The organism is Paenibacillus sp. ALE2 (assembly GCF_054113385.1).
The window spans coordinates 346028-403698 of record NZ_CM134213.1 but is presented as its reverse complement, the minus strand read 5'-3'; the positions used below and the strand labels follow the sequence as shown (position 1 = coordinate 403698).

Here is a 57671-nt window from a genome sequence, read left to right as displayed (position 1 = left end):
CCGAACAGTAGTCATTTGCTGGAGAAGGAACTGCTCATGATTACAGAAATTCGTGCTGGCAATGATGCTGCCGTACATGCGATTTTGCAGGAATGGTCTGGACAATTAGCGGGCTTGCCTGTCAATCAGGTGAAAATGATCGTCACTCAGCTTGTTCTGTTCGTTATGCGTATTGTTCAGAGCGATGCATCCGAAGGACACACCTCCATACAGCAGCAGGACCCATTATTGGAACTGTCCCGATTGCGGCACGGACCTGAGATGATTGATTATGTATCACGCTATTTTGTCCGGGTGGGTCGCCAAGTGCGGGAATCGCGTGAAAAGGGGATTCCGCGCAAATTCCAACGGGCCAAGGAATGGATTCGTGAGCACCTTCAGGAGGATGGCGGATTGAACCGTCTTGCAGCGTACATGAATATGAGTCCCAAGTATTTGAGTGCCCGTTTTAAGCAGGTTACAGGTGAAAGCTTCGCTGAGTACCAGACGCGTGTGCGCTTCGAGCGAGCCCGGGAATTGCTGTTAGACCCGAATCGCAAGGTAGCAGAGGTGGCGGAGGCTGTGGGCTTCGCAGATACGAACTATTTTAGTATTGCCTTTAAAAAGCATACCGGATTAACGCCAACGGAATTCCGCAAAACATTTTTGTAAACGCGCTGTTAAAAAAATCATACCAAAACAAAGAGAGTCTGGAGTCGTTAGGTGGTCGGCTTCGGGCTCTCAGCGCATAATAGGCTTGTAAGGAGAAACCAGTTCAGGAAGGGGCCGGTTGATTTGCGAAAACGAAGGTTACGGACATGGATGGCTCTGGTGATGACGGCGATGCTGACAGGGCTGACGGCGTGCAGTGGTAGCGCTGGCGAACCGGCTAATCCCAATGCGGTCGAACTCAAGTTTATGTACTGGGGGAGCAATGACGAAAAGCAGGCGATGGAAAAGATGATTCAAAGCTTTAATGCATCCCATCCGAACATTCGGGTGAAGGGCGAGCATGTTCCTGGTGACTACACCACGAAAATTAACACTTTAATGGCTGCCAATCAGCTTCCTGATATCGCCTACCTGGGTGATTCGCTCACGATGAAATGGGCAAGTGAAGGTAGACTCCTAGATTTATCCTCCTATTATGACGAATATCCCGAATTAAAAAACAAACTCAAATCCTCCTATCTTTACAGCGAACCCGGCAAGTCTATCGGTAATTACACTGCTTTGGAAGTGATGCAGCTATTTTATAACAAGGAGTTGTTTACAGAAGCAGGGGTACCCGTTCCTCCGGCTGATCCTGAAAAAGCGTGGACATGGGATGAATTTCTGGAGATTGCCAAAAAGCTGACCAAGGATCAGAATGGCAAGCATCCGGGAGACAGCGGATTTGATCCGAAAAATATTGTGCAATACGGCTTTGCCTTTGGCAACGACCGCAGCTCCTGGGGGCCGCTCTTAGCAAGCAATGGCGGAGGTTTAACCGACGAAACAGGCAAGAAGTATACTCTGAACCGCCCTGAGTCGGTAGAGGTGTTTCAGAAGCTGCAAGATCTGGTTTTCAAGGAGCATGTTTCTCCTGATTTGATCCAACAGCAGGACATGCCGTCCAATACGATTCGGCTCCAGACTAAAAAGGTGGCTATGGTGGTAGACGGAACATGGTCCCTGCTCGATTTTTCAAACAACAAGCAGCTGCAATGGAGTATCGGTGTTTTACCGAAGCTTAAAGAGCCCAAAACGATGATCGTTGCGGGGGCCACAGTTATTTTCCAGAGCACCAAGCACCCGAAAGAAGCGCTCGAATTTTATTTGTACCATAACAATCCTGAAAAGGTGGATCTGTTCAAGTCCGGTCTGTGGATGCCTATCGAAGAAAAATATTATACCGACGAGCAGGCCATCCAGTCGTGGACGAATAATGCAGCACATCCACCGGAATTTCAGCAGGCTGGCATTGAGTATGCCAGAGATTATGCGATCAAGCCGTCAACTTCGACTCTTCGCAACTGGCCTGATATTGGTTCCAAGCTGACCCCAGGGCTGGATCTAATCTGGACGAACAAGAAGACGCCGCAGCAGGCGCTGGATGAACTGGAACCCATTATTCAGCCATTGCTTCAAGGAGTGTATCCGGATGAATAATGCGGCAGGACAGCTGCGAAAGGAGAACGGCCCATGAAGCGACCGAAATCAGGAATGATGCGCATGGAGCGAAACTGGGGTCTGCTATTCGCGCTGCCTGCCATCCTGGGATTAATGATATTTACGATTGGACCGATTGTGGCATCGTTCGTATTCAGCTTGACCGATTGGACGATTGGTGGACAGATGACCTTTATTGGATTGGATAATTACCGAACCATTTTGACCGAGGATACTACCTTTTCCCAATCCATGTTCGTGACCACGTATTATGCACTGGGCAGCGTACCTCTAGGCTTGGCGGCAGCTTTTATCATTGCACTTCTATTAAATCAAAAGGTAAAAGGTTTGTCGGTGTTCCGCACGATTTACTATTTACCTACCATTGTGCCGAGTATTGCCAACACGATGCTGTGGCTGTGGATGTTCAATCCTGATTTTGGTCTGTTGAATTCACTGCTGGAGAGTGTTGGCCTGCCGGGGAGCAAATGGATTTATGACGAGAATACTGCAATACCCTCGCTGATCATGATGAGCACCTGGGGGATCGGGAATACGGTCATTATCTTTTTGGCGGGACTTCAGTCGGTTCCCACCCATCTGTATGAAGCAGCTGAGGTAGACGGCGGCAATAGGTTTCACAAATTTTTTCATATTACGATTCCCTCGATGACACCAACCATCTTCTTCAATCTGGTTATGTCTTTAATCAGCACCTTTCAGGCATTCAATCAGGCGTATGTCATGACGAACGGGGGACCTAACAATTCAACCTTGTTCTATGTGTTCTACCTATGGCGCACAGCCTTTACGGAGACCAAAATCGGCTACGCCTCAGCGCTGGCCTGGATCTTATTTTTCGTCATTATGGTCCTAACTGTTCTGATTTTCTCCACGTCCAAAAAGTGGGTTCACTATGAAGGGGGGGAACGTTCATGAATCAGGTTACTTCTTCTGTCAAACCTTCAGACACACCGCAACATCCACTTCCACAGCCTGAACGCTCTCGAAGTCCTGCTACCGCCGCCCGTTCCAAACCATTCCAAATCAGCCGCATCGTACTGTATATCGTTTTAATGATAGGCAGTGTTTTAATGCTGTTGCCATTTGTATGGCTCATTCGTAGCTCTCTGATGGGAACATCGCAAATTTTCGTATTCCCGCCAGAGTGGATACCCTCTCCTTTTCAATGGAGCAATTACCCAGAAGCGCTGACTTCGGTACCGTTCGGCAGGTATTTTCTGAATACGTTCATCATTGAGGTGTGTGTGCTGGCAGGAGTAATGATGACCTCGATTGTGTCGGCGTTTACCTTTGCCCGCCTGCGCTGGCCTGGACGTAATCTGATTTTTTCTCTGCTGATCGGATCGATGATGCTGCCTTATGCGGTGACACTCATACCTACTTTCGTCATGTGGCGTGAACTGGGCGGGCTGAATACATTTCTGCCGCTGATTGTTCCTGCATGGTTTGGTGGAGGGGCGTTCAACATCTTTCTGATGCGACAATTTATGCTGACGATTCCGCGCGATCTGGACGAAGCCGCTTATATGGATGGAGGTACACCGCTAACTGTATTATGGCGCGTCATTATTCCTTTATCTTCGCCTGCATTGATCGTGATCGGGATATTTACCTTTATTGATGTGTGGAACGACTTTTTGGGCCCGATTATTTATTTGAGTGACGAAAAGCATTTTACACTGGCGCTGGGGCTGGCGACTTTTCGGGGATTGAACAATACCAATTGGCCTTACCTGATGGCGGCATCCAGCACGATTTTGGCTCCGATCGTCCTGATATTTTTTATCGGACAACGCTATTTTATTGAAGGCATCACACTGACAGGGATTAAAGGCTAAAAAGGAGGCTGATGTAGCTTTGGATAAACCCAACGGTTCAGCAAAACGGTTACAGGGTGTTCCAGGCAGACTGGCTCGGTTACGCTCGGAATTCCCGGCTCTAGGGATAGATGCACTACTTATTACACATGGACCCAATCGACGATATATGACCGGATTTACAGGCTCCGCCGGAATTGCGCTCGTTACGCAGGAAGAGGCTTTGTTGGTGACGGATTTCCGCTATATGTTGCAGGCAACAGATCAGGCAGCAGAATATTCAGTTATTCGGCATGAGGCACAAATCTTCCAGACCATCGCTGACCTCACAAGTAAATTGGGTGTTCGTAGACTGGGTCTAGAGAGTCGGCATGTCTCACTTCAACAGTCGGGACAGCTTCAAGCCGCACTGGGCTCGTTGGAGTACGTGCACACGGAAGATGTAATTGAACGGCTGCGTGATGTGAAGGACGAAGAAGAGATTCACACCATCCGTGAAGCTGCGCGCATTACCGATGCCGCCTTTACGGAAGTGCTGAATTATATTCAGCCTGGAGTTACAGAGCGGCGGATTGCGGCGGAACTGGAATATCAGCTCCGGCTCGCAGGCGCGGAATCAGGCGGTTTTGCGTTCATTGTTGCTTCAGGTGAACGCTCGGCACTGCCCCACGGACTGGCCAGTGACAAGGAAATTGGTCAGAACGAGTTTGTCACGATGGATTTTGGCGCAAATGTGCGTGGTTATCTGTCTGATATTACGCGTACCGTATTCGTCGGCAATCCATCAGAACGGCACGAGGAACTGTATGCTATTGTGCTGGAAGCGAATATGACGACGATTGCAGGACTTCGCCCTGGCATGAGCGGTCGGGAGGGAGACAGTCTGGGGCGGAATGTGATTGCCTCCTATGGCTATGGAGAACAGTTTGGTCACGGATTGGGCCACGGCTTTGGCTTGGAGATTCATGAGCAGGTGCGACTGTCCCGTGAGAGCCAATCTGTGCTTGTACCAGGACATGTCATTACCGTGGAACCGGGCATTTATATTCCAAGCTTCGGCGGAGTTCGGATTGAGGACGATGTACTGATCACAGATGACGGTGCCCAGGTGCTGACTGCCTCGCCCAAGGAGCTGCTTTTGTTATAAAACACAGTGGCGTTATAGATAACTATCCATGAATTGAAAAAAAATCCAATAAACGAGATGGAGGGATCAAATGAACACGCGTAAAAGGAAAACCAAAGTATGGCTGACCACACTGGCAACTTCTCTCATTGTGGCTTTGACACCAGTTCTTCCGGCTCAACAGGCTTATGCCGAGGCAGAATCGGATGTAAAAGTCATCGACATCTTTAGCCGGACGGTGAACGACTATGGTATAGATCTGGTCGATTGGCAAGGGTATCTGGCGAACCCATATGTGAAGCTAAAAGTGAAGCCGCCTGCCAATGCCGCTTTTCCGTTAACCGTTACGTTAAAAGCGCAAGGCACATCCCGACTGATGATGGATTTGCCAAGTACGCTGTCGGCGCAAGGAGCAAGCAAAACGCTGACTTTTGCCAATGCACAGGAGGAAAAGGATTTCCGGCTGGCTATTCATCCTGACCGGATTGGAGGAAACGGTGAAATAGAGAACTATACATTGTCTATGTCCGTTGCCGAAAATAACGGTCACACAACCACTCAGTCTATTCCGATTCGTGTGCTGGATCAGGACGATAATGAAGAACCCACAATCCCCCTCCATTTTGACTACAGATTCGATACGATCAAGCCTTATTTCAATGACGCGGCTACCAAAAAAGCCGCAGAGCTGGCAGTGAAGGACTGGTTCTATTTCTTTGATCTGAAGCCATTTGATGAGGTTCCTGCCAATGCGGAAGTAAACCATCTGCCAGGAGATGATTGGCAAAATGAAATACAGGTGACGAATGACAAACCCTACAAAGGCATGTGGGTATTTATGAGAGGGCTAAACGGGCCGTATTCTACGGGCTTTCCGGCAGCCAACGGTAATTACCATACACGTAACGGTGTGACCTTTCCGGGGAACTTAAACCGTTCCTATAGTCTGATCCTGGATTTCTATGATGATGCCATTCCATTCACATCGGTGGACGATGAAGAATGGTATCAATCCGATCTGTCCAAGGTGACGGATGTGCATGGGCTGATCATGCACGAATTCGGTCATGCAATTGTATTCAGCGACACGTTCCCAGGCGTCAAGGCGCTGAAGGAAGCGGCTGGCAATGACCCGGATATTATGGCCTATCAGCACAGACCGGCTGCATTGGACGACAGCTATCATCTCTCTGGAGAGCTTGCAGAGGTCGATAGATTGAGCGGACAAAATGGAGGCTGGCGCCATCTATTCCCAACCCGGCGCTGGATGAACACGAAGCTTTCGCTGATTGTAGCAGAAAAGGCAGGCTGGCCGCTGCGCAAGGACCTGACTCCTTTCCTCGCGCCAGAAATCATAACAAAGCAACTGCCAGCACCCGTCAAAGGAAAGACATACACGGCCAAGCTGGAAGCCAAGGGAGGCGTACCATTTTACGATTGGACGGTGACCGGCGGTCAACTGCCCACAGGCTTTACACTGGACCGCTTTACAGGAACGATTAGCGGAAATGCAGACAGCGGAGCAGCCAACAAGACGTATACGTTCACCATACAGCTGCGGGATTATGACGAGCTGAGCAAGCCTGTCACACAAACCTTTACGCTCAAGCTGTAATGAATGCCCCCAAGAGGTGGCTGTCCCGAATGTCTTGACTGAACTTGGATGGGGCTGAATGACTATAAAGCAACTTGCCAAAATAGAGCTTTGGGGCAAGCCGCCGGATTGTTTTCCATTCATATGGAAACGGTTGAAGGGAGGGAAAACGAATGAAACACGATGCGGGGGATCTGGTCATTGTAGGCGGTGGAATCATCGGTACAGCTATCGCTTATTATGCAGCTAAATCTGGTATGAAGGTCGTGCTGGCTGAACGAGGGGAAATTGCTGGAGGTACTTCTTCCCGATGTGATGGAAATATATTGGCAATCGACAAAGAGCCCGGATTTGACAGTCGGATGTCACTGTTATCACAGAAGCTGGTGGCAGAGATGGCTAAGGAACTGGAAGATGAATTTGAGTATCGTGCGCCTGGAAGTATTCTGGTCTGTGAAAATGACCAGGAGATGCAGGCCGCAGAGCTATGGGTTACCCGCCAGCAGCAGGAAGGGCTTCCGTTTCGCATGCTGGATCAGCAGGATTTACGAGAGGAATGGCCGTATCTAGCCAAAGATTTGCCGGGCGGACTGGAGTGTAAGACAGATTCTACTGTAAATCCGGTGCAGATGACGTATGCACTGGCCAGGGCCGCGCGTCGGATGGGAGCCAGATTATTACCGCGCATGCCGATACAGTCGATTCTCAAGGACGAAAGGGGAAACGCCTGCGGAGTGGAGACGCCAAACGGTGTGATCCATGCTGATGCAGTAGTGTTGGCCGCAGGTGTATGGACACGCAGCATCGGTCATTCGCTAGGTTTGGACCTTCCGATTATACCGCGCAAAGGACATATACTGGTGTCTGCCCGAATGCCTTCGATCGGAAACCGCAAGGTGATGGAGTTCGGTTATCTGATGAGCAAGTTCGGAGGTCAGCGGAGTGTAGATGAGGTTTATGAAAAATACGGTGTAGCGCTGGTATTTGAGCCCACCGCATCCCAGAACATTTTGATTGGCAGCAGCCGTCAGTTTGTCGGTATGGATACAGGTGTCGATCAGCAGGTGATTCGCTTAATCGCCCGCAGAGCCATTCGCTTCTTTCCTGCCTTAGCCAATGTGCCGCTGATGAGAGCGTATACGGGTTTGCGTCCATGGACCCCTGATCATTTGCCCATCATATCCGCAGTGGATGAAGTACCGGGGCTATTTATCGCTTCAGGCCATGAAGGAGATGGTATTAGCCTGGCGGCGGTTACGGGTAAGCTGGTGACCGAAATGGTACGCGGCGAACCCACTTGTATTCCGGTAGAGCCGCTGCGTTATGACCGATTCGGAGAGGCTTTTACCAGCCACGATATTCACGGGGAGGTAACTGGATGAGTGCAGCGGGCAGAATTACTACGATTGATACTCATACGGGAGGCAATCCGACGCGGACAGTCATCCACGGCGCGCCTAAGCTGGTAGGGCATACCATGCTGGAAAAGATGACTTATATGGCAGCGCACCATGATGATTTTCGCCGTCTGCTAATGTTTGAGCCGCGTGGTCATGAGGTGATGTCAGGCTGCATTTTAACAGAGCCTTGTCATCCAACTGCAGATATGGGTGTGGTCTTTATAGAAACAGGCGGCTATTTGCCGATGTGTGGTCACGATACGATTGGCGTCTGCACGGCACTGGTGGAAGGTGGCCTGATTGCTGCGGATAAAAAATCTATATTGCTGGACACTCCGGCAGGCCCGGTTCAAGTACGGCTGGATATAGATGAGGGCAAGGTGAAACAAGTAACGTTCACCAATATTCCTTCCTTTGTGTACCGCCGTGAGGTGGAGGTTCAGGTAGAGGACATCGGTCGAGTTACTCTTGATATTGCCTATGGAGGCAACTTTTACGGCATTATAGAGGCGGCCTCCATCGGTCTTGTCCTGGATCAGAGCAATGGAGCAAAAATTGTACGAACAGCTGTACAGATTCGGGAGGCAGTGAATGCTGCTGTTGAGGTAGTACATCCTGAAAATCCGGTTATTCAAGGATTGACGCATATTGAATTTTACGGAGAACCCGTGGCTTCACAGGCCGATTGTCGCAATGTTGTCGTCATTCCGCCAGGCGGTATCGATCGCTCCCCTTGTGGCACAGGAACCTCGGCCAAGGTAGCGGTGCTGCACGCCAAGGGAAAGCTGGGCTTGCACGAGCCGTTTGTGCATGAAAGCATCACAGGCTCCATGTTTCGGGCTGAAATTGTGGGCGAGACGCAGGTAGGTCCTTATCCGGCCGTGATTCCGCAAATTACAGGCTCGGCTTGGGTGACGGGACATCATCAATTTGTGCTGGACCCTGACGACCCGCTGAGAGAAGGATTTTTGCTGATGTGAGCATTTTGCATCATTTAAATAAGAAAATAAAAATGGGAGAGGGTAGGTGAGCATATGTCACGTTTTGAAGGTGTATATGTGGCCTTGGTTACACCGTTCACGGCAGAGATGGAGGTCGACTACAAGCGTCTGACCGAGCTGTGCGAGCATCTGATTGCAAGCGGTATTAGCGGACTGGTACCTACGGGATCGCTGGGAGAGTATGCTGCCTTGTCTCCAGAGGAACGATCGCAGGTGGTGCATACGGTCATTGACGCTGCGGCGGGACGTGTTCCTGTTGTAGTCGGCTCGGCCGCTCCATCCACTAAACAGGCGGTACATTGGGTGCAGCATGCCAAGGATGCCGGGGCAGCGGGTGTCATGGCGTTGCCGCCCATTAATTATAATCCATTGCCCCATGAGGTAACGACTTACTATGAAGCATTGTCAGAGGTGGGCCTGCCGATCATTGCGTATAACAACCCCCATGATTACAAGGTTGACCTGACCCCGGATATTCTTGCGGACTTGTCACATATTGAGAATATTGTAGCAGTCAAGGAATTTTCCGGGGATGTACGGCGTATTCACGCTATTTTGGACCAGACAGAGCTGGAGGTCATGGTCGGAGTAGATAATCTGGCGATGGAGGGAGCATTGTTCGGCGCGACAGGCTGGATTTCGGGGGTACCTAATGCGTTACCAAAAGAAGGAGTAGAGCTGTTCCGGCTTGCGCAGGCGGGAAATTTGGCGGAAGCGTCCGCGTTGTATCGCAGACTATTACCGCTGTTCCACTACGATGCCAGTCCGCAATTGGTGCAGTCCATCAAATATATGATGGAGCTGGCTGGATTCCCGGTCGGTCCGACACGGCCGCCCAGACTTGCGTTGCCACAGGCGGATTATGACCGGATTCGTGAAGCTTTTGAGGTGGCAGTTCGTCCGAGCGGGGTTTCATCTTGAATGGGGGTGAAGACGATGGAGAGCCGAAATTGGATTGGCGGTGAGTGGCTGAGCCCTTCCGGCGAGGAGATGGTGGTTCGTAATCCTTCGGCGTTGCAGGAAGAAGTGGGGGTCGTCCATTTCTCCAATGAGCGTGATATTGCCCAGGCCGGGGAAGCAGCACGACTGGCACAGGCAGGATGGGCAGCATTAAGCCCGGCAGCACGGGGAGCTTACTTGTTCAAAGCAGCCGGGTTGTTGGAGACAGCCGCACTAGAATTGGCTGAGCTGGCCAGCAGAGAAATGGGCAAGCCGATTACCGAGATGCGAGGAGAGGTGATGCGAGGTGTCCACCTGCTTCGATATTATGCGGCAGAGGGCGTACGTTCCATTGGGACGGTCATTCCTTCGAATGAGTTGGGAGTGCTCCAATACACGAAGCGCATCCCGCTGGGGGTAACGGCTGTCATAACGCCGTGGAATTTTCCGGTAGCGATTCCGCTGTGGAAAATCGCTCCTGCACTCTTGTGTGGCAATACGGTCATTTGGAAGCCTGCCGAACATGCTTCATTAACCGCAGTACGGATCGCTGAGCTATTCGAGGCGGTGCAGCTTCCACCCGGCGTACTGAATCTCGTCATTGGGCAGGGGAGTCGTATAGGCGATGCCCTACTGGAGCATCCAGCATTGGAGGCGGTCAGCTTCACGGGTTCTACCGCTACAGGTTTGGGCATTGCTGAACGGTGCGCACGTCGGAACATCAAATACCAGACTGAGATGGGCGGCAAAAATGCTGCCGTGGTGCTGAAGGACGCGGATGTGTCGCAGGCGGTGGCGATGATTGCCAGCGGTGCCTTTCGATCAGCCGGACAAAAATGCACGGCCACCAGCCGGGTGATTGTAGAACGGTCTGCCTATGAGACGTTCACAGAAGCTTTACGCCAAGTGGTGGAAAAAATCCAGATCGCTCCAGCGCTTGACCCCGGTGCGTATCTCGGACCTGTGGCATCCAAGAGTCAGTACGAGAAGGTCATGTCCTATGTATCGCTAGCTCGCCGGGAAGCTGATATTTTGGCGGAAGGTGGAGCCGCCGCCGGGACAGATAACGGTTATTATGTGCGTCCACTGCTGGCGGCTGGTCTGGATTCGTCCCACACCTTGATTCAGGAGGAGGTTTTTGGCCCAGTCATCAGTGTCATACAGGCCGACGACTTTGAGGATGCGATTCGGCTGTGCAATGATTCTATTTATGGGTTAAGCGCTTCCCTGTTCACCCGCGATTTGCGGCTTGCTCATCGGTTTCTGGATGAAGCGGACGCGGGAATGGTACGGGTTAATCAGGAGACGGCGGGAGTTGAGTATCAGTCTCCGTTCGGTGGTCTGAAGCAGTCAAGCTCACATACCCGGGAACAGGGTCAGGCGGCGCTGGATTTTTATTCAGCGATTAAAACCTGTGCGATCAGCTATGCGTAAACGCGCGAAGGAACGAAGTGTCACGGATAGGACGGAAGTGCAGGGGGAAAAGACCCAGTATGCAGAAAACCAGTATGCTGAATCTCCGGGTGTGCAATCAAAAACGTTTGGCGCGTCAGGCCATGTGCTTGTGTGTCGATGTGAAGAAGTGAGTATTGCACAGATGGAGCAGGCTTGCCGCATGGGTGTGGATACTGTTCGCCAGCTTAAAATGGCTACGCGGGTGACCATGGGGGCATGCCAGGGCAGGGTATGCCGACAATTAGTGGAATCATGGTTTTACAATCAGGTTCCTGCTGCCCGCCGGGAGGCGGAGTTGTTATCACAAAGGCCCCCGGTGCGTCCCGTAACGTTCGGTCAGCTGGCAGAAGGAGGTTCCCTATGAGCCGTGCGCGTATTGTGAATCATCCGATTTTGGGACCCAAGCCAGAGCGGCGGCAGGTATCTTTCATGTTTGATGGTCGTCCCATGCAGGGATTGGCTGGAGAACCACTAGCGGCAGCGCTCCTCGCCAGCGGTGTCCGTTTGCTGAGAAGGCATGAGGAATCCGGTACGGCCAGGGGCGTATACTGTGCTATTGGGCACTGCAACGAATGCCGTCTGACGGTTCATCCGTTTGGTACGGTTCGTTCCTGTCTGACCAAGCTGGAAGAAGGTATGGTGGTGGAAACCGGACGGCAGCTTTCGAATGAAATCACAGGGAGAATTGTGACATGAATAAAATGGCACATCTCATCGTCATTGGCGCAGGTCCGGCCGGACTGTCTGCAGCGGCATCGGCTGCTGAACAAGGATTGCCAGTCACGGTACTGGATGAGTTTACTGAGCCGGGTGGACGTATGCCCGGGCAATATCATGAGGAAGGCAGTCAAGGCTGGTGGATCGGAAAGCATGTTTCGGATGAGCTGATTACCCGCTGCGCGGAGCTTGGGGTGGACATTCGCTGTGGCGTTTCCGTACATGGCATGGAATATACGACAACGTGGGAAATTTCCACTTCCTGTGGATTGCTCACGGCTGAGTACGTATTGCTGGCAACCGGAGCGGCCGAGATTCCCGTTCCGCTGGATGGTTGGACGCTACCGGGTGTAATGTCCATCGGGGCTGCGCAGGTGCTGACCAATGTTCATTACGTCAAGCCGGGAGAGCGCGGCATCATCGTAGGCATGAACGTATTGTCGATGGCGATTGCCCGCGAACTGTCCGTCGCCGGGGTGAAGGTAGCGGCGATTACACTGCCGTGCGCGGGTCCGCTGGCTGGTGCAGCGGCAGATCCGACAGCCTCCGCGAAGCTGCTGCTTCAGCTGTCGGGGTTGGCGCCTGCCGCCTGGATGCGCGCCGGCGGCAAGCTGGCAGCGACGATGCGGATGGAGAAGCTCATCGCGCGCTGCTATCCCCACAGAGGCTTCCGTTTGTGGGATATCCCGATCCGTTTGCGGACAGCAGTGCAGTCCGTCAACGGGCAGGACCGGGTCGAATCCGTGACCCTGGTCCACGTTAAACCGGACGGCTCGCCGATTGCTGGCAGCGAGCGCGTCGAACCCGCCGACTTCGTGGCGCTGAGCGGCGGCTTGTATCCGCTTGCCGAGCTGGCGGCGGTAGCCGGGTGCAAATTCGTGTACAGCCCTGAGCTGGGTGGGCATGTTCCACTACATGGTGAGCGAATGGAAACCTCGCTCAAAGGACTGTACGTTGCCGGCAATATTACCGGCATCGAAAGCGGGCTGGTCGCCATGGCTCAAGGGCGATTAGCAGCCGCTTCCATGCTCCATGCTGCTGGACTTGGTGGAGCAGGCGGGGAACAACGGGTGCAGGAGGCAATCCGTGAGGTTCATTTTGCACGGAAACATGCGCTAATTCAATTTCACCCCGGCATTACAGAAGCGAGAACACAGCTGTACCAGCAGTGGGGGCAAATCTCTTCTGGGAGCGGCGCGTAACGGCTCGTTAGGTTGAATATACGTTTTTTACTCCAAATTTGCCTTAAAGGAGGAACGGAAGATGACTCTTAAAGCAAAGGCCCATATGAAAGCAAAGCCGTTCGCACTGAACGAGGTGGTATTGGCTGAAGGTCCCTTCAAGCAGGCGATGGAGCTAAACCGATCTTACCTGTTGGAGCTTGAGCCTGATCGTTTGCTGGCGCGTTTTCGGGAATATGCCGGGCTTGCGCCCAAAGCGCCTCAATATGAAGGCTGGGAAGCGATGACTATTTCTGGTCATACGCTGGGACATTATTTGTCCGCTTGCTCTATGATGTTTACTTCAACAGGCGATGAGCGTTTTAGGGAGATCGCACATTACATTACGGATGAACTGGATGTTTGCCAGGCGGCGCATGGGGACGGATATGTATCTGGTATTCCTGGGGGAAAGGAACTTTTTGAAGAGGTATCTGCCGGAAATATTCGTTCGAAGGGCTTTGACCTGAACGGTGCCTGGGCTCCTTTGTATACACTACACAAGTTATTCGCCGGTTTGCGTGATGCGTATCATTTGACAGACTGTGACAAGGCATTAGGTGTAGAGCGCAAACTGGCGGACTGGCTCGAAGGAATTTTGAAGCCGATGAGCGATGAGCAGATGCAGCAGATGATGTTTTGCGAATATGGAGGCATGAATGAGGTATTGGCGGATTTGTATGCGGATACCGGGGAAGAGCGCTACTTGCGGCTGGCTGAGTGCTTCTGGCACAAGCTGGTGCTGGACCCGCTTAGCTCACAGGAGGATTGCTTACAGGGCATTCACGCCAATACACAGATACCGAAACTAATCGGGCTTGCCAAGGAATATGAGCTCACGAATGACACGAAGCGTCGGAAGACGGTAGAATTTTTTTGGGAGCGGGTGGTGGATCATCATTCGTATGTCATTGGCGGCAATAGCTTTGGAGAATATTTTGGAGCGCCGGATGGCTTGAATGATCGCATCGGACCGCATACGACGGAGACATGCAACACCTATAACATGCTCAAGCTGACTAATCACCTGTTTCAGTGGAATGTTTCTGCCAAGGAAGCGGACTTTTATGAGCGAGGTTTATTCAATCATATTTTGGCTTCTCAGGACCCGGTTCACGGGGGTGTTACGTATTTTCTGTCGCTGGCCATGGGCGGGCACAAGCATTTTGAAAGTAAATTTGATGATTTTACATGCTGTGTGGGCACAGGGATGGAAAACCATGCGAGCTACGGTAGCGGCATATATTTTCACGATCACGATAAGTTGTATGTCAATCAATTCATTGCTTCTACGCTGGCATGGAAGGACACAGGTGTTACGCTAAAACAAACTACGTCCTATCCAGACACGGATCATACCACGCTGGAAATTCAATGCGATCAACCTGCTTCATTTATGCTGCTCATCCGCTATCCTTATTGGGCTGAAAAAGGGATCACTATCTGTGTAAACGGCAAGAAACAGCCGGTTGAATCAGAACCGGGCAGGTTTGTCTCTATCGCTAGAACTTGGCTTGACGGAGATGTTGTTGAGGTGACAATTCCGATGTCGCTCAGACTGGAGCAGATGCCAGATAACCCGGATCGGGCGGCTGTCATGTATGGACCGCTGGTGCTGGCAGGTGATCTGGGACCCTTAGAAGATCCTAAAGCCAAAGAGTTCCTCTATACCCCGGTATTCATCCCTCCAACAGAAGAACTGGATCATTGGATACAGCCCGTGGAGGGCAAAACGAATACATTCCGTACCTTAAAAGCAGGGCATCCCCGAGATGTGGAACTGTCTCCGCTGTATAAAATGCATGACCGTACCTATTCAGTCTATTGGGACATTTTTACGAAGGAAGCATGGCAGGAGGCGGAAAAGGAATACACAGCAGCACGCGAAAAGCTGGCGATTCTGGAGCAGTGCACGATTGACTTTGCCCAACCCGGAGAAATGCAGCCGGAGCGGGATCACAACTTTCAGGGAGATGCTTCGACTCGCACCGGATATGTGAATAACCGACCTTACCGGAATGCGGGAATTGACGGCTGGTTCTCTTTCTATTTGAAGACAGATCCGATTGCTCCAATGCTGCTGGTTATCACCTATACGGCTACGCTGGAAATGCCAAACTGTGATTTTGATATTTGGATTAACGGTCATCTGCTTGAGCATTTTAGTGAAGGCTTTGATGAGGCTGACAAGTTTTACAACGTGAATGCCGCTATTCCGGCTGCATATCTGGAGGGTAAGGATATAGCCACAGTGACCTTCAAAGCCAAGCCTGGACAGCGTATCCGCAGATTGTTTGGGCTGAGGATGGTCAACAAGGATGTGTATGAGCGGCTATATCAAGCTGGGAGTCCAGGTGCACATGAATGATTTTTTGAGCTGTTTCGTGAGAAAATTAACGTTTGATTTTTAATCAGTAATGATTTAAAATGTAAGAAATATTGGATGATGCTGGAACAATCCATAGGATATGAACTGATATATTCATAGTTTTTGCGCGTGAAGCACACGGGCTGTTTCTTCCTTCAGAGGGAAGAGGCAGCCCTTTTTTGATGAGATTTTGCAGAAATATAAGTTATATAAGGAGGCTATTCTATGATTTAGAGCGGGAGATTTCTCATAGGAAATGATTTTTAGAGTAGTTATATTAGTTATTTTTCTTATAGATTTTGTAATTGGGAAACCCTATAATATATAAGTTGTATCCAGTATTTTCTGAAAGTGGGGACGCGATGAGTTTATGAGATTAGAGTTGATATACATAGTTTATAAGTTTAAGCAGACAAAGGGGATCGAGAGATGAGCATGAAAAAATGGTTGTTGAGTTTGACCGCAGTCACGTTGCTATGGAGCGGGGCAAGTACGATTCCAATGACGGAGGCGGCAAGTAGCACCAAACCAATTGAAGTCTTATTAAATGCGAAAAAAATACAGTTCCCGGATGCCAAACCTTTTCAGGATGGTAACGATTATGTCATGGTTCCAATCCGGTTTGTATCCGAGGCATTGGGAGCTAAGGTGGGCTGGGAGAAAACAGGCGGCCAATTAGCCGTGTCGATTAAAAATGATGCACATGCCGTTAACATGACAGTGGGACAAAACACCGCTACCGTGGATGGGCAGACCAAAACGTATGAAACGAAGATTATCTTGAAGCAAAACCGTACTTTTGTGCCGCTGCGGTTAGTGAGTGAGGGTTTGGGACAGACGGTAGAATGGGATAAGGTCAGCCGCTGGGTCTGGATTGGGAAGAAGGAAATCGCTGCGCTAGAGGATACGGGACATCAGGCGGTGAGTATTGAGCCGTATAAAAAGGCGATTGGGACAACACCAGGGCTTTTAAAAAATGTTATTGGTCAGCCTTACAACAAAGTGGTAATTTTTAAACAATACGATTTGCCTGTCAAGATGCTGCGCGACATTTATTCAATTGAGCCTTACACAACCTCTAAGGGTGTATCCTACCTACAGATGAGAGTGAAAACGAACTCTAGTGCAGGAGGAATTTTCTTCCTAACAAAAAATAAAGACGCACGTCTTCGTCCAGCACTAGAACAAATGACGAAAGACAACGGGGATGGTACGAAAATGGTTTATTATCCGATCTATTCATCTGCTGATGAGCTTTACTTAGGCATTAAAAACTATAAATCTTTTAAGTTGAAAGACGTTGAGTACATTGGTTTTGACCTCGCATCGAAGGACTATATTCCGATGATGGTTAATCCTTGGAAAGGTAATTAACCATATGAGTAATACCAAACGCATTTTAGCCGTATTTCTGGTGGGGGTACTGTTACTATTGCAGCTCCCACCTTTTTATTTCCCCACCGAGAAGGCGGCAGCCGATACGGAAATCACACCTTTGTCATATTATGCTGACAAAAATGATCGCTATTTTGTTGGCATGATGTATTTCGACATGTGGAAGAACACAGCTGGGGAATGGGTGACTCAAAAGAAGCAGCCTGGAAAAGGAATGCAGGGGGAAGCGACCTTCACCTACAATTTTCAGTTTCCAGGCCGTAAAATCAAGAACGTTACTGCTCGCTTATATACGATAGCTGATTATATGAGTCATGGTGACTATTTTATAAAATCTCGGTCTGATAATTATGAGGAATATGCGAGACATATGAGTAAGGGCACAAAAGATTCAGATATCCATCCCTTTCAGAAACAGGGAATCGGTTCAGACACTACTATTATCCCAATCACTGTGAATATGAAACTTGATCCGGTAGATCAGGCTCGCAACATCAAGGAAGAGAGTTGTCCTACCTGTGCCAAAGAAGTAGAGGCTTGGCGCATCTACCAGCCCATCCTATTCAAAATCGAACTAGAGAGCGCACTCATCGTCAAGCATTTTACAACTGATGGAAAGTCACTTAACAACGTATTTACACCAATAAAAGATGAGCTAAAACCTAATCAACCGTATGATTTCACCCCGCCAACCAATCCGAAATATGAGTATGTGGGTTACAAGAAAAGCACGACAGGTAAACCGCCAAGCGGAGATATTTTGCCGGGAATTGTACCTGGGTTTACCTATGACGGTTCTTTTGAGCAGTTTACCGCTTATTTGTATTACAAAGAAGCTCAGGGCTGTCCTAAGCCTGGAGAAAGCCAAGAGGGAGCGCCCTTAGATTGCCAAGATCATGAACAGCCAACGAATGGTGTTGTCTGCTCCCGTCCCGTTCCAGGCCTGCGCTTGGAAACTGCCGAACTGGACTCAGTAGTATCTGCCGTGATCAAAGCGGACCAGCGTGGTCGGGAACGATTTGACGTATCCCAAGGTATTCCTACCTCTGAAAGCCTGTACGGTCATGTACAAGCCAAAAGATACCTTTTTCAACATAAGTTTGTGAACATGACGGGTCAGTGTACATATACGGTGAACGTAAAACGGGAATATCGGCTGACCTGGCGGCCTAAGAAAAAATCTCGGCGGAATGAGACTGTGAAGCGAACTTATACTTACCAAATCGTCCGTCCGTACTCCTATTGGAAGATAGACAATTTGGAGGTATATGGCATCAAGGAGGCTACACTCCGAAACTATGCGTTACCCAATGAAGCAATCACCCTGCGTCCGCAATCCTATACTCCCCCTTCTTATATTGCGGCGACCCAGGGTAACTTTTATCCGCCCCCTGCACCAGGCACAGTGGACGGAGGTAGTCGCAGCAAAAATGGCGGCAGCAGCAAGCCCAGTGTGCCTGATGATCGCAGTGTACTGAAATCTAAGGCAGAGGAGGCAGTTAAGGAAATCGAAGTGGAGAACGATACTTTGACCTTTGAAAACAAGATCATTATGAATCCAGAGCGCGTCAAGGTAAATGGCCCTAAACCAGGCGTGATTCCCTCTTCCGGAGCGATTGGGGCCGATGTGCTGTACAGTCCGAATCATGTGATTGATAAGCATAAGATCAATAAGACCAACACGCCCAGCAGTGGTGACATCATTTACGCTATTCTCAAAGGAAATATCAATGGAGGTGCGGATAAAACGTTGCCGATACAGGGAATCAATACGGTGACTGTCCACACTCCCGTAGTGAATCTGTCTAAAGTGTCGGATGATGCTGCTCATAATCAGAAAACCCAACCTACGAAGGGGCGATCGGCACTTATTTTGGAGCGTCCTTTTCGAGTGACGATTTCGACAGCAGGTCCGCATTTGAATATTCCCGGCTATGGTGATCGGGAGTATGCCAAATATGTACGAACCAAGCAGGTGCGCTTTCCGTTCGATGTGTACGACAAAGGGAAGACACATTTTTATCCGCGAGGTACCTGGATCGACATTCCGATGCTGCAGTTGGACACAGACTTTTATTTACCCGTATGGGTCGATGAGGGGAATTATACAGTTGAGTTCCGCACCATTGCCGAAAATGCACCGGATGGATTTACCGAACAGCGCCATGCTAACACGGATATCGCCCATCATGTTGCCAATGATGTGGTGAATATTGAAGTCATCGGACGGATGTATGATTTTCATATCACGGATATTGCTGATTACCATTGGGAGCGAGTATTTCGGCAGCAAAAAGGAAGCCCAATGCATAGCGGCCTGTCCTATTGGACAGGGCTTGGCAATATTGACGGGTTGCCCAGAGGGAACACGCAGCCCTTCACATTGCCCGTTCGCCCAGGTAGTCACCCACATGAAGGTTACGCAAATGTGGCGGTCAAGACAGGCTACCATTTCAAGTTTGACCTCAAAACCAAAGGCAATATGTTCGGCGCACAGGATGGAATTCGCATTACCCCTTCATTTTATTGGGTGAGCAAAGATGGGCGACAGCGGGAAGAGGTGGATTTGTATACACATGCAGGTAGCCGAAAATTTATCCGTGTAGGATCGACAGAGGACCGGGAAAAGCGATATGTTATTTTGAATGAACGGCTACGCAATGTCCCTATGGAGGAAATGCAGGATACAGCAGCCTACCAATATCAACATGGATTGAGTGAAGCAGAGCGAAGTCAGTTAACGCTGGAACATTATGTGGCGCTGTATGTCCAGCGTATTACACGTAGCAAGACCTGGGTTGGACGCTACGACTGGCTAGTGCTGCCTGCTGCTGTGCGTACCTTGATCGGTCCAAAGACGGACCTGCCGGAGGGGGTTGATGCCAATCGTGCGAATGCGGCGATTCAGCGCTGGTATGGCGAGTATAGTCTGCCTGCTGATGTGTACGCCGTTACCAAAGGGACGGATTTGCACGAGGTCAGTCACCGTCAGGAGCTAAACGAGTATACAGATATATTCAAGAAGACAGGCTTTATAGTGGTTCACTTTAATTTGGAATCACTCCGTCAGGGGGACACCAAGCATCCACATTTGCAATATATCAATGGCCCGCTTTTGAACCAATGGCAACTGGAGGGATATCGTAGAGAGATAAAGGACCCGCACGGACACACCTTTCATTTACAGGATGGAGATGTCGTGTTTTATCATGCAGACCAGTCCAGCCGGGATGATTTTCGTTCATTTGTCCCTCACTAATTGGAAAATATACAAATTAAAGATAACCTAAACTTACCCTTTGCTTGTATAACCAGTAAAAAACAGTTGAATAAGCAGGAGAAGGGACGGGTTAATGTAAATCGAGCCAAATGAGCAAGCCTGGATTCTCATCCAGGCTTGCTCACTCTTGCATCGATGTTATTGGGCTGGCACAGGGATTTTCATTTCCAGTTCTTTGATATACGTTTTGTCGCCTTTCTTCACTTCGTTGCCAACCTTGTCATTCACTTGTCCCACAATGCTCCAGTCGGTAGGCTTGACGGTCAAAGTGAACGGCTTAATCGTCACGTATTTCGTGCCCGGTTTAAGAGCATCGTACAGCTCATCCACATGATATTTTGTCTTAGGCTTGCTGTGGAAATAACCGAATTTGCGCTGCTCTAGAATGTTGCCCTGATCATCTGCAATATCGTAATACATCATCGTTGGCGCATACTCTCCCGTCTGCTCCTGAGAAGCAGGCACTTCACCTGTACTGTCCAGCACTAGACGAGTCGTTGTTGAGGTGGATTTCAGCTCCTTCACGGTATAGCTGAAGTTATTGCTGGTCTTCGTCTCATTCGGTTGGACCACAATCATGGTGTTGTCGATTTTCACCGGAACTTTGAATTCATAGGGCTCGTTGACACCTGTCATCGAGGTTTTAACCGTCAACTCAAACTCGTCCGGCAGAGAGCCTAGCTGCATGAATTCCCCAACGACAGAATTTTTTTTGTGCGGATCATCACCGTATATAAATTGTTGAGAGTCAACTTTTTTTCCGTTAATCTGTACTTCAGGATGTTTAAAGTAGCCCTTAGGCTGATCCTTCTCGGGCACTTGATGGGCTTTTAACCATTCATCATTACCACTACTTTCAGCATCCATAGGTACATAAGGACTTATAGAGCCTTCCGGCATATTCTCGCCTTGACGCTCAATGGAAAAGGACAGGCGTGTACCGTCATACAGAACATCGCTTAATGTGAGCGTAATTCCGTCATGCGTCACACTTTCATTAGGATGACTGAGAATGCCCTTATCTACAGCAGTCTGAATTTCATCCGAGCTCAATCCATAAAAAATACTGCCAATTCCGGGAATTTGCTTGAGTGTGGCCGCCATCGTGGGTGATACAACCCCGGCGCCTACCACTCCTGCCCCTAATATGCCAACTACGGATGCCGCCAGAACAGCCCGTTTTGCAAACTTTGGTTTCGTCGTCTTTCTTTGTATGGCTCTTTTTTCAATCTGCTTCATAATTTGATCACTCATACTGCCTCTGGGCATGACAGATTCATGGATCCAATTTTCCAACGGGTCCATTTCACGCTCATAAGGTGGTGTTAGATGTTTGTCCATTAACAAGTCCTCCTTTACTTCTGTGGTCCAGCAGCTTGCGCCGAAGCCGCTCGTATTTTTTGCGGATGGTTGCCGACTTTAAGCTCATGATGCTGCTAATTTCCTCAAAGCTGTATTGCTCGACAGCCTTCAGTAGCAGAATATGACGTTCTTCTGGGGTAAGATAAGTCAGCAGCTCTTCAATCACACTTATATAAGGTGATACTTGGGCGATGGACTCTTGTTCCTTGACCTGCTGAACCAGTTTGAGCCAGCGGCTGTGTTTCCTTTTGATATTCATTAAGTGATGATAGGCTATCTTGTATAGCCATGCCGAGAAGCTGGTCTGTCTGCTGTATTGATGAAGATGCTCATAAGCTCTGATAAAAATGTCCTGAACCGCGTCCTCTGTGGCTTCATGATTCTTCAAAATATAAAAGCAGTAGGTGTACATCTGACGCTCGAATTGCCGAATAATGATTTCATAAGCCTGCTGTTCACCAGCCTTGATACGTTCTATGGCCAGCTCAATCTGGCTGTATTTGTCCTGTGTATCCCCGGGGATGGTTGCCTGCAAGAGCTCACCTCCTTGTATTTATGTCTATATAACAATCGCAACGGGTCATTTTGTGACATCATTTTTGTGGAACCTTGATAGGTATGTATGTTTGATCACAGCTCGTTCATTTTATCATTTTATGATATTCGGATATTCTCACTTCAACTAACATGGTCGACTCACAAAATGGACCGTTTTAAACGGGCTAATGGGGTCATTTCAATAGAAACGGGCAACAACACGGATTTGTGTAGAGAAATACTCGGATATTTAAACGCGTTTGGGGGAACAGCAAAACTATAATAATAAGGAATTTAAATCATGTAAGCGCAATCATTTTCTGTATTTGCTTGTCATCACAATACAATTGAGGAGGACGAATTGGATGGCTCAAAGGAAAGGCGCATGGCAAAAGGGAACTTTGACCGCCGCGTTGGCAGCAATGCTGGCGATGACGGGCACGACTGGAGGAGTGGCTGCGGAAGACTTATCCGAACCCACGCTGCAGGCAGAATCAGCAATCGCAGTAGAACAAAACCGTAGTGGCAGCATTCAGCTGGAAAAGCTGGATCGCGGTCTGGTAGCTGCGGCGACGCAAGAGGGTGTATTTTTAAGCTGGCGGTTATTGGCCCAGGAAGTGAATGGCTACAGTTCAACAGGGCTGACAGGAGCGGACTTTAACGTATACCGTGATGGCAAGAAAATCGCGACGGTGACGGATAGCACCAATTATCTGGATAAGGAAGGAAACGGAAATGCGGTGTACAGGGTCGCTTCAGTCGTTAAAGGGAAAGAAAAGGATCGCAGTGCCAAAGTGAAGCCATGGCAGCAGGGTTATTATGAGCTTCCTCTGCAAAAGCCTGCTGATAGCGTAACACCCGCAGGTGAATCCTATACTTATTCGGCCAACGATATGAGTGTGGGGGATGTGGACGGAGACGGACAATATGAATTTTTTGTAAAATGGGACCCATCCAACTCCAAAGATGTATCTCAGAAGGGGTATACCGGAAATACGTATGTCGATGCGTATACGTTCGAGGGCAAGCTGCTGTATCGGATTGACCTCGGTGTGAATATTCGCTCAGGTGCCCATTATACACAGATGATGGTGTATGATTTTGACGGCGATGGCAAAGCCGAGCTGATGTTCAAGACCGCTCCGGGGACCAAAACGATTACTTTTGACAAGAAGGGCAAGCCCAAAAAAGAAAAATATATTACCCTGCCCCGTGAGGATCGCAAAGCTGGAATTACACATAAGGACGATTATCGTTTGAGTCGTACGGATTATTATGAGCATGTAGTGAATATGTTCATGAACTGGACGAAGCATGAAGAAGTGGTGAAGGGGCAGTGGCCTGCTACGCTGGAGGAATGCTTTGGTATTGCTCCAAAGTATAGCTACCCGTTATCCCGAAAGGATGCAGAAAGCCTGACGGATTACTTTATGGATGTGTATGCTCCTGCGCGGAGCGACAAAAACAAGCTGAGAGAATATGAAGGTTTCATTGTGGATGGACCGGAGTATTTGACCATTTTCAAAGGAAAAACGGGGACTGAGCTGGAGACGATTCGCTATGAGCCAGAGCGCCATGATGACGGTCTTATGTGGGGAGACTACGCTATGGCCCGGATTGAACCTGCTAACCGTGTGGATCGTTTTCTGGCAGGAGTAGCATATCTGGATGGACGCAAACCATACGCCGTATTTGCACGCGGCTATTATACGCGCTCCACCTTAGCCACTTACACGTGGGATGGTCGTCATCTCCAAAAACATTGGATGGTGGACAGTGGTTGGGCACCGATGACCAATCCGTTTAATGATAGCCCGCACGGACGGGATGGAACGGACCCGAAATTTGGCACCTTGACTACACAAGGAGCGCATTCGCTGAGTGCCGCAGATGTGGATGGAGACGGCAAAGACGAAATTGTATATGGCTCCGCCACGATCGACCATGATGGCAGCCTGTTGTACAGCTCGTTTGATGTTATGCCTCCTGAAAGCGCAATTCCGGGCCAAACCGCCAGATTGGGACACGGTGACGCGCTGCATGTTACTGATATTGACCCTGATCGGCCAGGAAAAGAAATCTTTATGGTGCATGAAGGCGGCACCTATGCCCCTTATGGTTATTCGCTGCGGGATGCCAAAACGGGTGAAGTCATCTACGGTGGGTATTCCGGTAAGGATACAGGTCGGGGGATGGTCGGTGACATAGACCCGGATCAGCGAGGACTGGAGACTTGGGCCATAGGCTTGTGGACCGCTGCGGGCAAACAATTGGATACCAAGATGCCGGGTACCAATATGAGTATCAAATGGGCGGCTGATATGACCACACAAATCGTGAACGGGGCGATCGACGTAACCCCAACCATTGAAGATTGGAAACGAGGCACATTACTCACCGCAGCAGGTACCAAAACGAACAATTATACCAAAGGAACGCCATCGTTGGTCGCTGATATTTTCGGAGATTGGCGCGAGGAAATGCTTGTCCGTACAGCAGATAGCTCGGCGATCCGTATCTATTTGAGTACCGAGCCTACAACGCATAAATTGTACACATTGATGCATGACCCGCAGTATCGTGCGGATGTGGCGCGTCAAAATACTGGCTATAACCAGCCGTCCTACACGAGCTTTTACTTTGCATCCGATATGAATTGGGCGAACGTGCCGATTCCCAAGCTCTATACACCAAGAGCCTTGATGAATGAAGAGAGCAGTGACGAAGCGGATGAGGTAGAGGCAACGGAGGTAGATGAAAAAGAAGTCGATGAAACGAAAGTTGATGGAACAAAAGTCGATGGGGCAGAAATAGATGAGAAGGAAATAGAGGGAGAGTCAGCGGTCCCTGTAGTTCCTGTAGTTCCAGCAGAGGATCTATAAACGATTAGCCGGAGACTAAAACTGTAGCACCCCATCCATTAGTTAATAGACTTAGTAAAATGGCAAGCCTCTAAATCATCAGAGGCTTGCCATTTTACATTCTTAAAGTTTAAGAGTATAGACGTTTTTTCTTGCGAGTAAGCATCAGCGGTCGCCTTTATTTTTACAGATGAGGTCTCTTATATTTACGTATAAAGGCTCGGAACAGGCGCATGCTCAATCACTTCATCCAACAATTTGAGCATATGACCCCAAATATAGAAGAACCATCGGTGTTAGGAGTAATTCTCCAACACTGATGGTTCTTATTACATCTGATCACATATTAATTCCCCGTGATTAGATGGTGAAAATATTGTCATTGATCCAGTACTGCCGCTTGTAAAGGCACTTAGGGGTACACATGAAATACAAAAAAAGAAAACTCCAAACCGGGTCAAGGTCGGAGCTTTCTTTGTTTTGTTTAGCTATTATTTGGCATCCGATGGAAGTGAACCGGCTACGCCCCATAATTCCACATTTACTTTGTTTGAAGCACCACGGAATTGAATTGTATATCGCCCGGAACGCATAGCATCAGAACTTCTCCAAACAGTTTCACTGTTTTTGCTGATTGTCTGGCCGTCAACATACGATTTCCCAGAATCGTTGTGCTCTACAGTAAAGTCAACGGGGGTATTAGCGTAGTTTCTAATGCGCAATTTAACATACCCGAAACCCTTAGGAACCTCGAAGCTGCCTGATGCAGTTGCACTTCCCCCTACAGTAAAGTTAAAAGAATTTCCCACGCTTTGAGGAGTTATTACATGGTCACCAGTAGTTGTATTACCAGCATCTTGGGTCGCCGTAGTGGATGTATTTGCAGAATCAGTTACAGCATCTGAATCCGCAAAGATCGCACTGGGCACGGCAATAGCTCCTCCTAATAAACCTAAAGATAAGGCTGATGCAATTAAATGTTTTTTCTTCACAGAATAATCCTCCTTGTAATTGTATAAAACTGCTACATCATTATACCAAAAGATTCCATCTAATGTAATATTTCGACAAAAAATATTAATATATTATCAATTATATTATTTATTTCTATATTAATCCTGTATTTAATATTCGGATTTACTCAAAAATCTGTCAAGTTCCACTGGATTCACTTCACTCTTACTACGCCGAAAATCCGAACAAATCGAGTCATCCTAATCCAAATTTTGATGATTGCGTCACGATAGTTGAGTGGGAGCTGAAATAGGAGCTGCAAGTGGTCTTTGGGGTGCTGCAGCGGGTGCGGCATTAGGGGCAGAATGTAAAAATCGTTTGTATATTTTCATAAGAAAGAGACAGTCATGTAAACGACTGCCTCTTCTGTTCTCAGCGTGACTGAGTACTTGCCAACAGCTGCCTGAAGAGACCGAATCACGGACCAGGTTTCCAGGCAGAACTGTAATATGCAGTGAGTGCGGCTGGCATGCCGTTAAATAATATCCGGATACAACAGCGATTGGAGCAACGTTCCGTTCGCGGAGCGTCGCCAGACCCCCTCTTTTACTTTTCTATTTGTAAAGGAGTCGATTCTCTAAATATCGGCTCAGTTCTGATATGCGTAATCTGATAAGGCCTGGAAGGATCTTTGACCCGCGCCAATAGCATCTCAGCCGCCATAATCCCCATTTCGTTGTTGTAAATATGCACGGTGGATAAATGAGGCTCTACAATCCGGGATTCAGGAGCGTTATCAAACCCAAACACAGCAATATCTTCGGGAATTTTCAAGTTTTTGTTTTTGAGCGCTTTCATGACACTGACGGCGATAAAATCATTGGCGCACACGAACGCAGATGGAAGCACGCTCATGCCCTCCAATTGTTTATCCATCCAATCCGATTCGGAGAAAAAATTTCGGTCCTGATCAACGATGCAGCAAGATAAATCCACACTTTGGCCTGCTTCGATTAAAGCACGGTTATATCCAACCCACCGCTCGTTGAAGCTTTTGCAATGTTTATAATCCCCAACAAAACCGATCCGCGTAAATCCACGATCAATCAGGCTTTTGGTAACAGAATAAACGCTATGTTCGTTTTCCATCAACAATAAATCCGCTTTCAAATCAGGACAAAAAATGTCCACCGAGCAATCAATAAAGATTGTAGGCAGTCCCAAACTCGTAACGAGCTCACTATACTGTGGATCGAACATTTCAATACAAATGATTCCGTCAACCTTAGAGGCTTCAAAATTATTAGGCAGTGTTCCCGCTTGGATTTCGTTTTCCCGCACAATATGAATCGACAAATTATACCCTTCTGCACTTATTCTTTTTTCCAACCCACTGATCAGAAAGGAGCCAAAATGCGAGCTGTTCGGCAGATTGCATGTAAACAGGGCAATGTTACCTTGGTTCTTAGGGATGATACTGTCTGTTTCCACATAGGCAAATTGCTTATATTTGAGCTCGATCGCTTTTTTAATGACCTTGTTCCGAGTATCAACCGGGATGCTCTCACTACCGTTAATGGCTTTGGATGCGGTGTTTCGGGAGATTCCCAAAGCGTCAGCAATGTCTTGAATGGTGACTTTTTCTTTCTTCATAGACAGGTTCCACCTTCACTTAATAAATGGATTGCCTGAGAGGTACAGTTGCCTCTGCCAGCTTTCCGTTCAGACCTAAAATGTATCCTAAATGTATAATAGTTCGCATAAAATAGCAATGTTGAGATTACAAATGTATAAAATATTTTTACATTTGTAAAGTTTATTTAATAGCCTGTATTTATCTTTATCAGATCGAAAAATGAACTGAAATTCAAATTTGTATAAGCTGGATAAAAAAATGCTCATTGAAACAGAGAGGGTACATTAGGGCCGAATAAGTGAAGCGGTCATTGTTAATGGGGAACTTTCAGATTTGGATCATAGGGGATGATTATTTTTGTTTTTGTTACAAAAGCTCAGAATGACAATAATATTTTGGTCAAATGTAAATAAAATATTTTACAAAAGTTATTGACGAATGATAATTTGATTTGGTAAATTGAAGATGAAAAATGTAAGCCTTTTCAGTTGTCTTGTACAGACGGTTATTACAGATGGGGGGAACGCAAATGGCAAACTTGGCTAAGGCAGCTCAGAGACATGCCGCACTGGGGGAGCAAAGGTCCATTCGCAGCAAGCTAGACTATATTCGCAAAAACTATTTTCTTTACGTACTGCTGGCGCCTGCACTGATTCTTACGATTCTTTTTAAGTATGTTCCGATGTATGGGGCCATTATTGCATTCAAGGATTTTAGCCCGCTTAAAGGGATATGGGGAAGTGACTGGGTTGGACTAAAATACTTCACTAAATTTTTAGAATCGCCCAATTTTACGGATATTTTCTTCAATACGCTGAAACTGAGCTTCTATGGACTTGTACTCGGGTTTCCTGTACCAATCCTGTTAGCGGTCATGCTGAATCAAATCCGCAAGGCGGGATTGAAAAAGAATATCCAGCTTGTTTTGTACGCCCCTAATTTTATTTCAGTTGTTGTCATTGTGGGTATGTTGTTTATTTTCTTGTCTCCGACAGGGCCCCTGAATCAAATCATTGCATCGGTGACCGGCAACCCTGTGATCTTTATGACAGAGCCTGAATATTTTCGCTGGATTTATATTCTGTCTGGAATTTGGCAGGGGGCGGGGTGGTCTTCAATCATTTATGTAGCTGCACTCGCTAATGTTGATCCCGAGCTGCATAATGCAGCAAGTCTGGACGGGGCCAACCTGCTTCAGCGCATATGGCATATTGATTTGCCGACGATTAAACCGATTATGGCGATTGTTTTTATCCTGGCAGCAGGAGGAATTATGTCGATTGGGTTTGAGAAGGCGTATCTTATGCAGACATCCATGAATTTGCCTACTTCTGAAATTATTCCTACCTATGTGTATAAAGTCGGCTTGCAATCCGGCAATTATGCTTATTCTGCGGCGGTCGGGCTGTTTAATTCGGTGATTAATGTGGTTTTGCTGCTGACCGTTAACTTTATCGTCAAGAAGCTCAATGAGGGAGAAGGGCTTTATTAGGAAAGGAGCCTCTTTATGCATGTCAAACATTCCAATCTGGACCGCTTCATCCTAGGTGTGAATTACATTGTGCTCACTTTAGCTGTTTTGATTATTGTAGTTCCCTTGGGTTATATCGTGATTGCTTCGTTTATGGACCCGACCGTTTTGTTAAGCAAAGGGCTATCCTTCCGTATTTCGGATTGGAGTGTGGAGGGATATCGGAAAATTTTGTCCAACCCGGCGATGCTCCGTGGGTTTGCCAATTCGGTGTTCTATTCTTCATGCTTTGCCTTGATCTCTGTGACGGTTTCGATTTGCGCTGGCTATGCCTTATCGGTGAACAGCTTGGTGGGGCGAAATTTCTTTATGACATTGTTTATCATCACCATGTTTTTCAGTGGAGGTCTGATTCCAACCTACTTGTTGGTCAAAAATTTAGGGATGCTGGATACCGTATGGGCTATTCTTCTTCCCGGTGCAATCAATGTGTGGGATCTGATTTTGGCACGAACGTTCTTCAAAGGTGTACCTAATGAATTAAAAGAGGCCGCCAACGTGGACGGAGCCTCGGACTGGACGATATTTTTTAGAATTGTCCTGCCGCTGTCCAAACCCATTATTTTTGTCATTGCGCTATATGCCTTTGTTGGTCAGTGGAATTCTTATTTTGATGCCATGATTTATCTGGATAATGCACAGCTGCATCCGCTTCAATTGGTGCTGAGATCGATCCTGATCCAAAACCAGACGATGCCTGGCATGATTAGTGATCAATTAGCAATGGCGGAACTGAAACGTCTTTCGGAAATGATCAAATATTCATCGATTGTCATCTCCAGTCTTCCACTGCTTGTGATGTATCCTTTTTTCCAAAAGTATTTTGAAAAGGGCGTTATGGTCGGCTCTTTAAAATAACAGATGCCGCACACTTCATTTGCTATATGTGCTTTTTACCATTATCCGATGGAGGTCATCCAGATGAAAACAGTCAAAACTGCCTCATTTGCCGCACTGGCGGCGATCTTAGTTCTTTCCGGCTGCGGTAGCAGCAATTCCTCTAATGAAAGCGATGCAACAGATGTGAATGGAAAAGTGACACTCAACTTTTTAACTCAAAGCTCACCACTTGCTCCGGCAGATCCGAACGACAAGCTGATCAACAAACGGCTGGAAGAAAAAACGGGCATTCATATTCGTTGGAAGAACTTTACCAGTGACCAGTTTGTAGAAAAAAGGAATCTGGCCATTGCCAGCGGCGATTTGCCGGATGCAGTGTTCGACGCGGGCTACTCGGATTATGACTTGCTCAAGCTAGCCAAAGACGGTGTCATTATTCCAGTGGAGGATTTGATTGAACAGCATATGCCGAATTTTAAAAAGGTATTGGAGCAATCCCCGGAATATAAAGCGATGTTGACTGCGCCGGATGGACATATTTATTCCTTTCCGTGGATTGAAGAATTGGGGACAGGAAAAGAAGCGATCCAGTCTGTGGATGATTTGCCGTGGATTAATGTGGAGTGGCTGAACAAGCTGGGCTTGTCCATGCCAACAACGACCGAAGAGCTGAAGCAGGTCCTAATTGCCTTTAAAACAAAGGACCCCAACGGCAACGGGCAGGCGGATGAGATTCCATTATCGTTTATAGATAAGCCTGGCGGCGAGGATTTGGCCTTTTTATACGGGTCCTTTGGGCTGGGAGAGAACTGGGATCACACAGTAGTGACGAACGATGGAAAAGTCGTATTTACAGCAGCGGATAACGGATATAAGGAAGCCGTCAAATATATTCATGATTTATACAAGGAAGGGCTGGTGGACATAGAGTCCTCCCAGCAGGATTGGAACACTTATCTGGCCAAAGGGAAGGATCACCGCTATGGTCTGTACTTTACATGGGATAAGGCCAATATTACAGGCCCGAATAAAAAATACGATCTCATGCCGCCGCTGGCTGGACCGGATGGACATGTGAATGTTACACGGACGAATGGCATCGGCTTCGATCGCGGGCGCATGGTGATCACCAGTGCTAATAAGAAGCTGGAGGCGACTGCCAAGTGGATTGACCAGCTGTATGATCCGATCCAGTCTATACAGAACAACTGGGGAACTTACGGGGATACCAAGCAGAAGAATATTTTTGAGTATGATACGGCAAAGGGAATGCTGAAGCATCTGCCGCTGGAAGGCTCGGCTCCGGTGGAAATCAGACAAAAGACGAACATTGGTGGACCGTTAGCTGTATTGGATGAATACTACGGAAAATACACAACCCAGCCGGAAGATGCGACATGGCGATTGGGGTTGCTCAAAAAGGTGATGGTTCCGCATATGCAAGCGGATCATAATTATCCTAAAGTATTCTTCTCTATCGATGAGCTGGATCGTTTGTCGACTATTGAAACCGATCTATTCGCCTATGTTCTCCGTAAACGTACGGAATGGTATCAGAACGGTAAGGTCGAAGAGGAGTGGCCGGAATATTTGCAGGAGCTGAACAGTCTGGGATTACAGGAATGGTTGCAAATCAAGCAAGCGGGCTATGACAGAAGCACAAGTAAATGAATCTTTTTTCGAGGGAGATGAGTATATGAACGTGATTAGGCAAGAGAAATACCGCCCATCCTATCACTTTTCACCAAAAAGCGGATGGATGAATGATCCGAATGGAATGGTTTATTATGAAGGGCGCTATCATTTGTTTTATCAGCATCATCCGTTTGGCACCACATGGGGACCTATGCATTGGGGGCATGCTGTCAGCACTGATTTGATGAATTGGGAGGAGCAGCCAATTGCCTTGGAGCCGGATGAGCTAGGAACGATTTTTTCCGGGAGCGCTGCAGTGGATGAACAGGATACATCCGGATTTTTTGGCGGCAAGCCGGGCTTGGTAGCCATTTTCACCCATCATCATTCGCTTCCGGGGACGGAACAGGTGCGGCAGTGCCAAAGCCTTGCCTATAGTACCGATTCAGGGAAAACTTGGATTAAATACACAGGCAACCCGGTGCTGGAGGATAAGGAATACATTGATTTTCGGGACCCGAAAGTGTTTTGGCACAAACCTACAGAGCAGTGGGTGATGGTGCTGGCCTGCGGTCAGACGATTCGAATCTATCATTCTCCGAATCTGAAGGAATGGACTTTTGCCAGTGAATTTGGACACGGCATCGGTAGTCATGATGCGGTGTGGGAATGCCCGGATTTATTTCCGCTATATGTTGATGAGAAACGCGAACAGGTGAAGTGGGTCATGCTCGTAAGCATTGGCGATACCCCGGGGATTCGGGAAGGGTCTAGAACACAGTATTTTACGGGTGAATTTGATGGGACAACATTTGTGGCAGATGCGGAAAGTGAAAAAGTCCGCTGGCTCGATTATGGCAGAGATAACTACGCAGGTGTGTGTTGGTCGGATATCCCGGCAGAGGACGGACGACGCCTGTTTATGGGCTGGATGAGCAACTGGAGATATGCCAATCAGACACCGACGGAGCGCTGGAGAGGTGCCATGTCCATTCCGCGAGAACTCGTACTGGAAACGAGAAAGGGCACAGTTGCGCTTGTTCAGCGCCCTGTTCGGGAGCTGGAGGGATTAAGAACCCCTGTCCTCTCACTCACAGAACCATCTTGGGAGGAAGTGCGAAACGCATTGTCTTCCTTGCAGCTGGATTGCTACGAACTTGTGGCTGAATTTGCAACCACTGGAGACTTTGGCTTTAAAGTGCGGGTATCGGATGAACAAGAAACACTCGTCGGTTACACTTCTGCCACGCAGGAGGTATACGTGGACCGGACACGGTCTGGTCGCTCGGATTTTCATGAAGACTTTGCAGGCAAACATGGAGCCTCATTAACAATCTTACCGGATCGCATGGACATCCGTATCTATGTAGATCGCTCGTCTATCGAAGTGTTTTTCGATCGCGGACAGGTAGCCATTACCGATTTAATATTTCCTGATGCAGAAGCTAAGGGTCTTGAAATATTCGCAGCAGAAGAGCGGGTTACGTTATTTTCGCTGGAGCTTTATGCGCTAAAATGAGGTTTTCTTCATAATCCGTACTGGAAGGTAGGAAATTGGCGATGAGGATAGAGCTCACAAACACGCGAACGAACCTGACGGATTGGCAGATTAAAGGGAAGGGACGCATAGAAGATAACGTTCAGGGACTTTTGCTAAGATCGGAGCCACAGGAAAACGTGATGGCTATGTCTGGAACCACATCACAGGATTTTACTTTTGAAGCGGATGTGATGGTCACAGACATACAGGCAGATGCTACCCTAGTTTTCCGTTCCAGTGAGGACGGATGTTCTTCCTATATGCTTCAAATCGTGCCAGCTGCTGGATTATTACGGTTGCGCGATGCTGCTGGAGATATCAAAAGACTCAAAGAGGAACGGCAGGTAAAATTACAAAAAGGAGATATTTATCATCTCAAGGTAAAGGTAGAAGGCTCGCAGCTTAAAGTGTACTGGGATGAAGGATATCGCCCGATTATAGATGTGGTCGATACGACGTATGCATCAGGATATTTGGGACTGAATGTCTGGAATGGGTCGGCATTATTTCAGAACATTCAAGTCAGTGATATGGATACGAATGTAGATGAACCGTTCTTGATCCGTGGAAAATGGCAACCGGACCTCAAAGGGCAAAAAGCTGAGGGAACAAGTTCTGAAGGAGCATTGAAAATATTTAGTACGACAGCTGCCGATCTGGTCATGGAAGGTAGTGTGACGCTGAATCCTTCTGAACCGGGAATGGAAGCAGGGCTATTTTTCAGAGGGAATCCGAAGGGTACAGAGGGATATGTTGCTTCTGTGCAACGTGAGGATCAGCAGGTTCGGGTACATCTGAGAAAGGCGAATGGAGCGTTGGTTACAAGCTCTGTCATGGTGTATCCGAATACATCGGGCAGTAAATATAGTCTGGAAATCATCACATATGAAGAGCGAATTCGCGTGTTTATAGATGGCTACACGCCTGCGGCGATTGACATTGTGGATAACAGTTATTCCAGTGGTTTTATAGGTATGAAGGCAACTGGGGGTACGGCTTATTTTCAGGATATCTACCTTACCTCCGTCTCGAATTACTATACAGAAAAATATCGCCCGCAGTATCATTATTCCCCTGCCAGAGGCTCGGCCAGCGATCCGAACGGATTGGTATATTTCGAGGGAGAATATCACCTGTTTCATCAGGATGGTGGACAATGGGCACATGCGGTCAGTCTGGATTTGCTGGATTGGAAAAGGCTTCCCTTGGCATTAAAGTGGAATGATTTGGGCCATATCTGGTCCGGCTCGGCTGTAGCTGATCTCACCAATACTTCCGGCTTGTTCAGCGACTATGGCGGAAAAGGGCTGATTGCATATTACACCTCCTATAATCCCGATCAGCCCAAGGGAAACCAGAGAATTGGCCTTGCTTACAGCACAGACCGGGGACGGACATGGCAATACCCCGAAAACAATTCAATTGTAATTGAGAATCCGGGCCAAAATGAAAACGATCCTGGCAACTGGGATTTTCGTGATCCGAAAGTGGTATGGGATGAAGCGCATCAGCGCTGGATTATGGTCGTGTCGGGAGGTGACCATATCCGCTTCTTTACCTCCGCCAACCTATTAGATTGGAGCTGGACGGATAACTTTGGCTATGGTGATTATATACGGGGCGGGGTATGGGAGTGCCCAGATCTATTCCCGCTCGCGGTAGACAAGAGCAACACCTCTAAATGGGTGCTAATGATTAGTACTGGAGCCAGCACGAACACTCAAGGCTCGGATGCGGAATATTTTATCGGTGAACTGACATCTGATGGCAAATTTCAAAATGATCTTCCGCCGGGGAAGGTGTTGAAAACCGATTGGGGCAAGGAATTCTATGCCTCGATGTCTTTCTCCAATATGCCCTGCGGGCGGCGTATCATGCTGGCATGGATGACAAATTGGGACTACCCGTTCAGCTTCCCAACTTCACCCTGGAAGGGGCAGTTCAGCATCCCGAGAGAGTTATCGTTAAAAACAACCCATGAAGGCATACGCTTGATACAGCATCCGATATCCGAACTGACTTCGCTACGTTCTCATTTATTTTCGCTAGAACATGCAAGTATCACGGAATCTTCTCCGAATATACTGGAAGGTTTAAAGGCGGGTGCCTATGAGATTGAGGCGGAGTTCGAATTTCCTTCCGTTGGGATGGCATCGACTTTTGGGTTTTGCGTACGGGAAGGCGGTGAGCAAAGAACGGTAGTCGGCTATAAAACAGATGTACAACACATGTTTGTAAACCGTGCTGAATCAGGGCTTACTGATTTCTCTCCTCTATTTTCAACGCTTCATGAAGAATCGCTGGCACCGGTCGGGAATCGAATTCAAATGCGTATATTTGTGGACGAATCCTCAGTCGAGGTGTTTGGTAACCATGGAGAAGTCGTATTTTCTGATATCATTTTTCCAGATTCGGCGCGTAGAGGGATGAGCTTCTATGCTCAAGGTGGTGAGGTGAAAATTGTTTCTCTTCATGTGTATGCGCTACACAATCGCTGGAGGGTTACAGAGGTTTCATCCATCAGACTGATCATGGATTACACACAGCTGGAGCTTGCGGAAGGACAGTCGAAACGTCTGTATGCGAGTGTGGAGGATCATTCCGGGAGAAAAGAACATTTGCTGAATTGGGAATCCAGCAACCCCGCAGTCGTCAAGGTGATCTCGTCAAATGAAGGCTACGCGATCACGGAGGCACTTTCCCCTGGAGAAGCCATTGTTACAGCCTCCATCCCAGGAGATACGGTAAGAGCAAGTACCTCTGTCACTGTGCATGGCGGGAAGTTTTATACCAACCTTTCAGGTTGGGTGCCGGATGTCTCCGCATCCCGCTGGATGGTGACGACGGATGGTATGCGCGGAAGCTATATTAGCGATGCGAATTATATGGCTTCTGAGCAGGCGGAAGATTTTACGTATGAGGCTGATATGAAGCTGTATGGAAATGGGAGTGCTGGCTCCATGATTTTCCGTGCCAACGCGGACGGGTCGAGTGGCTATTATTTCAATTTGGATCCGAACATGAAATCCATTCGCCTTTTTTATAAAAAAGAAGGGCGATTCGAGGAACAACAGGTGCTGACCAAGGTTCCAAGATTTGTACTTCCGGGAGTAACCTATCATATCAAAATCCAAGCAAAAGGATTACGCCTTCGTATAGAGATAGACGATGAACAGGTAATCGACTTGGAAGATGGTACGTTTGCCGCAGGGCATTTTGGTATCAATGTATTTGGAGGGCAAGCTTTTTACCAAAATGTAAGGGTCCAAAAAGTCTGATTTGAATTTCGTATTTTTGAAAGAGAGCTGTATTTTACGAGCTCTCTTTTTTGCGTCTTTTTTAGCCGGAGCCTGCAAATTGCTGGTTAAACGAAGACCTGTAGGAGGGTATAATAAAATATAGTGCTATATAAAGTGCGTATATATGGTGTTACAGCAGGTTTTGATTAGACGCTGATCTGGAAGGACGGCTAAGGCAATTGGAGGAATGCTTGTGGGGATGATGTTCACTTTTCTAAAAAAATATCGGGTTCCAGCTATCGCGGCGCTCGTGATGATGTTGCTGGAATTGACGGTAGAGTTATCGCAGCCGTATTTGATCTCCAAAATCATAGATGAGGGCATTCGACAGCAGGATTTGCCTGTCGTCTGGTTATGGGGCGGTGTACTGGTGGGCAGTGCCGTTATCGCTTTTATGGCAGGGATATCCAGTTCCTTTTTTGCTTCACATGCAAGTCAGGGTTTTGGCTATGATGTGCGGGAAAAGCTATATCAAAAGGTGCAATCCTTTTCTTATCCAGTGTTCAAACGGTTTGCTACTTCGTCGCTGATTACTCGCCTGACGGGAGATGTTACGCAAGTACAAGATACGGTATTTATGAGCCTGCGATTTATGACACGAGTTCCGCTGGTGGTGATCGGCAGTATTGTGATGGCCTTGGTTGTACATTTTAGGCTTGGGCTGCTACTGGCGGTTATGGCCCCGGTGCTGTTCGTATTTGTGCTGGTGATGATGCGGAGGACTGTCACTTTGTTTAAAAGTGTCCAGCGGCGCTTGGATGACGTTAATGGAGTAATTCAGGAGAATCTGACAGGCATTCGGCTTATCCGGGTTTTTGTGCGGATGCGACATGAAATTGAACGTTTTGCTCATTACGGAAGTGAATTGATGAAAGGGACGGTGTCCGCTCTACGCTGGACAGAAACGACGATGCCGTTCATTTTGTTTACGATGAATGCAGGGATTATTGCAGTACTTTGGTTTGGGCGCGGTCAAATTTCCACTGGAGATGCCAGTGTAGGACAGGTGGTTGCAGTCGTTAATTATTCCCTGCGGACAATTGGAGCTTTGTCTGCTTTATCCGGTATCGTTGTGGTATTTTCCCGGGCTACTGCATCTACAGGGCGGATTCGAGAGGTTTTGGAAACACCTAATGAAGAGGGGAGAGAGCTGAAGGGTGTTCCAACACAGGATATACGTATTGAGGGACAGGTGGAAATGGATCGGGTGAGCTTTCATTATCCGGGCAGTGATTTGGCTGTATTAAAGGACATATCCTTTAAGGCACGACCGGGTGAGCGAATCGCTATTATGGGAGCTACTGGTTCGGGCAAATCCTCACTTGTACAGTTGATTACACGTCTATATGAAGAAGATGAAGGTCATGTGCGCTTTGACGGAAAGGACGCTCGTCAAATGGATGGCTCCATACTACGTGAGGCGATTGGCTATGTCCCCCAAGAGGTGCTGCTATTTACCGGCTCGATTCGGGATAATATTGCCTGGGGGCTGGAGCATGCCAGTCTGGAGCAGATTCAGGAAGCCGCGCGCATAGCACAAATCCATCCTATGATTGAACGCTTGCCGCAAGGCTATGACACCATGCTCGGACAGCGTGGTGTTAATCTGTCCGGCGGACAGAAGCAGCGGCTGTCGATTGCCCGCGCACTGGTGCGCCAGCCGGCAGTGCTGATTCTGGACGACAGCACAAGTGCGCTGGATGTGGGGACGGAAACCGCATTGCTGAATGCACTCGATGGCCTGTCCTGTACGACATTTCTCATCACGCAGAAGATTAGTTCAACTGCATCAGCAGATCAGATTTTACTGCTGGATGAAGGGCGCCTGATAGCTAGTGGAAACCATGATCATCTCATGGATAGCTCGGATTTGTATCGACGAATCTTTGAATCACAATACGGAAAGGAGGAGTCGCATGTTCAAGGAACTCATTGAACCGTTCCGTCAGCCTACACCGCCGTCCGGTGTGCTGCGAAACCCGGCTGGCGCTGAAGGACGACGCAAGGCCAAAGCGAAGAACTGGTCTGGCACGGTAGGGCGAATATGGGCTTATCTGGCCCGTCGCAAGGCCAAGCTAATGCTGGTCCTGTTCATGGTGTTGCTCAGCTCCGGGCTGTCGCTGTTGGCTCCATATCTGGTCGGTGTAGCGGTGGATGATTTTCTCGAAGGGCCGGGTGGACGCACGTGGATTTATTTTCTCATAGGTTTAGGGGCTGTGTATCTACTGAACTCGCTGACCTCCTGGCTGCAAAATATTTGGATGATCGAGATTGCCCAAGAGACGGTGTACCGCATGCGTTTCGATCTGTTTTCACATTTGCATCGACTCCCCATTCCTTTCTACGGCAAACGTCAGCAGGGAGAAATTATGAGTCGTCTGACCAATGATATCGAAAATGTCAGTTCTACGCTGAACAGCTCAGCCATTCAGATTTTTTCGAGCATATTGACGTTAATCGGTACACTCACTGTGATGCTGTGGTTAAGCCCGCTGATGACCCTGTTAACCTTTATCGTGGTGCCGTTAATGGCAGCCGGGATGCGCTGGATTACACGCCGCACCGGGCCTTTATATAAGGAACGGCAGAAGAACTTGGGCGAACTGAACGGATACATTGAAGAAACGCTGTCCGGTCAGCAGATTATCAAGGCATTTTCACAGGAGAAGAGAGTCATCCGTGGTTTTCGTGAGCGTAATGACCGTATTCGGCTGTCGGGTTTCTGGGCACAAACGATTTCAGGCTTTATCCCTAAACTGATGAACGGACTGAATAATCTCAGCTTTGCTATTGTAGCAGGGATTGGCGGGATTTTAGCCATTCGCGGCTCGATTACGATAGGGACGATTATCGTATTTGTAGAATATGCTCGTCAGTTCACTAGACCGCTGAACGATTTGGCTAACCAGTGGAATACACTGTTGTCCGCCATTGCCGGAGCTGAGCGCGTATTTGAAATATTGGACGAAGACGAAGAGTCCAAGGATGAACGCGGCGCAGTAAAGGTGAAGCATGTGGAGGGAGCTGTACAGTTTACGGATGTTTTCTTCGGTTATGATGAGGGAAACGCTACGCTGGAAGCCATCTCTTTTGAAGCTAAACCTGGTGAAATGATCGCGCTCGTCGGCCCGACCGGGGCAGGAAAAACGACACTGATCCAGCTCCTTTCCAGATTCTATAGCCCAGACAAGGGAACGATTACGCTGGACGGGCGTGACATTACGACCATAGAGCGTGAAAGCTTGCGCTCCCGTATGGCGTTTGTGCTACAGGACACCTTCCTGTTTCAGGGGACCATTCGTGAAAATATCCGCTTCGGCAGGCTGGATGCCACTGATGAGGAGGTTGAACAAGCATCGAAACTGGCCAACGCCCACTCCTTTATCATGCGGATGAAGGACGGGTACGACAAGGTGCTGGAAGCGAACGGTAGCGGCATCAGTCAAGGGCAAAAGCAGTTGCTGGCGATTGCTCGTGCGATTTTGGCCAACCCTTCTATCCTGGTGCTCGACGAGGCGACCAGCAGCATTGACACCATCACCGAGATGAAAATTCAAGAAGGACTGGAACGGCTCATGCAGGGGCGAACAAGTTTCGTTATTGCACATCGGTTGAATACCATTCGTCAGGCTGACCGGATTTTGGTCTTAAAGGACGGTCGTTTGGAGGAGCAAGGTTCTCATGAGGAGTTGCTGGCTCACAAAGGCTTTTACAGTAATTTATATTATGGTCAGTTGAGAAAACAAAGCTCATAAGCTGGCTTGATCAACAGACTTACAGGCATACTTAAAAAGGGCTACCGTGGGGTGGCCTTTAAGTATGCCTTTTTATAGGTATGTATAATTAAAGACTTTACATAGATATTGCACAATCCGTATTTGTGATCAGAGACGTTTGAAATTGAGATACTTACTGATTTCACATTTAATTAGTATACCCATACCCCGTATATGTATGTTAACATGGGCGTGCAACAATAAAATTTCGCCTCAAAGGAGAGAGATCCTCATGAAAGTCGCCATCATGCTTTTCGATGGAATCACAGCATTAGATGCCATAGGTCCATATGATGTATTTGCTGCTACACTGAAATGTGAAGTGAAGTTTGTCGCTAAGAAAAAAGGGTTAGTCAAACTGGACTCAAACATGGGCTATTTGCATGCCGATTATAGTTTTTCTGAAGTACCTTCAGCTGACATTCTTGTTATTCCAGGTTGCAGTCCGCCAAATTATAAAACTCCAATGAATGACGAAGAAACATTAAATTGGATTCGCCAAATACATGAAGCTACAAAATGGACCACATCGGTTTGTAATGGCTCTCTGATTTTAAGCGCCGCAGGCTTGTTAAATGGAACCATAGCCACAAGTCATTGGGGTTCCTTAGACCTGCTCCAATCTCTTGGAGCCATTCCAACAGATGAGCGAGTGGTCCGTCAGGGCAAAATCGTTACAGCAGCTGGTGTCTCCTCTGGTATTGACATGGCACTCCAGCTCATCGCATGGGAACTGGGAGAAGATATGAGTAAGGGAGTCCAATTGATTTTGGAATATGATCCTCAGCCTCCGTTTGACACGGGTTCACCCCAGAAAGCACCTGCTATATTGGTAGAACAAATAAGAGGTATGCTGCAAGAGTTTGCAAAACGGGAGCCTTATGTGTAAGTCCTGCATTAGGTTCTGTATTTTTATTTACAAAGCCCCCTAATTCAACTAATATGGTTTACACATAGTAAAGGATTACAAAGTGTAAACCATTGGAGGGGGTTACAAACATGAGCAGCTTACCTAAGTCTGCTACATTTCCGCTTTTCATTTTGATGCTGAATCTGTTTATTGCTTTATTGGGTCAAGGCATGGTGATTCCCATTCTGCCTGAATATTTGAAACAATTTAATGCGGCAGGAGCTGCTGCGGGGTATCTTATTGCCGCTTTTGGAGCAGCACAGTTTATTTTTTCACCTCTGGGTGGGCAACTTTCGGATAGATACGGGCGTAAATCAATGATCATCACCGGTCTGTTTTTAACCGTCATTTCGGATCTCATGTTTGCTGTATCTACGACATTGCCCCTTCTATATATTGCTCGGTTTATTGGAGGGATAGGTATTGGATTAATGGTTCCTTCCAATATGGCCTATGTCGCTGATATTACCACTCCTGAAACTCGCGCTAAAGGAATGGGGTACTTGGGTGCTTCCATGAATTTGGGGATGGTACTTGGTCCGGGGTTAGGCGGTATGATCGCTGAGTTGGGCATTAGGGTGCCTTATTTTTTTGCTGGTGGACTTGGACTTGTAGCAACGCTGCTTAGCTTATATATGCCAGAGACACTGCCCAAGGAACAACGAAAACCCGTTGGCCAACGGGTCCGTAGGGAGCCGATTCGAAAGCAAATTCTGAATTCATTTCGAACGTCCTATTTTCGTTATCTTCTCCTCATATTGATCATGACATTAGGCTTGATGAATTACGAAACGGTGTATGCTCTTTTTGTGGAACGAAAATACGGTTTTGATGCCACTAAAATCTCAATGATCATTACGGTTGGTGCCATAATAGGCATCGTGGTGCAGGTATGGCTGCTTGATTACCTCATCAAGAGACTTGGCGAGATGAAGCTTATACGCCTCTCTTTAATCATGACAGCCATTGCTTTACTGTTCATGCTTATTAAGATCAATTTAGGTTATCTGCTGGTGGTATCGGCTCTGTTCTTTGCTTTTAATGCCTTCTTAAGGCCCACAGTAAGTACAATGATTGCCAACTCGGCTGGAGATCGTCAAGGATATGCCGCCGGACTGAATACGACGTATACCAGCCTAGGCAGTATATTGGGGCCTATTTTAGCGGGTTTGTTGTTTGACAAACACATTCATATTCCTTATATTTTTGGTGCACTCATCCTTGTATCTGCCCTTTTCTTAACCTTTCAAACATCAAAAAATGAGAAACGGATGGTTGCTAATGACTGAGAACTGGCACCAGAACTTGAAAAACAAAAATCGGGAAGAACTTATTGCGGCTGCGAAGGAACTTTTTATGAAGCAGAGCTTTCTCAAAGTGAATATTAAGGATGTATGCCATGTGGCTGGTGTAAGCCGGGTTACATTCTATAAGCATTTTCAGTCCATGAATGAAATGGTTTTTGAGGTCCAAATGGAGATCCTTGAAAGCATGACTGAATTTGTTAGAAGAGCACCTACAGCCGAAATGAATGGTAAGCAGATGCTTACTTCGATGCTTGATGCATGGATTGATTATGCGGGGCGACATCCAGATTTCATCAAGTTTATTCTGTTATTCGACCTGCATTACGAAGCTTATGATTCAAATGAAGAACTCAAAGAACGATATAAACATTTTGTTAGCCAAGGAAAGGAACGACATTTCCTGATAGATGCTCTGGAAGCTGGAATCCAAGATGGATCCTTAAAGTCGGATGCTGAACCGCTAAAGACTGCGCATTTTATCTTCACGTCTATGATGGCGTTACTCCAGAAAATGAGTTTGACTCCCAAGGAAGATTGGAGTGGCGAATCTCAGGATGTACAAATGGCTAACCGATTTGTAGGGATGCTGGTTCAATATTTAAGTACAGAAAGTGATGAATCCTCTGTTTAAGACAGGTGGACACAATAGAATAACAAGGCTCAGTCTGCTAAACTGTGAAAATAGAACGGGTACATATACGTTGCCATATTAGCCTGATTTATTTTGCGGAGGTGCGGGGATGAACGGAAGTCTGTTTGAGCCAGGACTGCGGGACGGGGATTATACTCCCCGTTTTTTTGCTTACTATTACAAGCAATGGCGTGACTATACGATGTCTTACCACGATCATCATTCCACTGAAATTATGTATATGATTTCTGGCTTGTGCAGGATAGATGTACAAACCGGAAAGAATACGGAAGAAAGCATTACGCTGCGCAAAGGCGAGTTTATTATGCTGGATGCAGGCGTCCCGCATCGGTTGGTGGTGGAAGGAGAACAACCGTGCCGGATGCTGAATGTAGAGTTTGGCTTTAAGGAAGGGGTGAGGGTAGGACCATCTATCCAACAAATAGCAGCGGAGGAGCAGGAAGTCACAGCCTTTATGTCGCGTCCATTCCCATATCTGGTGCTATCAGACCCGGAAGAGGTATATTATGCGCTCAAAAGTCTCGTGCTGGAGCTGGATCAACGTAAAGAACAGCCGGGTGCCATGGCAGAAATGCTTTTTATGCAATTGCTTGTACGAATTGCACGTTTACGGGAAGAGGCAGAGCGCAGCAATACGCAGCAAACGGATATGTACGTCAAGCGATGCATTGAATTTCTCCATCTGAACTATGACCGGGATATTGCAGTCAAGGACATGGCCGCAGCCGTCAATCTGCACCCAGGGTATTTGCATCGAATTTTCAAAAAACATACGGGGCTAACGCTTACCGCGTATTTAACGATGCTGCGAATGGACAAGGCCTGTATGCTGCTTCAGCAAACGGACATTCCCATTCAGGAAATTGCCGATTATGTTGGCGTCGCCAGCAGACAGTATTTCCACATGTTGTTTAAAAAGCACACAGGCAAAACTCCTGTTGAATACCGCACCGCCGTCGAGCGCGATGTGAGGAATTATGCGGAGGAGGGTGGAAGCTAAAAAAGAAGCCTCTGAACCATTACCGATTTAGGTCGGTATGAATTCAGAGGTCGTGTGATTTCAAGCACTATAAAACGTATTGGGCTTCTTGAGAGCTAAAGTTTGGATCATTTTTCGAGCCACATATTTTCCATCTGTTCAAGCGATCTCCCCTTGGTTTCGGGAACTTTACGCCATATAAAGACTACGACGAACAGCGAGATGGCTCCGAATATCCAGAAGGTATCGGACGGACCAGCTGAACTCAGCAGAGGGGGGAATGCCTGGGAGACCAGATAATCGCCGGCCCATAATGCCATCGAAGCAATGGCGACAGCTTTGCCGCGAATGCGGTTCGGAAAGATCTCCGAGATCATGACCCATACGATTGGCCCAAGTGATATAGCGTAGGAGGCCACGTAGATCAATATCATGATGAGCACGAGCGGTCCAGTGGTTAGACCCATTTTGAATGCGGCTCCAATAATGATCAAGCAGAGGGTCATCAGCGAGGTACCGATCATTAGTAGAACTTTTCGTCCCGCTTTGTCGATCAGCCATACGGATACGATGGTAAACAACACATTGATCAACCCGATCCAGATGGTCTGGGTCAAAGAAGCGTCCGTACCGAGCCCCATTCCTTTAAAGATAACCGGTGCATAATACAAAATGGCATTGATGCCGGTAATATGCTGCATAATGGCGAGCATGATACCGATAAAGAGAGCGACCCGAATACCGGGAGCGAACAATTGTTTCAATGAGTCATTCTCATTTTTGAACGATTCCTTGATATCAAGTACTTCCTGTTTAGCAGCTTCTTCACCGTGGATTTTCAGCAGAATTGGCAGCGCTTCATAAGGCCGATTCTTTTTGATAAGCCATCTCGGGCTTTCGGGTATGAAGAGCATCAGGAGCATAAAGATCAGTCCCGGAACAGCTCCTACTCCGAACATCCAGCGCCAGGCTGTTGAGATACCCCAGGCTTCATCCCCCAGGCTGACGATCCACGAATTCTGAAAATAAACAAGGAAAATACCCGTTACGATCGCCAGCTGATTTAAAGCAACCAAACGGCCACGGTATTTGGCGGGAGCGATCTCCGCGTTATACACCGGACAAATAGTGGAAGTGATTCCTATGCCGACGCCGCCGATCATACGAAAGATAACATACCCGGTGAACGTATCTTGAATTGCAGAGCAGATCGAGCCGATGACAAATAAAAATCCGGCGGCCAGCAATACCTTTTTTCTGCCGATCCTTTCACTCATGTAGCCGGAGAGAGCCGCACCCGTGATGCTCCCTACAATCAGACTCGACACTGCCCAACCGACCTGAAATTCGCTCAGCGAAAAACGCTGCTGTAGGAATTCAACTGCTCCCGAAACTACCGCGATATCAAAACCGAACAGTATGCCTCCAAGCGCAGCTACGATGGATACCAACGTCACAAAAAGCATATTGGGTTTTTCTGATTGAAGCGCTTTCTGTTGAGCGCTTTCATTATGGATGATTACTCCCATATGATCATCTCCCCTCCAGATTCCTAGAACCTCATTCCGTTCTTCGAGGAGAAGTATAACATGCGCTTATAAAAGAAAGGCTGGTGATCGTCTTCAATAAACGGACCTTTTCACGCACGATTTTGGCTTCGCTTCCCGAATTGGAGACGGAGGGGATAAATCTAGCATTACCTTGTCATTCGAGCTTAAAAAAATCCATGCCGATGGTCGGCATGGACGAAACTCTACGATTTTTGACCTTTGAACTCCGTGGGAGGAACGCCCGTTATCTTCTTAAAGACACGGCTAAAATAGTTCGGGTCCTTATAACCCACTTCAAAGCTGATTTCCTTCAGGGCAAGGTTGCCCTCCTTAATCAAAGAAATAGCTTTATCAATCCTTAACCTGGTTACGAAGTCGATGAACGTTTCTCCATATTCCTGTTTGAAAATTTTACTGAAGTAGTGAGGATTCAAGTGGACGAAATCAGCCACTTCTTCCAGTGAAAGGTCATCGTTGAACCGTTCCTCGATATACATCTTTGCTCTGCCCAGCATAGTCAGTGTTTGAACCTCCCGCTGTTCGCGTATCCGTTGTAATGCTGACATGACGTACGTCTGCTGAAGCATTCCATTCTCCTCTTTGACGGCAAGCACAGAGGAGTTTCCAGCCTCTGACGACTTCAGCTCATCAAAGTGGCAGTAACCTCCATCGCGCTTGCGTAGGGTGGAGGCAAAAACGGCTTCGAAATAGGACTTTCGAAGTCCTTCCTCGCCGCTATGAAGCGAGCCAATTCCAATAGCTGTCTTTATGCCAAATTGCTGCTGGGCCAGCTCGGAGAGCTGTTGAACAAGATGCTTAATCCGCTGTTGCCAGTCGTTTTCGCTGGTGGCAGGCGGCTTTTGTAAAAAAGTGGCCACATGATGGTCGATCAGGGAGCTCACAATGGAATTGGGGCCATGTGTTTTTACATAGCTTCGGAAATGATCGTAAATTTTCTTTTTGTCCTGCTCGTCTGCATATCCTTCAAAGGCAGCAATGATGGCGCTTCCCTGATCAAGAGGAAAGTCCAGCCATTCCGACAGTTGAGAAGCGCTCGAATCCACCGTCTGGTCGACCATAAGCATTAAAGCCAGCTCATTTTCTGCGAGCGGCATCAGCTGTGAGATTTTGTGCCTAAGCTCCAATTCTTCCGTGCGTGCTCGCTTCTCGCATTCAATTTCTTCAATCAGTCGTTTCAGTGTACTGATGATTAGTTCTCGCTTCGCTGGCTTCAGAATATATTCTTTTACGCCCAAAGAGAGCGCTTCACGTGCATAAGCAAAATAATCATAGGCGGTGACGAGCACGAAACGGGTATCAGGAAGACGCTCCTTTAATTCACGAAGCGCCCCAAGCCCGTCGATTCCGGGCATGTTGATATCCAGAATGGCAATATGAGGCCGGTGCTCTTCCGCACATTCGATGGCCATGCGGCCGTTGTCGGCATGAATAAACCGAAATACCCCCGGCATTGCCCGTTCCACTATCAATTCCAGTCCTTCCCTCTCCAAAGCTTCGTCATCCGCGATCAACAACCGATACATTCGTCTGCTCACTCTCCTTCTTGACTGGAATTCGTATTGTTATGGTAGTACCTAATCCGATATGGCTTCGGATTTCAACCATTCCTTCCTTTTCGTAGAACAATTGCAGCCGCCTAAACACGTTTTGCATTCCAAGTCCTGTTGAACTGCTGCTTTCAGCTCCACCTTCTAAACGGAGCACGGACAGTCGGGTTTCCTCCGTCATACCCTTTCCGTTGTCTGAAATTTCAATTTGCACATCTTCGCCCGCTCTCGACAGCGTCAATGTGATAATGGCTCCGTTTTCCATATCAGCTACACCATGAAGAAAGGCGTTTTCAATAAATGGCTGGATCGTCAAGGCTGGAATTTGCTGCTGAAGCACGGAAGCGTCAAAGTGAAGATCAAAGCGAATTCTGTCCCGGAAACGCGCCTGCTGGATGGTTACGTATTCGCTTATATGGTCTAGTTCTTCCTGGAGCGTTACGGGTTTGTCCAGCTTTTGCAGACTGTACCGTAATAGATTGGACAGCGAAACGATCAGGTCGCTGGTCTTCTCCGCCCCTTCCAGGATCGCCAGTTTGGAGAGCACATTTAAGGTATTGAACAAAAAGTGCGGGTTAATTTGATTTTGCAGAGCCAAAAGCTCTAGCTCTTTCACAAGCCGCCGCATTTCCAGACTCTGTTTATCCTTTTCGATAAGGATGCTCAAATCAGCGGACATTTGCAAAATGGCGTCTGCCAATACGCCTAGCTCGTCATCTCGCCGCGGTTGGGACTCGATATTCAGATCACCTGTGGCGATTCGCTTCGCCAGTCCGACTAGTCTGCCGACAGGGCCCGTAATGCTGCGCGAGACCCAGATGGCAAGCAAAACCCCCATCAGCGCGTTCATGCCGAACAACGCCACTCCCAAGCCGTTCATTTGCTCATTCTTGTTCCGAATGTTCTCGATGAGCGGCCGGTAATAAGCCAGTTCAGCATCGATCAGTCGCTGGCCCTCCTCATGAATATAGCCGACGGTTTTCTCCGCTTCAATGTAATGCTCAAAAGCCGATTGAGGATCTTGTGCCTTTGCATCCAGAACTGCAGCTTGCTTCTGTTCAAGAAATGTGGCTAACAGATTCATGTAGTCCTCCTCGGCAAAAGAAGGATCGGTCGAGTCAGAGACTTCCTGGATTCTGCCTTTCAGCTGTTTCAATTGGTATTCCGTCGGGCCCTGCACACCCGTATCGTCTCTTGGATTGAGCAGATAGGTATAGAGGAGATTTAAGTTGCTCTCCGCCGATTCGGAGGTTTGCTCGATGAGAAGAATTCGGCCAAGCATTTCATCGTAGCTCTGTTGGACGACCTTCCCGCTTTGGAATACAAAGTAAGCGATGATATTGGCGAACACAACTAGAAGAGGGATGAACAGAAGCAACTTCGTTCTGATCGTCATCGTCTGTCATCTCCAGACATGTTGTCGGGAGTGTCCGCATGCACTTCATATACCCTGGTGTATGTTAATTCCTGGGGATCATGTCCCTTTAGATAAACATTCAGCAATTTTATAGCCTTAGCCCCCATTTCCATTGGCTGTTGAACAAGGGTGAGCTCGATTTTGCGATGTTTGATAGCTTTCAACGTCTCGGCCATATCGTCAAAAGCGAAAATCTGCAAATTCCGCACGCCGCGCCGCTCCGAGGCTTCCAGAATGCCAAGGCCGTCCAGCGCACTGAATCCGACCATGTAGTGAATCTGCGGATAATGGGTGAGCATGTTCTGAGCTTGCTGGGCTGCCTGAAGCCGTGAAATATTTGAGGAGCGAATCTCCACAATGCGGAGCTTGGGATAGCGGCTGATCACAGAACGAAATCCCGCAAGCCTGAGCCGCTGATTCTCGACGCGCTCGCTGCTGATCATAACTCCAATATCGCCATGCTCCCCAGAGGCCTTCGCCAACAGCATGCCCATCTGTTTTCCTGCTCCTTCGTTATCCGTTCCGACGTAGGCCAGCCTTCGGGAGTCCGGCTCATCCGTATCGATCGTGATGACAGGTATGCCAAGTGCGGCAGCCTTGTTGATTAATCGTCGATACTCTGGATCATTTATCCCTTGAACCAGAATCGCATCTGCCTTGGCGGCGATCGCTTTATCCAGCAGTTTGATCTGCTCGGACGGATTAATGCGGTCCGGTCCGATATAATCGAGCCTCATACCGTACTGCTCCGCTTCCTTTCGAGCTCCTTGTTCAATGGACCGCCAATAATAATTGTCCAGCTCTTGCGATATCAATACCACTTTTGTATCGGAACCCCCGTCGTTTGGTGAAACCGTCTTCAATTGTTCTGCAAATTGGTGAATTTGAAGAGAAGACAGAGTGAACTGAAACAACAGCCAGGCAAATAGCAGGAAGACGGGAATAAGGATAAATGTCCATTTACGGTTTGACATGTCTTGCTCCTTTGGGAATATTTAGAGACACAACTCATTATACAGTAAACAAGAGAAGCACACGCAGCTTCGTCAACGGCAAGTAGCATCTGTTGATGCGAAAGTTAGGATTTTTGACACCTAAGTACGAATCTGGTCATGATTTTGATAACGCTTTCTACAGGCATATTGCTACAATGACGGTATATTACAATTCTAATTACCGGAGGTTGAATGCCGTGTCATTTAAAGTAGCTTTTATTGGAGCAGGAAGCATCGGTTTTACCCGTGGAATTTTGCGAGATCTGTTATCAGTACCGGAGTTTAACGATATTGAAGTGGCTTTTACGGACATCAGTCAGCACAATCTGGATATGGTTACTGAACTGTGTCAGAGGGATATTCGTGAGAATGGGTTGTCCATACAAATACAGTCCTCTACGGATCGAAAGGTAGCTCTAAAGGATGCCAAATACGTCATTTGTACAATCCGTGTCGGCGGTCTGGAAGCCTTTGCGACCGATGTGGATATTCCGCTAAAATACGGTGTGGATCAATGCGTGGGCGATACATTATGTGCAGGAGGCATCATGTATGGCCAGCGTGGTATCGCTGAAATGCTGGAGATTTGCAAAGATATCCGTGAGTTAAGTGCACCGGATGTGCTGCTGCTGAACTACTCGAACCCAATGGCGATGATGACCTGGGCCTGCAACAAGTACGGTGGCGTGCGTACGGTTGGTCTATGTCACGGCGTCCAGAATGGGCATCACCAAATTGCCGAGGCGTACGGTCTGGAGAAGCAGGATGTGGACATTGTATGCGCCGGAATCAATCACCAAACATGGTACATTCAGGCCTCGCATAAGGGTAAGGATCTGACAGCCGGACTGCTGGAGGCATTTGAACAACATCCTGAATTTAGCCGCACCGAAAAGGTACGCATCGATATGCTTCGTCGTTTTGGCTATTACAGCACAGAGTCGAATGGTCATCTCAGTGAATATGTGCCTTGGTATCGGAAGCGTCCGAATGAAATTCTGGACTGGATTGATCTGGGCAACTGGATCAACGGAGAAACAGGCGGCTATTTGCGTGTATGTACGGAAGGACGTAACTGGTTTGAAACAGATTTCCCTAACTGGATGAAGGAAGATCCACTGGACTACAAGGCAGAGCATCGAGGTGAAGAGCACGGCTCATACATTATTGAAAGCCTGGAAACCGGGCGTGTGTACCGGGGGCACTTTAATGTGGTAAATAACGGTGTAATTTCCAACTTGCCGGACGATGCGATTATTGAAGCTCCTGGATATGTGGATCGGAACGGTATTTCTATGCCGCAAGTTGGAGAACTGCCGCTGGGTCCTGCTGCCGTGTGCAATGTTAGTATTTCCGTTCAGCGTTTGGCTGTTGAAGCGGCTGTACATGGAGACGATAAGCTGCTGCGCCAAGCGTTTATGATGGACCCGTTAGTGGGCGCGGTGTGTAATCCGAAAGAAATTTGGCAGCTGGTCGATGAGATGCTGGTGGCACAGGAAGCATGGTTGCCGCAATACGGGGCAGCGATTGCCGAGGCGCGCCAACGCTTGGCTACAGACGATCTGATTCCAACCCGACCTTATGAGGGAGCAGCACGGCTTAAGGTGAAGACAGTTGAAGAAATGCAGCTGGATCGGGATGCTGCCAATAAAAACGCAGGACAATCTGACAAAGGCAAGGATCGCGAAAAAGTACAGAACAGCAATGCGTAACAACTATTTGGTACAATTGCAGTAACGCTCATTCCATGGACCTGCTAATGAGCAGAGGGGGATTGAACAACAATAAAAGGGTGTTTTCATGGTCGTAGGCCTGAAACATCCTTTTTTTGCTGTCGATAGGTTAACGATTGGCGTAGATAGCAGCCTAAAGTTTATCCTTGTCGATTTGGGCTGACGGAAATTAAAGAATACAGTCTTGTTTTTTATGAATCCACACTTTTACTGTCGACTTTGAATCTCCTGAGGGCTTGTCATAGCAGGGAAGTTCAACAAATGATAGAACCAATCTCAAAAAAAGAGAGACCATGCCGAACCGTCGGTGTGGCAATTCATATGCCGAATTAATAATTGTAGTCCTTAATTTATTCAATTTACAGCAGATTTCCAGCTCACTATAATCTAACATAGGAGGTGACAAAAAGGGGAAAAATGTGAGCGCATGAACAAATAGAAAGCGCTTACCTTTCGCAACTATGAACGCTACTTTTTCTAGGGAGAGAGTAGGCGTAACACACATTTAATCATATAACAATCAGGTGCCGACATAGGAAGATTCAACAAAATCTACGGAAAGATAGGTGAAGCAATTGAAAACAAAGCAAGTGCTTCGTAAAGGAATGAAGTATGCTTTTGCGCTATCACTCGTCGCAAGCAGCTTTCTACCAGGTGCAGGATTTACGGATAAAATACATGCAGAATCCCATGTCGATAATCCTTACCAAGGGGCGACAAAATACGTTAGCCCTGATTATGCGGCTAGTGTCGACACATCGATTGCCAAGGTTACGGATGCGAATCTGAAGGCAAAAATGCAAACGGTCAAAACATTCCCGACAGCCGTTTGGCTTGATCGTATCGCCGCTATTAACGGCGGTGGAGGCAAGCTTGGCTTGGAGGCACATTTGGACCAAGTATTGGCGCAAAAGAAAGGCAACACACCGATTACGGCGGAGTTCATTGTGTATGATCTGCCCGGACGGGATTGTCATGCCTTGGCTTCCAATGGTGAATTGCCGCTGACCCAGGCAGGTCTGGAAACTTATAAAAAGGATTATATTGACAAAATAGCTTCTATTTTTGCAAATCCCAAATATAAGGATATTCGTATCATTGCGATTATTGAACCGGATAGCTTGCCAAATCTGGTAACCAATCTGGATGATCCGAAATGTGCGCAAGCCAAGTCCACAGGGATTTACGAAGCTGGTGTTAAATACACAATGAATAAGCTGAACGAGATTCCTAACGTGTACAAATACGTAGATATCGGTCACTCTGGTTGGTTAGGCTGGGATAACAACCGTTCAGCAACGGTATCCCTGTTTACAACTATTTTCAAAGACACGAGCAAAGGTCTGTCCAGTGTAGATGGCTTTATCACGAATACAGCCAATACTTCACCGCTGACAGAACCTAATTTGCCTGATCCAAACCTGAATATCGGTGGGCAGCCAATCAAATCGTCCAAGTACTACGAATGGAATCCTAATTTCGATGAATCGGATTTTGCAGAGTCCTTGCATAGAGATTTTGTCAGCGCAGGCTGGCCGAGCTCACTCGGTATGTTAATTGATACAGGCCGTAATGGATGGGGAGGACCTAACCGTCCGACTTCCGCAGTCGGCAATGATATTAACTCCTATGTAAACTCCGGTCGTGTAGACAAACGCTCACACCGTGGTAACTGGTGTAATAACAGCGGAGCAGGTATGGGAACGCCGCCACAAACGGCTCCAGCTGGTCATATCGATGCCTATGTCTGGGCGAAACCTCCAGGGGATTCCGATGGTTCCAGCTCACTCATCCCGAACGATGAGGGTAAAGGCTTTGACCGTATGTGTGATCCTACCTATACAACCAAGGATGGCACATTAACAGATGCTTTGCCGAATGCACCTATTTCAGGAGCATGGTTCCACGATCAGTTTGTAATGCTGGTACAAAATGCGTACCCTGCAATCGTGCCTTCCACTGGTGGTGTAGACCCAGCGCCTACTGCTCCAGCAGTACCGTCAGGCTTAAAGGCTGTTGTGGGCAATGCTCAAGTAACGCTGACTTGGAATGCGTCTACTGGTGCCGAGAGTTACACGGTAAAACGTGCTACTAGCGAAGCAGGTCCTTTTACAGCCGTTGCGCCTCTTGTAACGGAAAGAGAGTACACGGATAAGGGACTGACGAACGGAACAACTTACTTCTATGTTGTAAGTGCTACGAATGCGAAAGGAACAAGTAAGGATTCCACAACGGTAAGCGCTGAGCCAAAAGGTACACCGACAGATCCAACGAATCCTACAGATCCAACAGGTGATCTGGTTGTAATGTATCGTGCTGGGGACACGGATCCAGCGAATAACGCTGCCAAGCCTTTCTTTAACCTCAAAAATAAAGGGACAACACCAGTGAAGTTGAGCGAGCTTAAAATCCGCTATTACTTCACGAAAGATGGCAGCCAAGAGCTGCAATCTGCGGTAGACTGGGCGCAAGTAGGTAATGATAACGTGCTGCGTACCATTAAAGACAACTATATTGAAATTGGATTCAGTGCTGCTGCCGGCACGCTTGCTGCTGGGGCGCAAACAGGTGATATTCAGATCCGCATGAACAATAGCGACTGGTCTAATCTGAACGAATCCAATGACTATTCCTTCGATCCAACCAAAACCTCTTATGCTGAATGGAACAAAGTAACATTGTTCCACAACGATAAGCTGGTATGGGGAATTGAGCCTTAGGAATAGGTGAATATACACTTGAATAACTGATAATTGTTGAAAAAGGGCTGCGGCACAACTGCTGTAGCCTTTTTTTAACGTCTTCAAATAAAGAATTCGATGACCAAGGGAATAAGCATTCAAATTGTGTATAATGAAGAAAGAATACTAATCTACTGTGGGGGTCAACAACCACTTTTGGCAACATCTCGGTAGAGAAGGCAATCGCAACTCACTGCTGAGCGATTTTTGCGTCATTTTCTTAGCCGGGTGGTATAAAAAAATAATCTAGAGATTGCCGATGAACCTGCATCGGCAATCTTTTGTGCATACATGTTTTAATGTCTTTCATATAGAGGAGGAGATTCATTTGTTTTCTGCTGCTCAACGACTGCCTTTGCTGGAACATATGTATAATCATGCCCCGACAGGAATCGTGATTTTGTCGAGGGAGGGGAAGTGTCTTTATGTCAATCCCGCCTTTTGCAAAATGGTCGGATATGAGCAGGAGGAATTACTGGATATACGATATTACCATCTCTTGTATAATGAGGCTCAGGATCAGCAAGGGCTGAGGGAGGCCTATGCAGGTTGGCTAAAGGCTACGGATCAAGTCTACAAGACAGAGCTGCGTTTAAAGCATAAACGGGGAACAACTGTCTGGCTATCGCTGGAATTAACCATATTTGATGATGAGGCTACCGAACAATCTTATTTGATTGCGTATGCAATGGATGTCACGGAGAAAAAGGACATGGAGCAGGTACTTTCGGACAATGAGGATTTGTACATGTTGATTACCGAAAATACGCCGGATGTCATCTCTTACAGCACGGCAGACGGCATACTTCAATATATTTCTCCTTCGGTGGAAAAACTCCTTGGCTATACGAAGCAGGAAATGCTCGGCAAAAAACGGCTTCAATTTTACCATATCGAAGATGCCGATTACATGCGTGTACATGGAATGTTCAAGGAAACAGGCATCATGAAGCGGCGTGTACGTCATAAGGACGGGCATTATTTGTGGCTGGAAGTATCGTACCGTATTATTCGGGATGAACAGGGCAAGATCAAGCGAGTTCTATCCATCGGACGAAATATCACAGAGCGCCAGAAGAGCGAGGAGAACCTGGCAAAAGCTCAACAGTTGGCGATGTTCGGCTCATGGGACTGGGATCTGGTCAACAATGTTATGCATTTTTCCAAGGAATTTCGCAGCATATTTGGCTATCGTGTCAAGCCGGTTGAAACAAGTATTGACGCTTTCATGAAGGCAGTTCATCCCGAAGATACTGAACGGATGAAGCAAATTATCAACAACGTGATCTTAAAGGGAATTCACGAAGAAACCTTTTACCGGATTGTATTGCCCAATGGGGAACAGAAGGTACTGCGCTCGATCTGGGAAGCTGAGATGGACGAGCATGCAGGCAAGCCTGTTCAAGTAGTCGGGATGATACAGGATGTTACCGAGCACCGGGAAATCGAGCAACGTCTTCGTGAAAGTGAAAACCGTTATAAGTCACTATTTCAGCATAATCCACTCGGGATATGCGCCATGAATATGGAAGGTCATATTTTGAGCGTGAATCCGAGTTTGGAGAAGCTTACGGGTTATACGAGGGATGAGCTGCTTGGAGCTGAAATACTTGTCATGGCTTCCTCTGAGGAACAGGACAAAATCAAACGACATATCGAAATGGCCAAACAGGGGGAGACACAAACCTATGAATCGGAATTCATACATAAGGAGGGGGAGCGTCTATTCATCAAGATGACGAATATCCCGATTTTCGTGCAAGAAGAAATTGTAGGCTGTTACGGGATTATAGAGAATGTTACCCCTCTTAAAAACTACATTGCTCAGATTGAAAAGCTCAGTAACGAGCATTCGCTGATTTTGAATGCAGTATCCGAAGGAATTGTGGGTTTGAATACCGAAGGACATGTCCGCTTTATGAACCCGGCAGCTGTTGAGATGTTCGGCATAGGATCAGCCAACCCGCTGAACGGTTCATGTATAGACGTCATTCGCCATGCTGACGAAATAGGCAGCCATTTTCCGGACGAGCAGGCTTCTATTCTCCAAGCGATTCGCAGCGGCGCTTCTTATCAGGCAGAGGAAGCTGTATTTTGGAAAAAAGACGGGTCCAGTTTTCTGGCCTCCTATCGAATCAGCCCTTTGATGGATAACGGCGAACGAAAAGGAGCGGTGATGGTATTTGTAGACAGGACGAATGAAAAGGAGATTATTCGGGCCAAGGAGTCTGCCGAACGCGCCGATCGAGCCAAGTCAGAATTCCTTTCTGTGATGAGTCATGAGCTTCGTACACCGATGAACGGCATTATAGGCATGGCAGGATTACTGGCAGACACGGAATTAGATGAGGAGCAGCGTAGCTATATCGATATTATTACCAGCAGTAGCAACGCTTTGATGCAGATATTGAATGAGATACTGGATTTGAGCAAAATCGAAGCTGGCAAAATGTCGTTGCTGCATGAGTCTTTTGTGCTGGAGGATGTGGTTGGCAGTGTAGCGGACCTATTTATGACGCAGGCTATGGAAAAAGGCATCCAGCTAGAATGGCATATAGATCAGGAAATGCCAGGGATGCTAGTCGGTGATCATGTGCGTATCCGACAGATATTGGTGAACTTGGTGAGCAATGCGATCAAATTTACGGAGCGAGGGCGTGTAAATATTTTTGTGGAGAGAAAGGCTTACAGCCGCCGTAAAAAGAAATGCCTGATTGAGTTTAGTGTAACGGATACTGGAATCGGCATCCCGGCAGACCGTCAGCATTTGTTGTTTCAGCCTTTTTCCCAGCTTCATCCGGCACTGAACCGGAAATATGGAGGGACAGGTCTTGGCTTGTCCATCTGCAAAAACCTGGTCAAGCTAATGGGGGGTTCCATTGGTGTAGATAGTGACGAGGCCAGAGGAGCAACATTCCGGTTCCAACTGGATCTAAAACTGCCGGAAGGGCACACACTTGCGAATATAAGCCGTGATCAGCCTTATGATTCAAAGGAAGGCTAAAAAGAAATAGCCGTGATGCATTCTGCATCGCGGCTATTTTTTGTAAGAAATGTCCAAAGAAAAGATTGACAAACTGTTCTAACTGTACTATTAATGATAGTACAGTTAGAACAGTTGAACATGTATACATGAATTTGAGCCAGTGTTGAAAGGAGGAAGTCCATGTTCGAGCTGGATATCCGCAGCCGTAAGCCGATCTACGAACAGCTTATGGAGAAGGTTAAGGAAATGATCGTGTACGGATCGCTTCAGCCGGATGAGCAATTGCCTTCTGTACGGGCATTGTCCGCTCAACTTACGGTGAATCCGAATACGATTCAGAAAGCGTATCGCGAGCTGGAACGCGAAGGATATATTTATTCCGTCCAGGGCAAAGGC

At 47.6% G+C, this 57671-nt stretch carries 40 protein-coding genes (2 of these 40 running past the window's edge); 32 read left to right on the top strand and 8 right to left on the bottom strand.

The features are described from left to right. The 16 genes from ACXHJ1_RS01645 to ACXHJ1_RS01570 all read left to right on the top strand — a co-directional run. Positions 1-651 carry the final stretch of a response regulator gene (locus ACXHJ1_RS01645; RefSeq protein WP_457905478.1) on the top strand. 942 nt of this gene lie to the left of the window's left edge, so 651 of the gene's 1593 nt are visible here — the last part of the coding sequence; the start codon falls outside the window, past its left edge; it ends in the stop codon at positions 649-651. Between the two features lie 123 nt (positions 652-774). Continuing rightward, positions 775-2130 (top strand): ABC transporter substrate-binding protein, encoded by a 1356-nt coding sequence (locus ACXHJ1_RS01640; RefSeq protein WP_231124954.1) that lies wholly within the window; start codon positions 775-777, stop codon positions 2128-2130. Positions 2131-2163: 33 nt separating this feature from the next. Beyond that, complete coding sequence (locus tag ACXHJ1_RS01635) at positions 2164-3069, top strand: carbohydrate ABC transporter permease (protein ID WP_107734117.1); 906 nt, start codon at positions 2164-2166, stop codon at positions 3067-3069. Continuing rightward, positions 3066-3992 carry a carbohydrate ABC transporter permease gene (locus tag ACXHJ1_RS01630; protein WP_016821430.1) on the top strand — a complete coding sequence of 309 codons (927 nt, stop codon included), beginning with the start codon at positions 3066-3068 and terminating at the stop codon, positions 3990-3992. Before ACXHJ1_RS01635 ends, ACXHJ1_RS01630 begins: the two co-directional genes overlap by 4 nt. A 19-nt stretch (positions 3993-4011) precedes the next feature. Then, positions 4012-5118 carry a M24 family metallopeptidase gene (locus ACXHJ1_RS01625; RefSeq protein ID WP_107734116.1) on the top strand — a complete coding sequence of 369 codons (1107 nt, stop codon included), beginning with the start codon at positions 4012-4014 and terminating at the stop codon, positions 5116-5118. 70 nt (positions 5119-5188) lie between these two features. Next, entirely contained in the window at positions 5189-6712 is a 1524-nt protein-coding gene (locus tag ACXHJ1_RS01620) for an Ig domain-containing protein (RefSeq protein ID WP_457905477.1), read from the top strand. A 152-nt stretch (positions 6713-6864) separates the two neighbouring features. Further along, positions 6865-8073 (top strand): NAD(P)/FAD-dependent oxidoreductase, encoded by a 1209-nt coding sequence (locus ACXHJ1_RS01615; RefSeq protein WP_107734114.1) that lies wholly within the window; start codon positions 6865-6867, stop codon positions 8071-8073. After that, the gene (locus tag ACXHJ1_RS01610; protein ID WP_107734113.1) at positions 8070-9071 is read left to right on the top strand and encodes a proline racemase family protein; all 1002 of its coding nucleotides are present in this window, start codon (positions 8070-8072) and stop codon (positions 9069-9071) included. The genes ACXHJ1_RS01615 and ACXHJ1_RS01610 overlap by 4 nt, the downstream gene beginning before the upstream one ends. Positions 9072-9125: 54 nt before the next feature. Beyond that, positions 9126-10013 carry a dihydrodipicolinate synthase family protein gene (locus tag ACXHJ1_RS01605; RefSeq protein WP_457905476.1) on the top strand — a complete coding sequence of 296 codons (888 nt, stop codon included), beginning with the start codon at positions 9126-9128 and terminating at the stop codon, positions 10011-10013. A 15-nt stretch (positions 10014-10028) separates the two neighbouring features. Continuing rightward, complete coding sequence (locus ACXHJ1_RS01600) at positions 10029-11465, top strand: aldehyde dehydrogenase family protein (protein WP_113050951.1); 1437 nt, start codon at positions 10029-10031, stop codon at positions 11463-11465. Beyond that, positions 11458-11850, top strand: coding sequence for a (2Fe-2S)-binding protein (locus ACXHJ1_RS01595; RefSeq protein WP_457905475.1), 393 nt, complete (start codon positions 11458-11460; stop codon positions 11848-11850). Before ACXHJ1_RS01600 ends, ACXHJ1_RS01595 begins: the two co-directional genes overlap by 8 nt. Further along, entirely contained in the window at positions 11847-12182 is a 336-nt protein-coding gene (locus tag ACXHJ1_RS01590; protein ID WP_017426336.1) for a (2Fe-2S)-binding protein, read from the top strand. The genes ACXHJ1_RS01595 and ACXHJ1_RS01590 overlap by 4 nt, the downstream gene beginning before the upstream one ends. Further along, positions 12179-13405 (top strand): NAD(P)/FAD-dependent oxidoreductase, encoded by a 1227-nt coding sequence (locus ACXHJ1_RS01585; RefSeq protein WP_457905474.1) that lies wholly within the window; start codon positions 12179-12181, stop codon positions 13403-13405. The genes ACXHJ1_RS01590 and ACXHJ1_RS01585 overlap by 4 nt, the downstream gene beginning before the upstream one ends. A 61-nt stretch (positions 13406-13466) precedes the next feature. Continuing rightward, positions 13467-15791 carry a beta-L-arabinofuranosidase domain-containing protein gene (locus ACXHJ1_RS01580; protein WP_457905473.1) on the top strand — a complete coding sequence of 775 codons (2325 nt, stop codon included), beginning with the start codon at positions 13467-13469 and terminating at the stop codon, positions 15789-15791. A 429-nt stretch (positions 15792-16220) separates the two neighbouring features. Continuing rightward, positions 16221-17165 (top strand): copper amine oxidase N-terminal domain-containing protein, encoded by a 945-nt coding sequence (locus ACXHJ1_RS01575; RefSeq protein ID WP_457905472.1) that lies wholly within the window; start codon positions 16221-16223, stop codon positions 17163-17165. Between the two features lie 4 nt (positions 17166-17169). After that, positions 17170-20445, top strand: a complete 3276-nt coding sequence (locus ACXHJ1_RS01570; protein ID WP_457905471.1) for a DUF5704 domain-containing protein — start codon at positions 17170-17172, stop codon at positions 20443-20445. A 159-nt stretch (positions 20446-20604) separates the two neighbouring features. Here the strand turns inward: ACXHJ1_RS01570 and ACXHJ1_RS01565 are convergent, their stop codons facing one another. Both ACXHJ1_RS01565 and ACXHJ1_RS01560 read right to left on the bottom strand, forming a co-directional pair. Further along, positions 20605-21807, bottom strand: coding sequence for a DUF4179 domain-containing protein (locus ACXHJ1_RS01565; protein WP_457905470.1), 1203 nt, complete (start codon positions 21805-21807; stop codon positions 20605-20607). After that, positions 21779-22363, bottom strand: a complete 585-nt coding sequence (locus ACXHJ1_RS01560) for an RNA polymerase sigma factor (RefSeq protein ID WP_044786388.1) — start codon at positions 22361-22363, stop codon at positions 21779-21781. Before ACXHJ1_RS01560 ends, ACXHJ1_RS01565 begins: the two co-directional genes overlap by 29 nt. Positions 22364-22730: 367 nt before the next feature. Here ACXHJ1_RS01560 and ACXHJ1_RS01555 point away from each other — a divergent pair, with 367 nt between their 5' ends. Continuing rightward, the gene (locus ACXHJ1_RS01555) at positions 22731-25247 is read left to right on the top strand and encodes a rhamnogalacturonan lyase (protein ID WP_457905469.1); all 2517 of its coding nucleotides are present in this window, start codon (positions 22731-22733) and stop codon (positions 25245-25247) included. A 470-nt stretch (positions 25248-25717) separates the two neighbouring features. Here ACXHJ1_RS01555 and ACXHJ1_RS01550 read toward each other — a convergent pair whose 3' ends face one another. Then, entirely contained in the window at positions 25718-26218 is a 501-nt protein-coding gene (locus tag ACXHJ1_RS01550) for a hypothetical protein (RefSeq protein WP_107734106.1), read from the bottom strand. 568 nt (positions 26219-26786) lie between these two features. Beyond that, complete coding sequence (locus tag ACXHJ1_RS01545) at positions 26787-27833, bottom strand: substrate-binding domain-containing protein (RefSeq protein ID WP_044786391.1); 1047 nt, start codon at positions 27831-27833, stop codon at positions 26787-26789. 512 nt (positions 27834-28345) lie between these two features. Here ACXHJ1_RS01545 and ACXHJ1_RS01540 point away from each other — a divergent pair. From ACXHJ1_RS01540 to ACXHJ1_RS01490, 11 genes are all read left to right on the top strand, one after another. After that, complete coding sequence (locus ACXHJ1_RS01540) at positions 28346-29308, top strand: ABC transporter permease (RefSeq protein ID WP_016821412.1); 963 nt, start codon at positions 28346-28348, stop codon at positions 29306-29308. A gap of 15 nt (positions 29309-29323) precedes the next feature. Next, positions 29324-30205 carry a carbohydrate ABC transporter permease gene (locus tag ACXHJ1_RS01535; RefSeq protein WP_013369666.1) on the top strand — a complete coding sequence of 294 codons (882 nt, stop codon included), beginning with the start codon at positions 29324-29326 and terminating at the stop codon, positions 30203-30205. Between the two features lie 63 nt (positions 30206-30268). Continuing rightward, positions 30269-31858, top strand: coding sequence for an ABC transporter substrate-binding protein (locus ACXHJ1_RS01530; RefSeq protein WP_457905468.1), 1590 nt, complete (start codon positions 30269-30271; stop codon positions 31856-31858). Between the two features lie 25 nt (positions 31859-31883). Then, entirely contained in the window at positions 31884-33341 is a 1458-nt protein-coding gene (locus ACXHJ1_RS01525) for a glycoside hydrolase family 32 protein (RefSeq protein WP_457905467.1), read from the top strand. A gap of 41 nt (positions 33342-33382) precedes the next feature. Next, a complete protein-coding gene (locus ACXHJ1_RS01520) occupies positions 33383-36640 on the top strand; it encodes a GH32 C-terminal domain-containing protein (RefSeq protein ID WP_457905466.1) in 3258 nt (1085 codons plus the stop codon). Positions 36641-36860: 220 nt separating this feature from the next. Next, positions 36861-38597, top strand: coding sequence for an ABC transporter ATP-binding protein (locus tag ACXHJ1_RS01515; protein ID WP_457906151.1), 1737 nt, complete (start codon positions 36861-36863; stop codon positions 38595-38597). Further along, complete coding sequence (locus ACXHJ1_RS01510; protein WP_031463012.1) at positions 38578-40416, top strand: ABC transporter ATP-binding protein; 1839 nt, start codon at positions 38578-38580, stop codon at positions 40414-40416. The genes ACXHJ1_RS01515 and ACXHJ1_RS01510 overlap by 20 nt, the downstream gene beginning before the upstream one ends. Positions 40417-40669: 253 nt before the next feature. Continuing rightward, entirely contained in the window at positions 40670-41326 is a 657-nt protein-coding gene (locus tag ACXHJ1_RS01505) for a DJ-1/PfpI family protein (protein ID WP_457905465.1), read from the top strand. A gap of 110 nt (positions 41327-41436) precedes the next feature. Next, complete coding sequence (locus ACXHJ1_RS01500) at positions 41437-42636, top strand: MFS transporter (protein ID WP_257126746.1); 1200 nt, start codon at positions 41437-41439, stop codon at positions 42634-42636. Beyond that, positions 42629-43285 carry a TetR/AcrR family transcriptional regulator gene (locus tag ACXHJ1_RS01495; protein ID WP_457905464.1) on the top strand — a complete coding sequence of 219 codons (657 nt, stop codon included), beginning with the start codon at positions 42629-42631 and terminating at the stop codon, positions 43283-43285. Before ACXHJ1_RS01500 ends, ACXHJ1_RS01495 begins: the two co-directional genes overlap by 8 nt. Positions 43286-43394: 109 nt before the next feature. Further along, positions 43395-44306, top strand: a complete 912-nt coding sequence (locus ACXHJ1_RS01490; RefSeq protein ID WP_457905463.1) for a helix-turn-helix domain-containing protein — start codon at positions 43395-43397, stop codon at positions 44304-44306. Between the two features lie 107 nt (positions 44307-44413). Here ACXHJ1_RS01490 and ACXHJ1_RS01485 read toward each other — a convergent pair whose 3' ends face one another. The 4 genes from ACXHJ1_RS01485 to ACXHJ1_RS01470 form a co-directional block, all read right to left on the bottom strand. Further along, positions 44414-45814 carry a sugar porter family MFS transporter gene (locus ACXHJ1_RS01485; RefSeq protein ID WP_457905462.1) on the bottom strand — a complete coding sequence of 467 codons (1401 nt, stop codon included), beginning with the start codon at positions 45812-45814 and terminating at the stop codon, positions 44414-44416. A gap of 224 nt (positions 45815-46038) precedes the next feature. Next, a complete protein-coding gene (locus ACXHJ1_RS01480) occupies positions 46039-47379 on the bottom strand; it encodes an AraC family transcriptional regulator (protein ID WP_222821915.1) in 1341 nt (446 codons plus the stop codon). Further along, positions 47354-48799 (bottom strand): sensor histidine kinase, encoded by a 1446-nt coding sequence (locus ACXHJ1_RS01475; protein ID WP_457905461.1) that lies wholly within the window; start codon positions 48797-48799, stop codon positions 47354-47356. The genes ACXHJ1_RS01480 and ACXHJ1_RS01475 overlap by 26 nt, the downstream gene beginning before the upstream one ends. Continuing rightward, positions 48796-49794 carry a substrate-binding domain-containing protein gene (locus ACXHJ1_RS01470; RefSeq protein WP_017426354.1) on the bottom strand — a complete coding sequence of 333 codons (999 nt, stop codon included), beginning with the start codon at positions 49792-49794 and terminating at the stop codon, positions 48796-48798. The genes ACXHJ1_RS01475 and ACXHJ1_RS01470 overlap by 4 nt, the downstream gene beginning before the upstream one ends. 218 nt (positions 49795-50012) lie before the next feature. On the opposite strand from ACXHJ1_RS01470, the gene melA reads away from it, so the two are divergent. The 4 genes from melA to ACXHJ1_RS01450 form a co-directional block, all read left to right on the top strand. Beyond that, positions 50013-51527 carry an alpha-galactosidase gene (melA, locus tag ACXHJ1_RS01465; protein ID WP_457905460.1) on the top strand — a complete coding sequence of 505 codons (1515 nt, stop codon included), beginning with the start codon at positions 50013-50015 and terminating at the stop codon, positions 51525-51527. A 587-nt stretch (positions 51528-52114) separates the two neighbouring features. Next, positions 52115-54268 (top strand): glycoside hydrolase family 6 protein, encoded by a 2154-nt coding sequence (locus ACXHJ1_RS01460; protein ID WP_457905459.1) that lies wholly within the window; start codon positions 52115-52117, stop codon positions 54266-54268. Positions 54269-54617: 349 nt separating this feature from the next. Further along, a complete protein-coding gene (locus ACXHJ1_RS01455; RefSeq protein ID WP_016821397.1) occupies positions 54618-57293 on the top strand; it encodes a PAS domain S-box protein in 2676 nt (891 codons plus the stop codon). A 162-nt stretch (positions 57294-57455) separates the two neighbouring features. Further along, positions 57456-57671, top strand: partial view of a GntR family transcriptional regulator gene (locus ACXHJ1_RS01450; protein ID WP_107734097.1) — the 5' portion only. Its footprint extends 174 nt past the window's final position; 216 of the gene's 390 nt are visible here — the first part of the coding sequence; it begins with the start codon at positions 57456-57458; the stop codon falls past the right edge of the window.

Excerpts from the sequence above, each read along its gene's own strand:
- ACXHJ1_RS01635 (WP_107734117.1), top strand. The coding sequence starts at position 2,164 with ATGAAGCGACCGAAATCAGGAATGATGCGCATGGAGCGAAACTGGGGT.
- ACXHJ1_RS01630 (WP_016821430.1), top strand. The coding sequence starts at position 3,066 with ATGAATCAGGTTACTTCTTCTGTCAAACCTTCAGACACACCGCAACAT.
- ACXHJ1_RS01620 (WP_457905477.1), top strand. The coding sequence starts at position 5,189 with ATGAACACGCGTAAAAGGAAAACCAAAGTATGGCTGACCACACTGGCA.
- ACXHJ1_RS01615 (WP_107734114.1), top strand. The coding sequence starts at position 6,865 with ATGAAACACGATGCGGGGGATCTGGTCATTGTAGGCGGTGGAATCATC.
- ACXHJ1_RS01610 (WP_107734113.1), top strand. The coding sequence starts at position 8,070 with ATGAGTGCAGCGGGCAGAATTACTACGATTGATACTCATACGGGAGGC.
- ACXHJ1_RS01605 (WP_457905476.1), top strand. The coding sequence starts at position 9,126 with ATGTCACGTTTTGAAGGTGTATATGTGGCCTTGGTTACACCGTTCACG.
- ACXHJ1_RS01600 (WP_113050951.1), top strand. The coding sequence starts at position 10,029 with ATGGAGAGCCGAAATTGGATTGGCGGTGAGTGGCTGAGCCCTTCCGGC.
- ACXHJ1_RS01595 (WP_457905475.1), top strand. The coding sequence starts at position 11,458 with ATGCGTAAACGCGCGAAGGAACGAAGTGTCACGGATAGGACGGAAGTG.
- ACXHJ1_RS01590 (WP_017426336.1), top strand. The coding sequence starts at position 11,847 with ATGAGCCGTGCGCGTATTGTGAATCATCCGATTTTGGGACCCAAGCCA.
- ACXHJ1_RS01585 (WP_457905474.1), top strand. The coding sequence starts at position 12,179 with ATGAATAAAATGGCACATCTCATCGTCATTGGCGCAGGTCCGGCCGGA.
- ACXHJ1_RS01580 (WP_457905473.1), top strand. The coding sequence starts at position 13,467 with ATGACTCTTAAAGCAAAGGCCCATATGAAAGCAAAGCCGTTCGCACTG.
- ACXHJ1_RS01575 (WP_457905472.1), top strand. The coding sequence starts at position 16,221 with ATGAGCATGAAAAAATGGTTGTTGAGTTTGACCGCAGTCACGTTGCTA.
- ACXHJ1_RS01570 (WP_457905471.1), top strand. The coding sequence starts at position 17,170 with ATGAGTAATACCAAACGCATTTTAGCCGTATTTCTGGTGGGGGTACTG.
- ACXHJ1_RS01565 (WP_457905470.1), bottom strand. The coding sequence starts at position 21,807 with ATGGACAAACATCTAACACCACCTTATGAGCGTGAAATGGACCCGTTG.
- ACXHJ1_RS01555 (WP_457905469.1), top strand. The coding sequence starts at position 22,731 with ATGGCTCAAAGGAAAGGCGCATGGCAAAAGGGAACTTTGACCGCCGCG.
- ACXHJ1_RS01545 (WP_044786391.1), bottom strand. The coding sequence starts at position 27,833 with ATGAAGAAAGAAAAAGTCACCATTCAAGACATTGCTGACGCTTTGGGA.
- ACXHJ1_RS01540 (WP_016821412.1), top strand. The coding sequence starts at position 28,346 with ATGGCAAACTTGGCTAAGGCAGCTCAGAGACATGCCGCACTGGGGGAG.
- ACXHJ1_RS01535 (WP_013369666.1), top strand. The coding sequence starts at position 29,324 with ATGCATGTCAAACATTCCAATCTGGACCGCTTCATCCTAGGTGTGAAT.
- ACXHJ1_RS01530 (WP_457905468.1), top strand. The coding sequence starts at position 30,269 with ATGAAAACAGTCAAAACTGCCTCATTTGCCGCACTGGCGGCGATCTTA.
- ACXHJ1_RS01525 (WP_457905467.1), top strand. The coding sequence starts at position 31,884 with ATGAACGTGATTAGGCAAGAGAAATACCGCCCATCCTATCACTTTTCA.
- ACXHJ1_RS01520 (WP_457905466.1), top strand. The coding sequence starts at position 33,383 with ATGAGGATAGAGCTCACAAACACGCGAACGAACCTGACGGATTGGCAG.
- ACXHJ1_RS01515 (WP_457906151.1), top strand. The coding sequence starts at position 36,861 with ATGATGTTCACTTTTCTAAAAAAATATCGGGTTCCAGCTATCGCGGCG.
- ACXHJ1_RS01510 (WP_031463012.1), top strand. The coding sequence starts at position 38,578 with ATGTTCAAGGAACTCATTGAACCGTTCCGTCAGCCTACACCGCCGTCC.
- ACXHJ1_RS01505 (WP_457905465.1), top strand. The coding sequence starts at position 40,670 with ATGAAAGTCGCCATCATGCTTTTCGATGGAATCACAGCATTAGATGCC.
- ACXHJ1_RS01500 (WP_257126746.1), top strand. The coding sequence starts at position 41,437 with ATGAGCAGCTTACCTAAGTCTGCTACATTTCCGCTTTTCATTTTGATG.
- ACXHJ1_RS01495 (WP_457905464.1), top strand. The coding sequence starts at position 42,629 with ATGACTGAGAACTGGCACCAGAACTTGAAAAACAAAAATCGGGAAGAA.
- ACXHJ1_RS01490 (WP_457905463.1), top strand. The coding sequence starts at position 43,395 with ATGAACGGAAGTCTGTTTGAGCCAGGACTGCGGGACGGGGATTATACT.
- ACXHJ1_RS01485 (WP_457905462.1), bottom strand. The coding sequence starts at position 45,814 with ATGGGAGTAATCATCCATAATGAAAGCGCTCAACAGAAAGCGCTTCAA.
- ACXHJ1_RS01480 (WP_222821915.1), bottom strand. The coding sequence starts at position 47,379 with ATGTATCGGTTGTTGATCGCGGATGACGAAGCTTTGGAGAGGGAAGGA.
- ACXHJ1_RS01475 (WP_457905461.1), bottom strand. The coding sequence starts at position 48,799 with ATGACGATCAGAACGAAGTTGCTTCTGTTCATCCCTCTTCTAGTTGTG.
- ACXHJ1_RS01470 (WP_017426354.1), bottom strand. The coding sequence starts at position 49,794 with ATGTCAAACCGTAAATGGACATTTATCCTTATTCCCGTCTTCCTGCTA.